At 43.2% G+C, this 57671-nt stretch carries 46 protein-coding genes, 2 tRNA genes, 3 rRNA genes and 1 pseudogene (1 of these 52 running past the window's edge); 27 read left to right on the top strand and 25 right to left on the bottom strand.

Annotated elements, in window-relative coordinates; genetic code table 11:
- From wrbA to BFG52_RS14260, 4 genes are all read left to right on the top strand, one after another.
- A protein-coding gene (wrbA, locus tag BFG52_RS14275) for an NAD(P)H:quinone oxidoreductase (RefSeq protein WP_067557675.1) crosses the window boundary here: on the top strand, positions 1-39 show its final stretch. The gene continues 552 nt to the left of window position 1, outside the view; the window shows 39 of its 591 coding nt (coding positions 553-591); its start codon lies off the left edge, out of view; its stop codon occupies positions 37-39.
- A 187-nt stretch (positions 40-226) separates the two neighbouring features.
- Complete coding sequence (locus tag BFG52_RS14270) at positions 227-883, top strand: CsgG/HfaB family protein (protein ID WP_407639259.1); 657 nt, start codon at positions 227-229, stop codon at positions 881-883.
- A 38-nt stretch (positions 884-921) separates the two neighbouring features.
- Positions 922-1305 (top strand): DUF4810 domain-containing protein, encoded by a 384-nt coding sequence (locus BFG52_RS14265; RefSeq protein WP_067557668.1) that lies wholly within the window; start codon positions 922-924, stop codon positions 1303-1305.
- On the top strand, positions 1302-1985 hold the full coding sequence (locus BFG52_RS14260; RefSeq protein WP_067557665.1) for a DUF799 domain-containing protein: 684 nt from the start codon (positions 1302-1304) through the stop codon (positions 1983-1985). The genes BFG52_RS14265 and BFG52_RS14260 overlap by 4 nt, the downstream gene beginning before the upstream one ends.
- Positions 1986-2097: 112 nt before the next feature.
- On the opposite strand, the gene BFG52_RS14255 is transcribed toward BFG52_RS14260, so the two are convergent.
- The 6 genes from BFG52_RS14255 to miaB form a co-directional block, all read right to left on the bottom strand.
- Complete coding sequence (locus BFG52_RS14255) at positions 2098-2676, bottom strand: xanthine phosphoribosyltransferase (RefSeq protein WP_067557662.1); 579 nt, start codon at positions 2674-2676, stop codon at positions 2098-2100.
- Between the two features lie 113 nt (positions 2677-2789).
- On the bottom strand, positions 2790-3503 hold the full coding sequence (locus BFG52_RS14250) for a DUF3108 domain-containing protein (protein ID WP_067559604.1): 714 nt from the start codon (positions 3501-3503) through the stop codon (positions 2790-2792).
- 155 nt (positions 3504-3658) lie between these two features.
- Positions 3659-4324 (bottom strand): hypothetical protein, encoded by a 666-nt coding sequence (locus BFG52_RS14245; RefSeq protein WP_067557659.1) that lies wholly within the window; start codon positions 4322-4324, stop codon positions 3659-3661.
- A 249-nt stretch (positions 4325-4573) separates the two neighbouring features.
- The gene (gene ybeY / locus BFG52_RS14240; protein ID WP_067559601.1) at positions 4574-5059 is read right to left on the bottom strand and encodes an rRNA maturation RNase YbeY; all 486 of its coding nucleotides are present in this window, start codon (positions 5057-5059) and stop codon (positions 4574-4576) included.
- A gap of 16 nt (positions 5060-5075) precedes the next feature.
- Complete coding sequence (locus BFG52_RS14235) at positions 5076-6161, bottom strand: PhoH family protein (protein ID WP_067557656.1); 1086 nt, start codon at positions 6159-6161, stop codon at positions 5076-5078.
- A gap of 38 nt (positions 6162-6199) precedes the next feature.
- Entirely contained in the window at positions 6200-7657 is a 1458-nt protein-coding gene (gene miaB, locus BFG52_RS14230; protein WP_067557654.1) for a tRNA (N6-isopentenyl adenosine(37)-C2)-methylthiotransferase MiaB, read from the bottom strand.
- Between the two features lie 503 nt (positions 7658-8160).
- Here miaB and BFG52_RS14225 point away from each other — a divergent pair.
- From BFG52_RS14225 to BFG52_RS14215, 3 genes are all read left to right on the top strand, one after another.
- The gene (locus tag BFG52_RS14225) at positions 8161-10134 is read left to right on the top strand and encodes a lytic transglycosylase domain-containing protein (RefSeq protein ID WP_067557651.1); all 1974 of its coding nucleotides are present in this window, start codon (positions 8161-8163) and stop codon (positions 10132-10134) included.
- A 28-nt stretch (positions 10135-10162) separates the two neighbouring features.
- Positions 10163-10831 (top strand): ribonuclease T2 family protein, encoded by a 669-nt coding sequence (locus BFG52_RS14220; RefSeq protein ID WP_081408714.1) that lies wholly within the window; start codon positions 10163-10165, stop codon positions 10829-10831.
- Between the two features lie 360 nt (positions 10832-11191).
- Complete coding sequence (locus BFG52_RS14215; RefSeq protein WP_067557647.1) at positions 11192-12178, top strand: malate dehydrogenase; 987 nt, start codon at positions 11192-11194, stop codon at positions 12176-12178.
- A 174-nt stretch (positions 12179-12352) separates the two neighbouring features.
- Here the strand turns inward: BFG52_RS14215 and BFG52_RS14210 are convergent, their stop codons facing one another.
- A complete protein-coding gene (locus tag BFG52_RS14210) occupies positions 12353-12889 on the bottom strand; it encodes a hypothetical protein (protein WP_067557643.1) in 537 nt (178 codons plus the stop codon).
- Positions 12890-13169: 280 nt separating this feature from the next.
- Entirely contained in the window at positions 13170-13772 is a 603-nt protein-coding gene (locus tag BFG52_RS14205; protein ID WP_067557640.1) for a 2OG-Fe(II) oxygenase, read from the bottom strand.
- Positions 13773-13888: 116 nt separating this feature from the next.
- On the opposite strand from BFG52_RS14205, the gene BFG52_RS14200 reads away from it, so the two are divergent.
- The 8 genes from BFG52_RS14200 (at position 13889) to rrf (ending at position 22686) form a co-directional block, all read left to right on the top strand.
- Complete coding sequence (locus BFG52_RS14200) at positions 13889-14746, top strand: 23S rRNA (adenine(2030)-N(6))-methyltransferase RlmJ (protein ID WP_067557637.1); 858 nt, start codon at positions 13889-13891, stop codon at positions 14744-14746.
- 113 nt (positions 14747-14859) lie between these two features.
- On the top strand, positions 14860-15678 hold the full coding sequence (pssA, locus tag BFG52_RS14195) for a CDP-diacylglycerol--serine O-phosphatidyltransferase (protein WP_171257369.1): 819 nt from the start codon (positions 14860-14862) through the stop codon (positions 15676-15678).
- A gap of 37 nt (positions 15679-15715) precedes the next feature.
- On the top strand, positions 15716-16828 hold the full coding sequence (locus tag BFG52_RS14190) for a hypothetical protein (protein WP_067557631.1): 1113 nt from the start codon (positions 15716-15718) through the stop codon (positions 16826-16828).
- A 423-nt stretch (positions 16829-17251) separates the two neighbouring features.
- Positions 17252-18788 (top strand): 16S ribosomal RNA (locus BFG52_RS14185).
- A gap of 161 nt (positions 18789-18949) precedes the next feature.
- Positions 18950-19026: transfer RNA gene (locus tag BFG52_RS14180), tRNA-Ile, on the top strand.
- Positions 19027-19101: 75 nt separating this feature from the next.
- A tRNA-Ala gene (locus BFG52_RS14175) sits at positions 19102-19177 on the top strand.
- A 316-nt stretch (positions 19178-19493) separates the two neighbouring features.
- Positions 19494-22385: ribosomal RNA gene (locus BFG52_RS14170) — 23S ribosomal RNA — on the top strand.
- A gap of 186 nt (positions 22386-22571) precedes the next feature.
- A 5S ribosomal RNA gene (rrf, locus tag BFG52_RS14165) occupies positions 22572-22686 on the top strand.
- The 16S, 23S and 5S rRNA genes sit together here with 2 tRNA genes alongside, the layout of an rRNA operon.
- Before the next feature lie 260 nt (positions 22687-22946).
- Here rrf and BFG52_RS14160 read toward each other — a convergent pair.
- Entirely contained in the window at positions 22947-23549 is a 603-nt protein-coding gene (locus tag BFG52_RS14160) for a lytic transglycosylase domain-containing protein (protein ID WP_081408713.1), read from the bottom strand.
- Positions 23550-23854: 305 nt separating this feature from the next.
- On the opposite strand from BFG52_RS14160, the pseudogene BFG52_RS14155 reads away from it, so the two are divergent.
- Positions 23855-25000: pseudogene (locus BFG52_RS14155) on the top strand (esterase-like activity of phytase family protein); the annotation flags it as partial.
- A 98-nt stretch (positions 25001-25098) separates the two neighbouring features.
- On the opposite strand, the gene BFG52_RS14150 reads toward BFG52_RS14155, so the two are convergent.
- From BFG52_RS14150 to BFG52_RS14135, 4 genes are all read right to left on the bottom strand, one after another.
- On the bottom strand, positions 25099-25842 hold the full coding sequence (locus tag BFG52_RS14150) for an amino acid ABC transporter ATP-binding protein (protein ID WP_067557628.1): 744 nt from the start codon (positions 25840-25842) through the stop codon (positions 25099-25101).
- A 14-nt stretch (positions 25843-25856) separates the two neighbouring features.
- Positions 25857-26534 (bottom strand): amino acid ABC transporter permease, encoded by a 678-nt coding sequence (locus BFG52_RS14145; RefSeq protein ID WP_067557625.1) that lies wholly within the window; start codon positions 26532-26534, stop codon positions 25857-25859.
- Positions 26534-27379 carry an amino acid ABC transporter permease gene (locus tag BFG52_RS14140; protein ID WP_067557622.1) on the bottom strand — a complete coding sequence of 282 codons (846 nt, stop codon included), beginning with the start codon at positions 27377-27379 and terminating at the stop codon, positions 26534-26536. The genes BFG52_RS14145 and BFG52_RS14140 overlap by 1 nt, the downstream gene beginning before the upstream one ends.
- A gap of 108 nt (positions 27380-27487) precedes the next feature.
- Positions 27488-28360 (bottom strand): amino acid ABC transporter substrate-binding protein, encoded by an 873-nt coding sequence (locus tag BFG52_RS14135; protein WP_407639258.1) that lies wholly within the window; start codon positions 28358-28360, stop codon positions 27488-27490.
- A 471-nt stretch (positions 28361-28831) separates the two neighbouring features.
- Here BFG52_RS14135 and BFG52_RS14130 point away from each other — a divergent pair, with 471 nt between their 5' ends.
- From BFG52_RS14130 to BFG52_RS14085, 10 genes are all read left to right on the top strand, one after another.
- A complete protein-coding gene (locus tag BFG52_RS14130) occupies positions 28832-30292 on the top strand; it encodes an RNA polymerase factor sigma-54 (RefSeq protein ID WP_067557616.1) in 1461 nt (486 codons plus the stop codon).
- A gap of 274 nt (positions 30293-30566) precedes the next feature.
- Positions 30567-30902: a ribosome hibernation-promoting factor, HPF/YfiA family gene (gene hpf / locus BFG52_RS14125; RefSeq protein ID WP_067557613.1), complete on the top strand. Its 336-nt coding sequence runs from the start codon at positions 30567-30569 to the stop codon at positions 30900-30902.
- A gap of 157 nt (positions 30903-31059) precedes the next feature.
- Positions 31060-31311, top strand: coding sequence for a BolA family iron metabolism protein IbaG (gene ibaG / locus BFG52_RS14120; RefSeq protein WP_067557610.1), 252 nt, complete (start codon positions 31060-31062; stop codon positions 31309-31311).
- 6 nt (positions 31312-31317) lie between these two features.
- Positions 31318-32577 carry a UDP-N-acetylglucosamine 1-carboxyvinyltransferase gene (murA, locus tag BFG52_RS14115; RefSeq protein WP_067557608.1) on the top strand — a complete coding sequence of 420 codons (1260 nt, stop codon included), beginning with the start codon at positions 31318-31320 and terminating at the stop codon, positions 32575-32577.
- Positions 32574-33266, top strand: a complete 693-nt coding sequence (gene hisG / locus BFG52_RS14110; protein WP_067557605.1) for an ATP phosphoribosyltransferase — start codon at positions 32574-32576, stop codon at positions 33264-33266. Before murA ends, hisG begins: the two co-directional genes overlap by 4 nt.
- A 251-nt stretch (positions 33267-33517) precedes the next feature.
- Entirely contained in the window at positions 33518-34822 is a 1305-nt protein-coding gene (gene hisD / locus BFG52_RS14105) for a histidinol dehydrogenase (RefSeq protein WP_169817585.1), read from the top strand.
- Positions 34823-35087: 265 nt separating this feature from the next.
- Positions 35088-36182, top strand: coding sequence for a histidinol-phosphate transaminase (gene hisC, locus BFG52_RS14100; protein WP_067557602.1), 1095 nt, complete (start codon positions 35088-35090; stop codon positions 36180-36182).
- Between the two features lie 350 nt (positions 36183-36532).
- Positions 36533-38077: an oleate hydratase gene (locus BFG52_RS14095; RefSeq protein ID WP_407639257.1), complete on the top strand. Its 1545-nt coding sequence runs from the start codon at positions 36533-36535 to the stop codon at positions 38075-38077.
- A gap of 242 nt (positions 38078-38319) precedes the next feature.
- Positions 38320-40545 carry a TonB-dependent siderophore receptor gene (locus BFG52_RS14090; protein ID WP_218921012.1) on the top strand — a complete coding sequence of 742 codons (2226 nt, stop codon included), beginning with the start codon at positions 38320-38322 and terminating at the stop codon, positions 40543-40545.
- A 94-nt stretch (positions 40546-40639) separates the two neighbouring features.
- Positions 40640-41254, top strand: coding sequence for a TetR/AcrR family transcriptional regulator (locus BFG52_RS14085; protein WP_067559584.1), 615 nt, complete (start codon positions 40640-40642; stop codon positions 41252-41254).
- A 2-nt stretch (positions 41255-41256) separates the two neighbouring features.
- On the opposite strand, the gene BFG52_RS14080 is transcribed toward BFG52_RS14085, so the two are convergent.
- The 3 genes from BFG52_RS14080 to BFG52_RS14070 are packed head-to-tail and all read right to left on the bottom strand — an operon-like array spanning position 41257 to position 44188.
- Entirely contained in the window at positions 41257-42027 is a 771-nt protein-coding gene (locus BFG52_RS14080) for an ABC transporter ATP-binding protein (RefSeq protein ID WP_067557595.1), read from the bottom strand.
- A complete protein-coding gene (locus BFG52_RS14075; RefSeq protein WP_067557591.1) occupies positions 42024-43049 on the bottom strand; it encodes a FecCD family ABC transporter permease in 1026 nt (341 codons plus the stop codon). Before BFG52_RS14075 ends, BFG52_RS14080 begins: the two co-directional genes overlap by 4 nt.
- Entirely contained in the window at positions 43046-44188 is a 1143-nt protein-coding gene (locus BFG52_RS14070; protein WP_081408711.1) for an ABC transporter substrate-binding protein, read from the bottom strand. Before BFG52_RS14070 ends, BFG52_RS14075 begins: the two co-directional genes overlap by 4 nt.
- Before the next feature lie 147 nt (positions 44189-44335).
- Between BFG52_RS14070 and BFG52_RS14065 the strand changes: the two genes are divergently transcribed.
- Positions 44336-45706 carry an MFS transporter gene (locus BFG52_RS14065; protein ID WP_067557588.1) on the top strand — a complete coding sequence of 457 codons (1371 nt, stop codon included), beginning with the start codon at positions 44336-44338 and terminating at the stop codon, positions 45704-45706.
- Between the two features lie 176 nt (positions 45707-45882).
- Here BFG52_RS14065 and BFG52_RS14060 read toward each other — a convergent pair whose 3' ends face one another.
- The 9 genes from BFG52_RS14060 to leuA form a co-directional block, all read right to left on the bottom strand.
- Positions 45883-46266 carry a Na+/H+ antiporter subunit G gene (locus BFG52_RS14060; protein WP_067557585.1) on the bottom strand — a complete coding sequence of 128 codons (384 nt, stop codon included), beginning with the start codon at positions 46264-46266 and terminating at the stop codon, positions 45883-45885.
- Positions 46267-46275: 9 nt separating this feature from the next.
- Positions 46276-46548 (bottom strand): monovalent cation/H+ antiporter subunit F, encoded by a 273-nt coding sequence (locus tag BFG52_RS14055; RefSeq protein ID WP_067557582.1) that lies wholly within the window; start codon positions 46546-46548, stop codon positions 46276-46278.
- Complete coding sequence (locus BFG52_RS14050; RefSeq protein WP_067557579.1) at positions 46545-47072, bottom strand: Na+/H+ antiporter subunit E; 528 nt, start codon at positions 47070-47072, stop codon at positions 46545-46547. Before BFG52_RS14050 ends, BFG52_RS14055 begins: the two co-directional genes overlap by 4 nt.
- Complete coding sequence (locus BFG52_RS14045) at positions 47062-48876, bottom strand: monovalent cation/H+ antiporter subunit D (RefSeq protein ID WP_067557576.1); 1815 nt, start codon at positions 48874-48876, stop codon at positions 47062-47064. Before BFG52_RS14045 ends, BFG52_RS14050 begins: the two co-directional genes overlap by 11 nt.
- Complete coding sequence (locus tag BFG52_RS14040; RefSeq protein ID WP_067557573.1) at positions 48876-49241, bottom strand: Na+/H+ antiporter subunit C; 366 nt, start codon at positions 49239-49241, stop codon at positions 48876-48878. Before BFG52_RS14040 ends, BFG52_RS14045 begins: the two co-directional genes overlap by 1 nt.
- Before the next feature lie 3 nt (positions 49242-49244).
- Positions 49245-52082 (bottom strand): monovalent cation/H+ antiporter subunit A, encoded by a 2838-nt coding sequence (locus BFG52_RS14035; RefSeq protein ID WP_067557572.1) that lies wholly within the window; start codon positions 52080-52082, stop codon positions 49245-49247.
- A gap of 313 nt (positions 52083-52395) precedes the next feature.
- Positions 52396-53811 (bottom strand): AAA family ATPase, encoded by a 1416-nt coding sequence (locus tag BFG52_RS14030; protein WP_067557569.1) that lies wholly within the window; start codon positions 53809-53811, stop codon positions 52396-52398.
- Between the two features lie 377 nt (positions 53812-54188).
- Entirely contained in the window at positions 54189-55682 is a 1494-nt protein-coding gene (locus tag BFG52_RS14020; RefSeq protein ID WP_099092642.1) for a UvrD-helicase domain-containing protein, read from the bottom strand.
- A 214-nt stretch (positions 55683-55896) separates the two neighbouring features.
- The gene (gene leuA, locus BFG52_RS14015) at positions 55897-57621 is read right to left on the bottom strand and encodes a 2-isopropylmalate synthase (protein WP_228703763.1); all 1725 of its coding nucleotides are present in this window, start codon (positions 57619-57621) and stop codon (positions 55897-55899) included.
- Between the last annotated feature and the right edge of the window lie 50 nt (positions 57622-57671).

Raw genomic sequence — 57671 nt, 5'->3', positions numbered from 1 at the left:
GGTAAATATTTAGCTGAAATAGCTAAAAAGCTTATTTAATGCTTTGAAGAGAGGCTAAAGCTGATAATGTAGTGATATGTATCACATTATTTATTTTTAACATTAGTAACGCTTAAGAATTGAAAAATAAGTTATTATTTGTGATGGCAACAGCATTTGTGCGTTGCCTCAAGATATGTCAGGTCTGTTTGATCAATCGATAAGAGTTATTATGAATAAATATTTAATGAGTGGCGTACTGTTCAGCGCCTTAGTCGCAGCAGGTTGTAGTACAACAGAGACCTCACGTACAATTCAAAGCCCACAAGTGACAGCTGCAACCGCACCAGCATATCAAGGTCCGAAAACACCGGTTTCTATTGGTAAATTTGACAATCGTTCCAGTTATATGCGCGGCATTTTTAGCGACAATGTAGATCGTCTAGGAGGGCAAGCGAAAACAATTCTAGAAACGCATTTACAGCAGAGTGGATATTTTGCGGTATTAAACCGCGATAATTTATCTGAACTACAGCAAGAAGCGGGTTTCAATAAAAGTGCACAAAATATCCGTGGTGCACGTTATGTGATTACTGGGGATGTAGTTGAATTTGGTCGTAAAGAAGTTGGTGACCAGCAATTATTTGGTATTTTAGGGCGTGGAAAACAACAAGTCGCATATGCCAAAGTCAATCTCAATATTTTGGATGTACAGACTTCACAAGTTGTGCACTCGGTACAAGGTGCAGGGGAATATGCTTTAAGTGCACGTGAAGTACTTGGTTTTGGTACCACGGCATCTTATGACTCGACATTAAATGGTAAGGTATTGGATTTGGCGGTACGTGAAGCGGTAAATCATGTGGTTGCAGATATTCAGAATCAACGCTGGGTTATTCGATAATTATTTAATTTCGATAATTACTCAATAAAGAGAAATTCATGAGAATTTTAATATTGCTATTATTGACTAGCTTTGTTGTTGGTTGTAGCACGATGGAAAGTACTAAACCTCAATACTATTGGGGCAGTTATCCAGCTCAGACGTATTTAATGTATAACAAGTCAGAAAAAGCAACGCCTGCCGCACAAATTGCAGTTTTAGAAGCCGATATAGAGAAAGCAAGAGCGGGTAATATCGGGGTGGCACCCGGTATTTATGCGCATTTGGGTTTGATGTATCTAGAGCTAAACAATGCCGATAAAGCCGCGACATATTTTGAGCTCGAAGCGCAAAGCTATCCCGAGTCTAGAATCTTGATGAAACAGTTTCTAGATAAAATGGCTGGTAAAGGTGTTGCTGGTAAAGGTGGCGTAAAATCATGAACAAAACTTTTGCGCTGTTATCGGTCGTGGTGACCTGTTTGGGACTGAGTGCCTGTCAATTACCGAGTAGCACGATACCCAGTAAGGATGTTAGTGCTTATCAAGCTTATATGCCGCGCTCCATCTTGGTATTGCCACCGGTAAATGATTCACCAGATGTCAAAGCAAGTTATACGGTCTGGTCTACAGTCAGTGTACCTGTCGCAAATGCAGGTTATTACGTTTTTCCAATGGCTGTGGTTGATCGCATGTTTCAGGAAAATGGCGTACATCTACCCGCTGAAGCACAGTCGATTGATCCTGCTAAACTGCAGCAGATTTTTGGTGCGGATGCAGCATTGTATATCCGTATTAAAGACTATGGTGCGAGCTATCAGGTCATACAGAGTGTGGTGAAAGTTGCGGTTGAAGCCAAACTGGTAGATTTAAAAACCGGTACTGTCTTATGGCAAGGTAAAAAGTCTGTGACTGATACGGGGAATAACAACGACTCTGGACTGCTGGGGGCGTTGATTGGTGCATTGGTCGATCAGATTGCCAATAATCTACAAGATCGCGCTTATCCTTTGGCGACCAGTATGAGCCATGCTTTATTTACACCAACGCCAACGAGACCAGGACAGGGCTTACTGTTTGGTCCGCGTTCACCAGAGTATGCCAAACAGGCTGAAATGAGATAGTGCATGTCTTGAGCAGTATCTTTGCTGTGCTATATGCATGCTGTTTTTGAGCTCAGCAAAAAAAAACGCCTTAATTTTCATTAGGGCGTTTTTTAAAGTGGGTTGAAGATACTTAGTCTTCGTGCACAAATTCAACTGTACCGTTGTTGAGTGATTTAACGCGGGCTAAGGATTCAACACGATAGCCTTGCTCTAATAATAATTCACGACCCGGTTGGAAGGATTTTTCAATCACAATCCCGATACCGACCACTTCAGCATTTGCTTGGTGAATGAGATCGGCCAAACCTAAGGCTGCTTGACCATTGGCTAAGAAGTCGTCAATTACCAAGGCTTTGTCATTGGCATTGATATGTTTATTGGAAATTGCAATCGTGCTTTCAGTTTGCTTCGTAAAAGAAAATACTTTAGAACGATATAAATCATCTTTTAAGGTAAGAGACTGGTATTTACGTGCAAAAATAACTGGAACACCTAACTCTAAACCTGCCATCACTGCTGGTGCTATACCAGAAGCTTCGATGGTGATGATCTTGGTAATGCCTGCATCTTTAAAGCGACGTGCAAACTCCTGACCGATTAGTTGCATAAGCACGGGGTCAATTTGATGATTGAGAAAAGAATCGACTTTTAGAACCTGATCAGATAAAACGATGCCTTCCGCTAAAATTTTCTGTTCGAGCGCATGCACGGGGAGAGTCCTCTATGGCCAGTTGCTGTTTAAAGCAAAAGCGTATTTTAAAAAGCAACTGGAAAAATGCAAGTCGAAATTACAGAGAATTGTGAGAATTTATGCAATTCGGCTTATTTCTTATAAGAAGTCAGTAATAAACTATAAGAAGTCTTGCCATCTTGGTGACTCATTTTGACAGGAAGGTAGTCCAATTGTGGGGCTAGCCAGAACACTGAATTTTTATCTGCCTTATTGTGTTTGAGTAATACTTTAATGGTTTCAAAGGTACCATAAGGCGTTTTGATATTTTCTTTACCCTGATTTACAAATTGGCGTGCATCGACACTTTTGGCATCGGCAATATAATAGGTGCCCTTTAAGCCAGAACCTTTCAGATCTTCACGTACTTGTAATTCGGCATTGAGTTCATCTAGTACGCCATCTCGCCACGCAAAACTACGCGATTTGCTGTCTTTTTTGGTGTTAATGGTTTTGGCTGTCGGGTTAAATTGAATATTCAGAGTATTGTTATGTACTAGAATTTTACTTGAACGACTAAAACTACTTGAGGTGATTTTGCCATTATTGAGGCTAAAACGGCTGGTTTCATTGGCAGAGGCAATCGCGGCAGCTTTGGCACTAAAGCTATATACCCATTGATTGCCATTTTGACTCAAACTACGTGTGGCTGTTCCCATGTTTTTGCCATTATAAGAAAATTGATAGGTGGCATTAAATGGGCTTAAGGCATAACTGTTACTAGAAAGGCTGCCGAATACTAAGAAAGCGCCCACAGCAAAAAACGATTTAAATTTTTTAGAATGTTTCTTCAATAGGGTTGTCATCTCGATATCACCTGTTTGCTTGAGCAATATGTATCATTACATTGAATTAAGGATAAAAAATTAAAGCAATGTATTAAATACTGCAAATAATCATACACCGATCAAGGTGTTAAGCACACAGCATTTATAGATGGAGAACAATTATCGAACAGTTGTTATTCACTCACGATTTCATCGTTTTCTATAGGAGATGTAACTGTTTTTTCAGTATTTTGCTCAAGTTTATTGAATAGCGCAGCAATATTGACATTGCCATAGACGTAGAGCTGTTCTTCTGCAACCGTAGCGTGATTGATATTGACTTTATTGAGGGTGTCAATAATCGCAGCAGATTTACCTAACCAACGGTTTAGGCTGAGATGCAGGAGTTCATCTTTGACTTCCACAATGTCATATTTTTGTAGAATTGGACCGAGAGGGTCGCGTTTTAAAATTTTATGATAAACAAAGATGGCACTATAAAATGCCCATTTTAACCAGAGTTTTTCGAATTTGGCTTCGAGCACTTGAGTTTGGCTTATTTGTTCAAAGACAATAAGTTGCTGGTCCTTATTCATTAGCATTTGCAGTAACTTGAGGTCGACAGACAACACCGTATATAAACCTGCAATATCGATCGTGGCATAGAGACGTAGCCAATCATCGTGCAAGTCGGCATGTAAATCTTTAATAAACGAGACATTGTCTGTGACATAACGCTTTAGTGTGGCATTTAGGAATTCTTGCGAGATGGGGAAGCGTCTTTCTTCTTCAATAAAGTTTTCAGCTTTTTCATAAACACTTTGAACTTGCTGAACAATTTTACTTATAAAATTTGACATCGTCTGTAAATCCCAAAATCGTGGTATGACGCAAGCAAGCGAGCATACATACTGGTGCTGTCAAGGCCATGTCAGTTGGCACAGGTTTATTTTATGAAGTCTTGCCAGGAAGAACATTTCACCAGCAAAAGGCTGCCCAGTATAAACTAGTTTTGGGCTGTTGAATATAAAATGTGATGTTGTTGGCGAGATGCCTAAGCAATCCCTGTGGAAATGTTAGGCATGGTTTGGGCTGTGATGTTGTTTAGGTTAAGGCTCTATTACGGTATAGGGATCGTCATAGCCAAGTTTATGTAAAATAGCGATTTCTAACGCTTCCATTTCTTCGGCATCTTGTTCACTGGTTTCATGATCATAGCCCAATAAATGTAGTGTGCCATGTACCAGCATATGGCTAAAATGCTCCAATGCTGTTTTCTGCTGCTGTTCCGCTTCAGCGAGAACAACGGGAATACAAATCACCAAATCACCCAGAGGTCTGGCTGCAAGCATTGGCAGTACCGATTCAGGAACTTCGCTTGGAAAAGACAGCACATTGGTCGGTTTGTTTTTTTGACGATAGGTTGCGTTTAATGTTTGGCTTTGCTGTTCATCAACACAAGCAATGCCAATTTCACAGTCTTGTTCAATATCTAGATGTTGCAATGCAGTTAAAATTACTTTTTTGAGATAGCCCCGTTTCAGCACCAAATTTGGTGCTTGAAAGGGCTGTTGTACAGAGAGGCTGAGTTTCAAAATCAATCCTTTAAAACTAAACTGGGCTTTGGTGCTGTGCATCTGCAGCGGCATCATTTTCGGCTTCTAATGCCTCTTGACGCGCTTTACGTTCGGCACGGGCTTCAGCTGAAAGTCGATGTTGCTCACTGTCCCAACCTTCATAGGCTTCGACAATTTTTTGTACCAGCTGGTGACGGACTACGTCACGTGAATGAAAGCGGGTAATATGAATTTCCGAGACCTTCTCCAGTACACGCAAAGCATGCGCGAGACCAGATTGTTGACCGCGGGGTAAGTCGACTTGTGTGATGTCTCCAGTAATAACAGCGCGAGAACCAAAACCGAGTCGGGTTAAGAACATTTTCATTTGTTCTGGGGTGGTATTCTGGGCTTCGTCTAAAATGACAAAAGAATGGTTCAGTGTACGACCTCGCATATAGGCCAGCGGTGCCACTTCGATGATTTGGCGCTCAATCAGTTTGGCGACTTTTTCAAAGCCAAGCATTTCATATAAAGCGTCATACAGTGGGCGTAGATAAGGGTCAATTTTCTGACTCAAATCACCTGGTAGAAAACCAAGTTTTTCACCGGCTTCCACGGCGGGGCGTACCAGTAAAATACGTTGGATTTCATTACGTTCCAACATATCGACTGCGGCGGCCACAGCAAGGTAGGTTTTACCTGTCCCTGCTGGACCGATCCCAAAAGAAATATCACTTTGCAAAATACGTTGTACGTAGCGTTTTTGGTTGGCGCCACGTGGATTGATACGTCCTTTACGGGTTTGTAACCAGACTTCATCTAATCCAGTGTGCTCCTGATCGAGGTCTTCTTGTAACTCTCGATCTGTTTGGCTGCCTTGAATCATCAGATGTAAAGTATCTGCGCTAATTTGTGATGCCGTTTCGGCTTCTAGGTAGAGGCGTTGTAATAAACTTTCTGCCCGCTCCACGGCATCAAGTTCCCCATCTACAGCAAAAATATCACCGCGATGGGAAATACTGACATTTAAACGTTGCTCGATTTGTTTCAAATGACCGTTATATGCACCCAGCATACTTTGTAAACGTTCCAATGAAACACCAGGAAAAGTTACTGTACGTCGAATCGTTGCAGTCAAGAGATATCCTTTGGGGGTTGTTATGTTATGTGCCTACATTACGCCACGTCGGGTTCAAGATTCAAGAGTTCACCATAAACTAAATTTAAAGTTTTGATTTCAGTAATCTCAATTTCCGCGAAACGCCCAACCCATGCGGGATCGCCAATAAATGTTACTAGGCGTGTATTGTCAGCAGTGCCCACCAATAAGTCTGGATTTTTGTCAGACACTTTTTCGATGAGGACGCGTTGAATGCTTCCTAACATGGCATCGGTTTTACGAATACTGGATTGTTTGATCCACTGTTGTACCATGGCAAGACGTTGCTTTTTCACATCTTCAGGCGTGTCATCCGCCAGCTCTGCTGCGGGTGTACCGGGACGTTTGGAGTAGATAAAGCTATAGGAATGGTCGAAATCGAGATCTTGAATAAACTGATAGGTCTCCGCGAAATTTTCATCGCTTTCGCCAGGAAAGCCAATGATAAAGTCACTGGACAAATGCATATCTGGGCGAACTTTACGTAATTTGGCAATCTTCTCGATATAGACATCAATATGATGGTTGCGCTTCATTGCTTGCAGCACCGCATTGGAGCCGCTTTGTACCGGCAGATGCAAATGAGACACCATTTGTGGTAGATCACGATAGCATTCAATGAGTTCTTCAGAGAATTCTAAGGGGTGCGAGGTGGTATAGCGAATACGACCAATGCCTGGGATTTCAGCAACCAAACGCAGTAATTGTGCAAAGTTACAGATTTCACCATCGAAGGTTTCACCGCGATAGCCATTGACGTTTTGTCCCAACAGAGACACTTCCCGCACGCCTTTTTCAGCAAGGCTGACAATTTCTGCTAAAACGTCATCGAGTGGACGTGAAACTTCTTCACCACGGGTATACGGTACCACACAGAAAGAGCAGTATTTTGAGCAACCTTCCATGATGGACACAAAAGCTTTGTGACCTTCAACACGCGGTTCTGGTAAGAAATCAAATTTTTCAATGTCAGGAAATGAAATATCAACCAAACGAATTTTTGCTTGTTTAGGTTTTTCAATCTGTTCTTGATGTTGGTCAAGCATTTGCGGCAAACGGTGCAAGGTTTGTGGTCCAAACACCATGTCGACATAGGGGGCACGTTTTTGAATGTTGTCGCCTTCTTGAGATGCAACACACCCCCCCACACCAATGACGAGGTCAGGATTTTTTTGTTTCAGTTTGCGCCAACGACCTAATTCAGAAAAAACTTTCTCTTGGGCTTTTTCACGAATTGAGCAAGTATTCATCAATAAGATGTCTGCTTCATTGGGATCATTGGTGAGGACATATCCATGTGAGTCGCCTAAAAGGTCTGCCATACGGTGACTGTCGTACTCATTCATCTGACAACCTTGTGTTTCTATGTACAGCTTTTTAACTGTTGTAGATTGAACAAGGCTGTGCTGTGGCTGGTGGACAGTGTTTTCTGAGGCAGCTTTGGCAACAGAGGGGATGAAGGTTTGAACCGTCATACAGGCTCCTTTACGAATAACAGCGAAATCGGGCTAAGTCGTCTTTCGACTCGTCGCTAGAAAAGCGGCATATTTTACAGCATTTAGCCGTAGAGGATGCAATTTAAATCATCTATTTGTATTTGTAGTTTTGCAATCAATATTTTTTTGCTGATAAGCTAATGATACTGCTATTTTTTCGTGGCATCACGCGCGAATTTAGTTTTCAAAGCCAGTTTTTAAAAGTTAGCTTGATCAAAACCAAGTTCTTCAAATATGTTTTTCAAACATGCTGTTATCGATTAAGCTATATGTTACTTGAAGGATGAGATGGTATTTTGTGTGGGGTGCATCTGTAAACGATCAAACCTATACACAAAAAAATGGATTAAATCGTAATTTGTCACTGCATGCTTGTATTATTTTATGCGTATTAATCATAAGGTTACACAACAGAACAGTAGGCAAGGATCAGACAAATTAAACTAAGCATCTAAAATTGCTAAGGTAATTAAAGGCAAGTTATGCAGGTTGAACAAATAAGATGGGTTTCTCGTTATTTTTATCAACGTTCAATAAAAATATATTTACTTAGTTTTTGGGCGCTAGGGAGTAGTGCCGTTATTGCCGCTGAACAGCAATTTAATGATGCTTTACGTGCTGCCAATGCAGGTAATATCAGTCAATTGCAACAATACAGTGCCAGCATGCAAGATGATGTGTTGGGCTATTATCCAGAATATTGGACGCTCAATAGCAATCTGGCCACCCAACCTGCCAATGCAATTATTCACTTTGCACAGCGTTACCCCAATGCTGCGATGTCAGAAAAACTTGCTGCTGATTTTGTTGAAGAAAAAGTTAAAATGGCTGCATTTAGCGATGCTCAGCCTGTATTGCCTTATGTGACCAATCCAGACCAAGCAGAACGCTGTGCTGTCGCACAAGTCCGTGCCAAAACTGGTGATGAGCTGGTATTCGCAGAATACAAAGATGTTTGGTTAACCACCAATAGTCAGCCAGAATCTTGTCATGGTCTCGGTCGGATGATGTTATCGAGTTCTTTATTGACCAGTAGTGATCGGCAACAACGTCTTTATGCCCAACTCCGTGCTGGGCAATCAGGTCCAGCCATCGCCACTGCGCAAAGTATTGGCTTGAATCTATCTTTGGCACAACTCAATCAAATTCAAGCCAATCCGCTCAATTACCTGTGGACTGCACCGAAAGAAAGCTTAACCGATTATGCTTACTTGGTCTTTGCCTTAGGACGAACAGCAGATAGCGATTTAAACTCAGCTTTACAAACTTTGCCTCGGGTACAGCAAGGTTTACCCACCGATGTACAAAAATATTTATCTCGAACTGTTGCGTATATCGGTGGCACAACAGTCATGAAAAATAATTTTAATATCGAAGTGCTGAACCAATTTGACGCCAGTTATGGCGTACCGTTTACTGAAGAAGAAGCAGAAATTTATGCCCGTCAAGCCATTCGTTTTGGTCGTTGGAATAGTGTATTACTTGCGATTGAACAAATGAGTGTGACACAAAAGCAAGAAGACCGTTGGCAATATTGGTTGGCGCGTGCCTATGATGCCCGCAATGATGCACAGTCCAAGCAAACTGCACAGGGTATCTATCAAAAACTCGCCAATGCTGGCGATGACTATCATAACCTACTCGCCAAAGATCATTTGGGACAACGTTATTATCAATCACCGCCTGCCGAGCAACCGAGTCATAGTGATCTACAACGTTTGGATCAAGATATTCATTTTAGACGTGCTTTTACGCTGCGTAATATCAATGCACCTGCCAGCTATGTCAATCGAGAGTGGAACTGGGCAGTGCGCCAAGCCTACCTCAAACATGACGATGGTTTGTTATTGGCAGCGGCGAAACGTGCAACCGAAATGGGCTGGTATGACCGTGCGATCTATGCAGCGGAGCGCACCAGCAATAAACATAACTATGCGTATCGTTATGCCACGCCGCATCAAACTACAGTGGTCAATCATAGCCGTAATGTGGGCATTGACCCAGCATGGGCTTATGGTCTTATGCGCCAAGAAAGCCGTTTTGTCACCGCGGCACGGTCACATGTGGGCGCAGGTGGTCTAATGCAAATCATGCCCAATACCGCCAAGCAGGTGGCTCGTCAAATGGGTGAGTCATATAACCCGGCAGCATTAACAGACAGTAATACCAACATCCGTTATGGCACTTATTATTTATCCATGATTCAAAATCAGTTGAGTGCAAACCCAGTCTTGGCAACAGCAGGCTATAACGCGGGTCCCAATCGTGCCAAACGTTGGCAACCCGATACACAAAGTTTAGCCGCTGACCAGTATGTTGAAGCAATTCCTTTGGCTGAAACACGCGACTATGTTAAAAATGTCATGAGTAATGCAGTGCATTACGGCATTTTATTGCAACAAGGTCCACAGGTTATTGAGAGTCGTATGCCAAATATTCCTGTACGTTTTCAATAATACTCAACATGAGGTTGTGGCAATCTAGATGAGAGATTTTAGTCTGCATTATATTTCACAGCACAGATTGATCATGCTTTGCGCAGTAACAGGGCTTTATTTTATTTTCAATACTCCTTGTGCTGCTGCTTCCAACGAGTTGCGTGGTTATGTATTGCAGATTCAAATGACACCTGCGGTGTGTGCATTGGATGGCGCGAGGCAAAAACAACGGAAGTGTTTTCAGGGTTACACTTTAAATATCAATGGTTTATTCCCAGATACGACACGACCCAACTGTGCGACAACATCATCTGCGGCTTTGAGCCCTTTACAAGCAACCGTGGTTGCACGGGTGATGCCAGATGAACAAGCTCGCACCAGTTTATGGCATAACTATGGTGGCTGCGTACCATACAATGCCAGCCAGTATTTTAGAACCATGACCAATTTGGCGGATAAACTGAATATCCCTTCGACCCTAACGAACTATGAAGATAAAACTGTAGAACTAGACAGTTTGCGCGGTCAATTCACCCGGTTAAATCCTGGGCTACCCAGTAATGGCATACAGTTTAGTTGCCAAAATGATGCCAAACGCCGTACTTTTTTAACTGAAATCAATGTTTGTTATCAGGTAAATGGGCGCTATAAATCTTGTGCGACACGTGTGCAAGGGAATTGTCCGAGTAGTTTTATGGTAAAAGGCACCTATTAAGGCGGTGCTTAAACACGCTGAATGATAGATGAAACAGCATCAATACCACATAAATGAGGTCATATCAGGTGATGCATTTGTTGGACGCAGCTCTATATGCTATGCAAGTCATAGCATCGACATGAATGCAACTTAAAATAAAAATGCTGAAAATAAAAGTGCTGCGTGAAAGTGATCATGCCTTTATTCTGTGCGCTGACTAGATTTATTTGTTTTTCCTATCAGACTTTCGTTGAAATGCCTCAGGTTTTTTATGCAAGTTACAGCGTATTGGAGTACAATCTTTGCCGTTTATGCTATTTAGATCGACTGTCATGAAGTCGTCGATCACATTAACGATCCTCAATTGGAGATAAAAATATGAAGCAACCCGTTCGTGTTGCCGTCACTGGCGCTGCAGGTCAAATTGGTTATAGCTTGTTATTCCGTATCGCAAGCGGCGAAATGTTAGGGAAAGATCAACCAGTTATTTTGCAAATGCTTGAAATCCCAGTTGAGAAAGCTCAACAAGCGCTTAAAGGCGTGATGATGGAACTTGAAGATTGTGCATTCCCACTTTTAGCGGGTATGGTTGGTACAGACGATCCAAATGTTGCATTTAAAGATGCAGACTACTGCTTATTGGTTGGTGCACGTCCACGTGGTCCTGGTATGGAACGTGCTGATTTGCTACAAGAAAATGCTAAAATTTTCACCGTTCAAGGTAAAGCAATCAATGATCACGCCAGTCGTGATGTCAAAGTATTAGTCGTTGGTAACCCTGCAAATACCAATGCTTATATTGCGATGAAATCTGCACCAGATCTAAACCCTGGCCAATTCACTGCAATGCTTCGTTTAGACCACAACCGTGCGTTAAGTCAAATTGCAGCAAAAACTGGTAAAGCAGTTAAAGATATTAAAAACCTTATTGTTTGGGGTAACCACTCTCCAACCATGTATGCAGACTACCGTTTTGCAACCATTAATGGTGAAAACGTAAAAGACATGATCAACGATCAAGAATGGAATGAAAATGTATTCCTGCCTACCGTTGGTAAACGTGGTGCGGCAATTATTGAAGCACGTGGTCTATCTTCAGCAGCTTCTGCTGCCAATGCTGCGATTGATCATATGCGTGATTGGGCACTTGGTACCAATGGCGAATGGGTGACTATGGGTATTCCATCTGATGGTTCTTATGGTATTCCTGAAGGCGTTATTTACGGTGTACCTGTGACTTGTGAAAACGGTCAATATACCCGTGTTGAAGGCTTAGAAATCGATGAATTCAGCCGTAAATGCATGGACAAAACTTTGAATGAACTTGAAGAAGAACGTGCTGCGATTGCACATCTTTTTAACTAATTCTTGGTGATCGTTTTTTTGCAATAATATCGGTAAATCAGCGCATGATGATTTGAGAGTCATGCGGTTGTTCAGCCGAATATAGCACCAACAAAAGGCATCCTTCAATGGGATGTCTTTTGTTTTAGTGAATTGGGTTTAGCTGAGTTGGGTTGTTGAGTATCTTGTTGACGTTTAACACATACGTGATTTGAGCAAATCTTTAAACCACTGCGCTGTGTGTAAGGGCATGAAAGCAGGATGCTGTTGTAGTTGTTGCAGCGAAGATTTGGGGCATTGAACATATTTTTTGAGCCAATGTTTGCATAGTGCTGGTTCTTGTTTAACATGCGCTGCATAAGCTAGATAAAAATAAATTTCAGCTTGTTGATCTTGTTGATAATGTGCCAAGGGTTTTAAAATCTGCTGGGTAATCAAAGCAAAACGGCTTTGTTGAGTAATTTCATAATAGACCATATACGTTTTGGCAAGTTGTACAGATAATGCCAAATATAAAGACAAGGGCATTTCTTCAAATTCGACCCGCGCGGTCTCTAATAGAACAATAGCCTCTTGTAAGAAGTATGTTTTTTCCTGATTTGAATGGCTGATATCGACCAACTGTAAACGTAGTTCGCCACGTTGCAAAGCTAAAGTCGGTGTGTTGTGTTGAAGATATTGTTGATCTGTTGCACCAATTTGCGCAATGAGCTTGGCGGTTGCAGCGGTCATGAAGAAATTCCTATAAAGACATTTATGCTTTTATGCTTTGATCGGGTCAAATGGTAAAAATTAAAGTTGAATCTATAATCTACGGCTAAAAAATATGGCTGGACATAAGAAAAAATGCCTTTGAGGGGCTGCGACATTAAAGCGAGCTGGGGATGCCGTGTATCAATACGATAAACAATATAACGAAGAATACTTCATAAAAATAGCGTGATATGTTTGATTAGGCTAGAGCACACAACATCCATAAACTTGGTGTTATTTTAATGGGATGTGGTGTGGCTTATTCAATAAGACGGCTACAGCGCAACCATGCCGTGATGGATAGGCGCTGATGTTGCGCTATGAATACTTCATGTAATAAATCACTTTGAAATAACACTAAACGATTGGCTTTGGGTTGTAGAATGTGCCAATGTTGTTGTTTATCTTGTAGGTGTAGTTGCCCACCCCAGTCTGCATGCCATGTGTCGTGTAAATAATAGACCGCAGAAATGATACGATCATTTTTAGCTTGAGGATTATCACGATGGCGCGCATAAAATTGCCCTGCATCATAACATGCGAAATGTGCTTCGACTTCATTGATACCTAAGAAGAAGTTTTGATTAAAATGTTGCGAGAGTTGTTTTAAGTTTTGCAAATGTTGCTGTGCGCAGGGAAAGGATTCATCAATCCATAGAATTTGATCACTGCGAATGCGACTGACCACGCCATGCTGAATGGCTGCTTCTCTGAATTGGTTTAAATGCGAGGTGCATTCTTCCTGTAAATTTTGACAATAATGAGGCGTATATACATCGTCCACAATGGCAAAGCCTTGCTGTTCTAGGGCATCTAAAATGTGGTCGATGTGATAGGACTCTGGGAGCACGTGCTCTGACATAGAACCTCTAAATCACAATAAGAAAAGATGTTCGGATATATTAGAACAAAGGCCGGTCAGTGAAGAACTGTTTTTTCGTGCTAAAATGGCAACCAAATAGAGGAATTTAATTTAACATGAATTATCGACATCATTTTCACGCCGGCAACTTTGCAGATGTAATGAAGCACGTTTTGCTATTACAACTCTTGATCCGTCTCAATAGCAAAGACAAAGTTTACCGTTATATCGATACGCATGGTGGTGCAGGGTTTTATGACTTATCGACTGCCGAAGCGCAAAAGTCCGGTGAGTTTCTAAATGGTATTCATCGTTTGGTTAAATTGGATCAGGTCACTGTACGTAGCGCACCGCAAGCCGTACAACAGTATTTAAAAATTGTCGAAAATGTTCGGGCAGAAAGAGGTAAGGGCGCTTATCCGGGCTCGCCTTGGTTTGCTTTGACGCAAATGCGAGATATCGATAAAGCCACCGTATTTGAAATGCAACGAGATGTATTTCAACAGCTGAAAAGTAATATTCGCGATAAGCGTGCTGGATTACATGAGCGCGATGCTTATGAAGGCTTATTGGCAGTGATCCCACCACAAGAAAAACGTGGCTTGGTTATGATTGATCCCCCCTATGAAATTGAACGTAAGGATTTTCCGCAATTGGTTGAGCTTTTGCAAAATGTACATCGCAAATGGCCGACAGGGGTGATTGCCTTGTGGTATCCGATTAAGGATCGCGCGATGATCGAACGTTTTGAAAAGAAAATGATCAAAACAGGGATTCGCCGTCAGCTGATTTGTGAAATTTGTGTATGGCCAGATGATACGCCAGTGGGATTAAATGGCTGTGGCTTGTTGGTGATTAATCCACCATGGCAGTTTGCACAGCAAGCGAGTGAAGCATTGCAATGGTTGTTGCCGCATTTGAGAATGCAAGAACAAGGTCCACGTGCCGCAGTTCGTTGGTTGGTTGGTGAATAAGATCCCGCAAAACATGCGTGATGCTTTGTAGGTCTTTGGACATAAGGCGAATGATTTGAGAAATGCATGGTTTGATTCAAAAATAAAGTATTAGGAATATAGACACAATGACAATGAGCAATAAGCCACAACATGATGATTCATTACAGGATCATCATTCTTTTGACGGCATAACATTTGAGGTGGAAGAAGAAGAACATACGCACGAGGGCGAAAAGATTAAACGTCGTGGTATTTATTTGTGGCCAAACCTCATTACCACAGCAGCACTGCTCTGTGGTTTTTACTCCATTATTGCCAGTATGGGCGGGGATTATACCCGCGCCATCTATGCCATTATCTTGGCAGCATTATTTGATGGTCTAGATGGTCGCGTTGCACGCGCCATTGGCGCACAAAGTGCCTTTGGTGAACAGTTTGATTCTTTGTCAGATCTTTTGGCTTTTGGTGTAGCGCCAGCAATATTGATGTATAGCTGGGTGTTGCATGATTTAGGACGTATAGGATTAGCCTGTTGTTTTATTTATACTGCCTGTGCTGCATTTCGTTTGGCGCGTTTTAATGTGCAAATAGGGGTTGTCGATAAACGTTATTTTATTGGTATTGCTAGCCCATTGGCAGCGATTATGATTTTATCTGCGATTTGGGTAGGACGTGATTACCCACTTATTTTTAGTTTAAAAGATCCTGCAATCCAAGCCATGTATGCGGCTTTTATGGTGATTGTGGGATTACTGATGATTTCTAATGTAAAGTACTATTCATTTAAACAAGTCGATCGTAAGCGTGTGCCCTTTGTGGTGATGTTGCCAGTCATTATTATCTTGGCTATGATTTTATATGATATTCCATTGGGAATTTTAGTGGTTTGTATACTCTATGCCTTATCAGGTTTTATTAGTAGTTTTGTGTTTAGACAGAAAAGTAAGTGATGGGATAATCACTTTATAAAAATAAAAGGAGCTTGTGATGTCAAACTCTATACCAAAACCAACGCAAGGTTTTTCTGCATCACCAGCTTCTGCACAGCAAAAGTATCAGTTATATCCTCCCAACTTTTGGTATCGTACGGTACTACAAGGCTTGATTGTTCCCGAGTTACCGCCACCGCTACATTATTTTAATTTTCGTGCGGTAATGGGCTTGGATTATTTACCCATTGTGCAATATCCAGCACCGCATTCAGCATCAGCCAAAGAATGTGCTGTGGTGATGTCGAGTATTAGTGCACATATGAATGGGCATTTTCGACAATATAATCTTGCTGAACATTGTTATTTTAATACAGCCCATTATAACTATGCCGATCATAGTGCTCTGCTGGGGCAGTTTCCCTCATTTGTATTGCACCGTTGGGATGATGAGTTGAGTGTGACATTAAATATTCATACCCAAACATCACAGTACACATGTTATAGCCGATTTTGGTTTGATCTATTTGAATTTTGGTCAATGCCATGTTGGGTGGAAGGCAGTTTATATTATAAGCAACAGCATTATTCAATTGCGCATTGGGGCAGTTTTGAATATGCACGTAGTCTGCATATGCCTTATGTGCAACCTGCTTTTTATTGTTATCAATTGATTCAACTAGATCAACAACGTCAATTAATCTGTATACAGTTGCGTAATCGTTTAAATCAAGTACTCCTATCAAAAATTTTTTTACGGCATATTGTTGCGGCATTTGGGCAAGCCCAAGAGCAACTTGTTTTTCAAAAAGCAGTACAGTTATATATTCATCGTGTTTATCCCAAAGTTGCTACCCCGAATGGACAATGGATGTATTTAGCACGCGAATTTGAATGGCAGGCTACAGATTCGAATTATCATATTCGTGTGGTAGGGCAGAGTCGTGGTGATTATAAATTTGGTGCCGCGGCTGGCTATGCTGGAAGTTTTCAATATCAAGTACAGCTCAATGATGAATATTTTAGTGGCGAAGCAGCGTATTGTGAGTATATCGATTGTCGTGCTTTAAACTGGCAAGAACAAGATCAAGAGCAGCGATCACCCGCTAAAATAACCGCGACAGAAGCGCTTATTTATAAAAATAATGCAAAAAATAAGTTTTTTACTTAAAAACGTTTGTTATTTGCTCTAACGCATCAATATTTCTTAAAAAGGGGTTGCGCCAGAAAATAAATAGCCTATAATGCACATCCATCGGCGGTGATGTTGATTAAAAGCTTTTTAAAATCAGATGCTTAGCAAATCCAGAGTGATGAGTTAAGTTGAGTGAATTAGAAAGTAATTCAATAAACATTAAATTTTGCTTGACTTATCTAAGATAAGGCGTAGAATAGCCGACCTAGCTTACTCCTGACGAAGTAGTAAGAAGATCATTAAGAGATTATGAAGAACAACTTGTGTGGATTTTTACTGGTTGATTGATCGAAAATATTATCATTGATTGATTGGTAGAAATTACTCGAAGTTTATTTGAGCAAATTTTTTGTCAGTAATTGATGAGCCAGAATTGTGACCTTAAGTCACTAATGATTTTAACTGAAGAGTTTGATCATGGCTCAGATTGAACGCTGGCGGCAGGCTTAACACATGCAAGTCGAGCGGGGGAAGGTGCTTCGGTACTGGACCTAGCGGCGGACGGGTGAGTAAAGCTTAGGAATCTGCCCATTAATGGGGGATAACGTTTCGAAAGGAGCGCTAATACCGCATACGCCCTACGGGGGAAAGCAGGGGATCGTAAGACCTTGCGTTAATGGATGAGCCTAAGTCGGATTAGCTAGTTGGTGGGGTAAAGGCCTACCAAGGCGACGATCTGTAGCGGGTCTGAGAGGATGATCCGCCACACTGGGACTGAGACACGGCCCAGACTCCTACGGGAGGCAGCAGTGGGGAATATTGGACAATGGGGGGAACCCTGATCCAGCCATGCCGCGTGTGTGAAGAAGGCCTTATGGTTGTAAAGCACTTTAAGCGAGGAGGAGAGTACCTTAGATAATACCTAAGTGTATTGGACGTTACTCGCAGAATAAGCACCGGCTAACTCTGTGCCAGCAGCCGCGGTAATACAGAGGGTGCGAGCGTTAATCGGATTTACTGGGCGTAAAGCGTGCGTAGGCGGCCATTTAAGTCAAATGTGAAATCCCCGAGCTTAACTTGGGAATTGCATTCGATACTGGGTGGCTAGAGTATGGGAGAGGAAGGTAGAATTCCAGGTGTAGCGGTGAAATGCGTAGAGATCTGGAGGAATACCGATGGCGAAGGCAGCCTTCTGGCCTAATACTGACGCTGAGGTACGAAAGCATGGGGAGCAAACAGGATTAGATACCCTGGTAGTCCATGCTGTAAACGATGTCTACTAGCCGTTGGGGCCTTTGAGGCTTTAGTGGCGCAGCTAACGCGATAAGTAGACCGCCTGGGGAGTACGGTCGCAAGACTAAAACTCAAATGAATTGACGGGGGCCCGCACAAGCGGTGGAGCATGTGGTTTAATTCGATGCAACGCGAAGAACCTTACCTGGCCTTGACATAGTGAGAACGATCTAGAGATAGATTGGTGCCTTCGGGAATTCACATACAGGTGCTGCATGGCTGTCGTCAGCTCGTGTCGTGAGATGTTGGGTTAAGTCCCGCAACGAGCGCAACCCTTTTCCTTACTTGCCAGCATTTCGGATGGGAACTTTAAGGATACTGCCAGTGACAAACTGGAGGAAGGCGGGGACGACGTCAAGTCATCATGGCCCTTACGGCCAGGGCTACACACGTGCTACAATGGTCGGTACAAAGGGTTGCTACCTAGCGATAGGATGCTAATCTCAAAAAGCCGATCGTAGTCCGGATTGGAGTCTGCAACTCGACTCCATGAAGTCGGAATCGCTAGTAATCGCGGATCAGAATGCCGCGGTGAATACGTTCCCGGGCCTTGTACACACCGCCCGTCACACCATGGGAGTTTGTTGCACCAGAAGTAGGTAGGATAACCGTAAGGAGTCCGCTTACCACGGTGTGGCCAATGACTGGGGTGAAGTCGTAACAAGGTAGCCGTAGGGGAACCTGCGGCTGGATCACCTCCTTAACGAAAGATTAGTGATTGGTAAGAATCCACAACAAGTTGTTCTTCAGAGTATCGAATGTCAAAGACTTTAAAGTATGACGCTTTAAATGAGGGCAGGATGGAAGCGAATATCGCTACGCTGTCTTGCGCAAGTTTTAAAGCAGCGCTTTAAAACTTTCTCAGGGTCTGTAGCTCAGTTGGTTAGAGCACACGCTTGATAAGCGTGGGGTCACAAGTTCAAGTCTTGTCAGACCCACCACTAACTATGCTTGCAAGGTATCTTGTGAGAGGGTGACGGAAGAGTAGATACGAAATAATCTCGTAGATTTAAGCTGGGGACTTAGCTTAGTTGGTAGAGCGCCTGCTTTGCACGCAGGAGGTCAGGAGTTCGACTCTCCTAGTCTCCACCACTCATTATGATGAGTAAGGCTAAGAAAGATTATAGAGCTTAGTAAGCAGAAGTTTATTAACCTCTGTGATTTATCACAGTATCTTGACCTGACGAAGGCAAGATAAATCATTAACAGATTAGAAATTGAGTCTGAAATAAATTGTTCAACTTGATTTGTTTGAAAAGACAAATTGAGAACTAGTAAATGAACACTGAATCAAGCGTTTTGGTATGTGAATTTAGATTGAAGCTGTACAGTGTTTAAGTACACGAACCTTCGAACTGTGATGTTGTTAGTGCTCCTTGTAGGTGCTAGCGACTGTTTGGGGTTGTATAGTCAAGTAATTAAGTGCATGTGGTGGATGCCTTGGCAGTCAGAGGCGAAGAAAGACGTGATAGCCTGCGAAAAGCGTCGGGGAGGCGGCAAATATCCTGTGATCCGGCGATGTCTGAATGGGGAAACCCACCTACTTTAAGGTAGGTATCAATAACTGAATACATAGGTTATTGAGGCGAACGAGGGGAAGTGAAACATCTCAGTACCCTTAGGAAAAGAAATCAATTGAGATTCCCTGAGTAGCGGCGAGCGAACGGGGAACAGCCCATTAAGTCATATTTGTTTTAGTGGAATGCACTGGGAAGTGCAAACGTAGAGGGTGATATTCCCGTACACGAAAGAGCAAATATGATGATGTCGAGTAGGGCGAGGCACGTGAAACCTTGTCTGAATATGGGGGGACCATCCTCCAAGGCTAAATACTCCTGACTGACCGATAGTGAACCAGTACCGTGAGGGAAAGGCGAAAAGAACCCCTGTGAGGGGAGTGAAATAGATCCTGAAACCGCATGCATACAAGCAGTGGGAGCTCCATTTTGGAGTGACTGCGTACCTTTTGTATAATGGGTCAGCGACTTATATTCAGTAGCGAGGTTAACCGTATAGGGGAGCCGTAGAGAAATCGAGTCTTAATAGGGCGTCTAGTTGCTGGGTATAGACCCGAAACCGGGTGATCTATCCATGAGCAGGTTGAAGGTTGGGTAACACTAACTGGAGGACCGAACCCACCGTCGTTGAAAAGCCGGGGGATGACTTGTGGATAGGGGTGAAAGGCTAATCAAACTCGGTGATAGCTGGTTCTCCCCGAAAGCTATTTAGGTAGCGCCTCGGACGAATACCATTGGGGGTAGAGCACTGTTTCGGCTAGGGGGTCATCCCGACTTACCAAACCGATGCAAACTCCGAATACCAATGAGTACTATCCGGGAGACAGACTGCGGGTGCTAACGTCCGTAGTCAAGAGGAAAACAATCCAGACCGCCAGCTAAGGCCCCAAAATCATAGTTAAGTGGGAAACGATGTGGGAAGGCATAGACAGCTAGGAGGTTGGCTTAGAAGCAGCCACCCTTTAAAGAAAGCGTAATAGCTCACTAGTCGAGTCGGCCTGCGCGGAAGATGTAACGGGGCTAAAACTATGTGCCGAAGCTGCGGATGTATACTTATGTATACGTGGTAGGGGAGCGTTCTGTAAGCCGAAGAAGGTGGATTGAGAAGTCTGCTGGAGGTATCAGAAGTGCGAATGCTGACGTGAGTAACGATAAAACGGGTGAAAAACCCGTTCGCTGAAAGACCAAGGGTTCCAGTCCAACGTTAATCGGGGCTGGGTGAGTCGACCCCTAAGGCGAGGCCGAGAGGCGTAGTCGATGGGAAATTGGTTAATATTCCAATACTTCTGTGTAATGCGATGAGAGGACGGAGAAGGTTAAGTCAGCCTGGCGTTGGTTGTCCAGGTGGAAGACAGTAGGCATGCATCTTAGGCAAATCCGGGGTGCTCTATGCTGAGAGTCGATAGCAAGCTAGTTTACTAGCGAAGTGGCTGATACCCTGCTTCCAGGAAAAGTCTCTAAGCTACAGTTACACAGGAATCGTACCCGAAACCGACACAGGTGGTCAGGTCGAGTAGACCAAAGCGCTTGAGAGAACTCTGCTGAAGGAACTAGGCAAAATGGTACCGTAACTTCGGGAGAAGGTACGCTGCTGACGGTGATTCCCCTCGCGGGATGAGCGGTTGGCAGCCTCAGAAACCAGGCCGCTGCAACTGTTTATTAAAAACATAGCACTCTGCAAACACGAAAGTGGACGTATAGGGTGTGATGCCTGCCCGGTGCTGGAAGGTTAATTGATGGGGTTAGCGTAAGCGAAGCTCTTGATCGAAGCCCCAGTAAACGGCGGCCGTAACTATAACGGTCCTAAGGTAGCGAAATTCCTTGTCGGGTAAGTTCCGACCTGCACGAATGGCATAATGATGGCGGCGCTGTCTCCAGCAGAGGCTCAGTGAAATCGAAATCGCTGTGAAGATGCAGTGTACCCGCGGCTAGACGGAAAGACCCCGTGAACCTTTACTGCAGCTTGACATTGAACTTTGACCTTACTTGTGTAGGATAGGTGGGAGGCTTAGAAGTGGTGACGCTAGTTACCATGGAGCCATCCTTGAAATACCACCCTGGTAATGTTGAGGTTCTAACTCTGGTCCCTAATCGGGATCGAGGACCATGTCTGGTGGGTAGTTTGACTGGGGCGGTCTCCTCCTAAAGAGTAACGGAGGAGTACGAAGGTGCGCTCAGCGTGGTCGGAAATCACGCGTAGAGTATAAAGGCAAAAGCGCGCTTAACTGCGAGACCAACAAGTCGAGCAGGTACGAAAGTAGGTCTTAGTGATCCGGTGGTTCTGTATGGAAGGGCCATCGCTCAACGGATAAAAGGTACTCTGGGGATAACAGGCTGATACCGCCCAAGAGTTCATATCGACGGCGGTGTTTGGCACCTCGATGTCGGCTCATCTCATCCTGGGGCTGAAGCAGGTCCCAAGGGTATGGCTGTTCGCCATTTAAAGAGGTACGCGAGCTGGGTTTAGAACGTCGTGAGACAGTTCGGTCCCTATCTACCGTGGGCGTTGGAAATTTGAGAGGATCTGCTCCTAGTACGAGAGGACCAGAGTGGACGAACCTCTGGTGTACCGGTTGTGACGCCAGTCGCATCGCCGGGTAGCTATGTTCGGAAGGGATAACCGCTGAAAGCATCTAAGCGGGAAGCCTACCTCAAGATTAGATTTCCCTTGGAGTTTATCTCCACTAAAGAGCCGTTGAAGACTACGACGTTGATAGGTTGGATGTGGAAGCATGGCGACATGTGAAGCTGACCAATACTAATTGCTCGTGAGGCTTGACTATACAACACCCAAACAGTTGTTGTATAAAGCTCATTCGATTCATTTAAAATCAAATCTACTTGATTCATGTGAAATTCTAGTTACAATACAGACCCAGTTCTAATCCGTTAATAACTCATTTGGTTAAGAAAGTATGGCACTGAATAAAAATGTTCAGATCAGACCAGAAATCACCATAAACAGTTGTGCTGGCGACAATAGCAAGAGTGAACCACCTGATCCCTTCCCGAACTCAGAAGTGAAACCTCTTCGCGCTGATGGTAGTGTGGGGTTACCCATGTGAGAGTAAGTCATCGCCAGCTCATGATTACATATCCCTCGATGTCAAACATCGAGGGATTTTTTTTGGCTATATTTTAATAAAATGGTGAAATAGCAAAAGCGAAAGATAAAAATAAAAACATAAAAATAAGCAGTGTGATGGCAGACAACTCAAGAAATATTCCCGCAATGCAATATAGAAAAACTAGCTGATCCTAACCATAAAAATTCCCTCTCAGTCCAGACAGAGAGGGAAGCAGAAAAGAGGGAAGCAGAGTTGCTTTTTTAATCTTTAAAATTACTAGTTACTTATGAAATATTGACTCAATTTGGCTTGATGCAGTGCAACAGAGCGGGCATATTTTTGTCCTTGTTGTTGCATATACGGGCTTTTTTTATAGCCGGTTGGACCAACATTATAATAGGCGAGCGCTTTAGGCCAGCTGTTGGTCAGTTTGTTATAATGCGCCAAAATGAAACTACCACATTGAATATTGTGATTTTCATCATACAGATCGCCACGACATTGTTCTTTCCAATAGCGCGGAATCACTTGGGTCAAACCAACCGCACCAGCACCAGAAACAACATGACTTCGATAACTCGATTCTTGGTGAATTAATGCTGCCATCAGGTCTGGAGATATGCCATTTGCATCTGCATGGTGAATAATCATGGGAGATAATCTGTTCGCGGTACTTTCAGAAACAGCATAAGCACGTTGAATGCCTAAAGAAAGTTGTTGTGCTCGCGGAGAAAGACTCGCTGTTTTGGGCGTACTGGCACAACCGACTAAATAACAACAACACGTTGTTGCGAGGATGGCTTTCCATCGTGAGGCGAAGATCGATAAGGGAGATGATGTTAAATGATAAGATGAGGCTGTAAAGCTGGAGAAAAGCATAAAGCGCAACAAATCCCAAAACTTAAAGTGTTGACTATACTAGGGTTCAGAGCATTGCGCGTCAATGCTTGTTGCTGGAGTATTTGAGAAATACGACCGATGGTAAAATGATCTATTTCCTAAAACTGTCATTTAAATTCGTTTAAATAGTCTGTTCTACTGATTGAGTGCGTATTTAAATGATCTATAAATCTAATATAAAAATAATATCTGCAGCATTTGCTTTGAGTTTATGTACTTTTTCAATTTCAGCAACAGCAACAGCAACAGCAACAGCAACAGCAATTGCAGCTAAAAATACAGCAACACTAATTGGTTTTGCACAGCTTGATGTTGAAACGTATGCTGAAGGACCGCAGTCTGGGACGGCGGTCAAAGGCGCTTATGGTATTGCAGCACCCTTTAAAGCCCAGCCGGTACAAGGTTTTTCTTCTGCTTTTAAAAATGCTGATGGGACATACATGGTTCTTGCCGATAATGGTTTTGGTCGACAAGATAATTCTGCCGATTTCTTATTGCGTATTTATCAGTTAAAGGTGGACTTCAAAACACCGAAACAGCAACAGGCAAAGGTTGATGTACAAGGTTTTATTGCCTTAAAGGATCCACATAAACGCATACCCTTTAAGATTATCCATGAAAACACACCTGAGCGTTTATTGACTGGTGCAGATTTCGATCCTGAATCGATGCAACGTACAGCAGATGGGCATTATTGGATCGGTGAGGAGTTTGGTCCTTATATTTTACATTTCGATGCCAATGGTGTTTTACTTGATGCGCCTTTTGCCTTAATCGATCCAGAAAATAAAGCGCAAGAATTACGCTCGCCACAAAATCAGTTTAATCAACAACAAATTAATTATTTTCCGCCTCGCGTACAGCAAAGTGGTGGTTTTGAAGGGATGGCATTATCACCCGACCAGCGTTATTTATATCCAATTTTAGAAAAACCGCTACAAGGTGAAGCAAACAGACGTTTATTAATTTCACAATTTGATCTGCAGCGTAAAGCTTATACTGGCAAGTATTATTATTTTCAGTTGGATGATCAAGCAAGCAATATTGGTGAGTTTCAACTTTATAATGATCGAGAGGGGCTGATGATTGAACGAGATGCAAGCCAAAATACATTAAATGCTTATAAAAAGATTATTGCGGTTAGGCTCAATGAACCTGGGCAACTACTGACACGGGAAACGTGGGTAGATTTAATGCACATCGCCAATCCAGATTTACTCTATGGCACAGCTAGAAGTCATGATATTGGTACAACAGAGCTATTTGCATTCCCCTTTGAAACAATTGAGAGCGTAATCATAGAAGATCCAAATATCTTGACGATCTTTAATGATAATAATTTTCCAGGCTCTGCAGGCCGTAATGTCAATCAAGCGGATAATAATGAAATCATTCAAATCCGTTTGGATCGTCCCTTAAATTTAAAATAAATTGCAGACGTTATATTTGGTTTTGGTAAATTTGGTTTTGCTCTAGAGAACAAGTTGCGTGCAGACGCTGAATAGGGTCCTATGCACGCAGCTTTGATTTAATGCATCATAGAGATTTTTTCTAAGAAGTATTTGGTGCGTTGGTGACGGTTTTCTGGATGCTCAAAGAATTCTTGCGTGCTACAGTCTTCGATAATTTTCCCCTGATCCATAAAAATCACACGGTTAGATACCTTACGCGCAAAGCCCATTTCATGGGTAACACACATCATGGTCATACCCTCTTGTGCTAATTGTGTCATGACCTCCAACACTTCTCCGACCATTTCAGGGTCTAAAGCCGAGGTCGGTTCATCAAAGAGCATACAAATGGGATCCATACACAGCCCACGCGCAATAGCAACCCGTTGTTGTTGGCCACCAGACAGTTGCCCGGGAAATTTATTTTTATGTTCACTTAAACCGACACGATCCAGATATTGAATTGCCTTTTGCATTGCTTGATCTTTGCTGCGATTGAGTACTTTACGCTGTGCAATACAAAGATTATCCAATACAGTCATATGCGGAAATAATTCAAAATGCTGGAAGACCATCCCTACTTTGGCGCGAAATTTGGCTAAATCGGTTTTGGGGTCATTGAGCGATGTACCGTCAACAATGATATTGCCTTGTTGAGTGGGTTCAAGGGCATTAACCGTTTTAATTAAAGTAGATTTACCTGAACCCGATGGACCACACACCACAACAACTTCACCAGCATTGATTTGGGTTGTGCAGTCAGTCAAGACTTGAAAATCACCATACCATTTGGAAATGTTTTGTATATCGATCATTGGCATATTGATTTCCCTCATTAACGAATAATCGCTATTTTTTGATTTAGTTTTTTTACGAGCTGCGATAATAAAAACGAAATACAGAAATAAATAATCGCAACACTTAAATAAAATGTAGCTTTGGACTCTGAGCCATAAGTATTGGCTAGGGTATTGGCATTGCCTAAGAAGTCTGGTGCGCTAATCACATAGACCAAGGAGACATCTTGAAAGAGGACAATAGATTGGGTCAGTAATACGGGCAGCATATTACGAAAGGCTTGCGGTAAAACGACATGAGCCATCGTTTGTTGATAATTTAAACCCAATGCATAACCCGCATGAACTTGCCCTCGACTTACCGATTGAATGCCTGAACGGACAATTTCCGAAAAGAAGGCTGCTTCAAAAATAGCAAAGGTTACAATGCTGGAAAACATCGGACCATAATAGGTGTCATATTGGAAATCAAAGAATTTGGGTAATAAAAAATAAAAGATAAAAATAATTTGGATTAAGGGAACTCCCCGAAAGAAATCGACATAGAACTTGGCAAAACTACTAGCGGCACGATTATTGGAGAGGCGCATCATGGCTAAGGGGGTACCCAATAAAATACCGCCAATGATCGATAAAATCGTCACTGTAAGGGTAAATTTAAAGCCACTGAGCAATGCAGAGATCACATCGGGATGCTGTAAAACGCTAAAGTCCATTATGATTTACCTCCCGAGCCTAAACCGGGAACCGCCATACGTTTTTCAAACCAAGACATCATCAATTTAATGCTATAGGTAATGACTAGATAGACTGGGGTCGATAAAATCAAAATAATAATATCTTGTGATGTCTCTTCACGCATGGTTTTGGTATAGGCAAAAAAGTTTAAGACACTGAGCGCATAGAGCACAGCTGAGTTTTTAAAAACGTTCATGGCCTCAGAGGTGAGTGTTGGCCAAACGATCCGATAGGCGACAGGTAAAATCACATAGCGATAACTTTGCGCTAAGCTAAAACCAACCGCATAGGCGGCATATTTTTGTCCTTGTGAAACCGTTAAAATACCAGCGCGGACTTGTTCTGCAATGCGTGCCGCAGTATATAAACCTAAGGCAAAGACTCCGATGACGGCTGGGTTATCATTTAAAATATTTTGCCACCAGCCCCCAGCCACCATTTCACCACTTCCGGTACTTAAACTGAGTGGTAATAGTGCAGGAAAAACAAAGGCCCAGAAGAATAATTGCACCAAAAGGGGGATATTCCGAAAGAGTTCTACATAGCAAGTCGCCAGTGTGGCGATCAGTTTATTGGGCAAGGTGCGTAAAATGCCGATGCAGGACCCCACGATAAAAGCCACGATAAAAGCGGCAATGGAGGTCCAGAGCATGGTCCACACGCCATTGCCCAGCAGTTGTAACCAGGTTGGCGCTTCTGCCACTGCACTATAGCTTGCACCACCCATATGCTGGCAAATTGATTCAGCCCATTGGGCTTTATCGAGCCCATATTCATTTGATGCAAGACAATAGGCAGTCCAATTTAATGAACCTACAGACATAGGAACACTCCTTACAAATCATGAAAGATCACGCCTTAGCGGATCAAATAAGATCCCCTAAGGTCGAGCGATTTCTCTTATGGAAAAGGTTGGCTGTATGGCCTAGTTCTAGTTAATGCCTTTGTCGTTCGGGCTCGCTTTTAGTTTCTGGTAAGAACTGCTCATAGAGAGTTTTAAGTTGATATTTTTGGGGGCAATGGGGGAGAGGAACCATTTTTTGTAGAGGCTATCCATTTGACCATTTTTCCACATGCCGGTGACGACACGGTCGGCAATGGCTTTGTAGGCAGGATCATCTTTAGGTAGCATAATGCCATAAGGCTCAGAGGAAAGGACGGGACCAACAATTTTGTATTGCGCTGGCGCAGATGATTTGGCAATCAAACCCGCTAAGATATTATCATCCATCACAAACGCAGCAGCACGCCCGGATGCAACCATGGCAAAGGAGTCAGCATGATCTTTACCATAGACATTCTTGACGTTAACTTTTAGTTTTTGTGCATTGAGTTTGATGTATTTATCTGAGGTTGTGCCTTGTGTGGTCACAACGGCTTTACCATTGAGGTCGGCAATCGATTGAATATTACTATTGGCTTTGACTGCCATCCGAACTTCTGTCGCATAGTAACTGGTGGAAAAACTGACTTGTTGTTGTCGTTGGATAGAGTTAGTGGTAGTGCCGCACTCCATATCGATATTGCCAGCGAGCATTTCAGGAATACGCGTTGAAGAGGTCACCGCTTTATATTCCACTTTAAGGTTGGGCATTTTTAAATCTGTTTTCAGTGCATTGGCAAAGTGATTACAGATATCAACGGCATAACCGACCGGTTTACCCGCCACCACATAGGAAATAGGATCGGATGATTCACGATAGCCGATGACAACTTTTCCTGTTTTACGGATTTTAGCCAGTGTATCGGCTGCCAATACTTGGGTATAACCACCACAAGCAATACAACTGCCTAAAATGGTCATCAGGATTTTATTTGAAACATTTTTCATGGTTTAACACTCCATTTGCGATATCACATCACTGTGTTTTGCTGTTGTTGTCTTGCGCCGATCCAAGCGCCTTATGCTGTGTTGTTATTGAGGTTTAATGTAGCTAGTTGTATTGAGGTTGTCACTATAATTTAAATTCAACCGCGTTATTTATCGCCATGTTCATGCCGTCTTTGTCTGTCATTCACGGGTAAAATAAAAAAAATTCTGAGTAACAACAAGCATTTCATTTCGTCAACATAGGTGAAATATTATTCTGATGTCAAGTGTTTAAATAAAGATCAAGAAAATATCTTGTAGCGTGCTTTGTTCTACAATTGTTCGACAAGAATGCTTTTATGTTTGGATACTGGCATTCAGATATAGGATGTTGATGAGAGCTATGCTATAAAAATAATTCAGGCATGCTTTTTGCTTAAGCTAGTCATGCGAAGGGGGAAGACAATGAAGTTATCGTTAGGTTTGAAAGTTGCAAATTCACTATCTTTGACACCACAATTACAACAAGCTATACGTTTGCTGCAACTTTCCAGCCTAGAACTAGAGCAAGAAGTACAAGAACAATTGGAACTAAATCCATTATTAGAAAAAATAGAAGAACAACAGCAGGTTCCATTGGATGCAGTACCGCAGACAACGCTGGAAGCGGAAACCCAGATTGTATCGGAACAACTCAATGCCGATCATCTACCCAACGATTTACCTGTCGATACCCAATGGGATGATATTTATACCCATCAAAGCACTGCGCTAGAACGTCCTGAATATGAAGAACGTGAGGATAATCATTCGGTTACTGGTTCTTTAAAACAACATATGCTACAACAATTGCAACTGTTAAATCTGTCGAGTATCGAGAAAATAATTGCCTATTGCTTGGTGGATGCCTTAGATGAACGCGGCTATTTAGAAGCCAGTCTTGATGAGGTTCTTGTTTCAGCACAACAGCTCTTGTTGCAATATGACCCAGAGGCTGAGCAGATAGAACTTGATGAGATAAAAGTTGTATTGAAGCATTTACAGCGTTTGGAGCCTGTCGGGGTGGGGGCGACTCATTTAACAGAATGTTTAAAAATACAATTAGATATGCTACCGATACCAACACCTTATCGGGACGAGGCGCTACGTCTTTTGGGTTTTGAGCATTTGTTTATTGCCAATGATTTAAACAAACTTTTAAAACAAAGTGGTTTAAATGCTGAACAATTAAAGTCCGCTATACGTTTGCTCAAGACCTTGGCGCCTTATCCGGGGCGCCAGTTTAACGCACAACAAGATGAATATCAGATTCCTGATGTGGTGGTGACACAGAAGCAGGGACGTTGGCAGGTACAATTAAATCCTGACATCGTGCCTAAATTACGGGTCAATCCTTATTATGCCAATATGATTCGTCGAGCGGATCAAAGCAGTGATAATCAATACTTACGTCAGCATATGCTAGAAGCTAAAAACTTTATTAAGGGCATTGATGAACGGCATAAAACATTATTGAAGGTTGCCAGTTGTATTGTTGCACATCAACGGCGTTTTTTAGAGCTGGGTCCAGAAGGCATGATTCCATTGGTCTTGCGTGATATTGCTGAAGAAGTCTCTTTGCATGAGTCTACAGTGTCACGTGTCACGACCAATAAGTATTTACTGACACCACGAGGATTATTTGAGCTGAAATACTTTTTTTCCAGTCATGTTGCGACCAGCAGTGGTGGTGAAATTTCTTCAACAGCAATTCGGGCGAAAATTAAAAAGCTGATTGCTGAAGAAAACCCACGTAAGCCATTGTCTGATAATGCGATTGCAAATTTATTACAGCAAGATGGTATTGATGTCGCCAGAAGAACCATCGCGAAATATCGCGAATCGTTACATATTCCTGCATCTTCTGACCGAAAAGTATTGATCTAGATTTGCCAGTCGGACTATGCTAATTGAGCATTATGACCTCATAATGACAAATTAAATTTTCAGATATTTGTTGGGAAAGATCGCTTGTACCCGATCATTTGAATAGGATTGTTTGAGCGAGATTTTAAATACAGATACTGAGATGCGTTGCTAGATATTAGGGAGTGGTTCGAATGTCAACTTGAGTTATTGCAATCATTCAATGTGGTTTATCTGCTCTGTTGCCGTTCGCCGCTACTGTTGAAGACATCCTAAAACAGGAGAGGGATAAATTATGCAAATAATAATTCGTGGTCATCACTTATCCATTACCCCCGCAATAGAACACTCCATTCGTAGTAAGTTGCAGCAAATGACGCAGCATCTGGATCAAATCAATAGCATGCAAATTAAGCTGAGCAAAGATCATCAAATTGATAAACGATCTAAAAAAGGCAGTGCCAATCATATTGCTGAAGCGATTATTCGCCTGCCGGGCATTGAATTATTTGCACAAGCATCTGCTGACGATATGTATAGTTCGATCAAGCAGATGTTAGAAAAGATCAAACGTCAGTTGCAGCGTCATCGTGCAATGCAAAATCATTATCCTAGTTTAGCGATTGAATAGCTTTTATCTCTAATAAAAAAAAGAGGTTAGCTTTGACCTCTTTTTTTGTACCATCCCCTTTTTTTGTAGATATATGTGTTATGGCAGATGAATTGTTGTCATGACTTTAGTAAGATAAGCAGTTTTTATACCGTCGGTGTTTTAAGAGGTCTTTGCAATGAATAGTGAACAGCTCACTGAAATTTTAAAAGCAGCTTTTCCTGAGGCTGAAATCGCGGTAAGTGGGCAAGCAGGCAAATTTGATCTTCGCATCGTCGATGATCGTTTTGAAACGCAAAGATCTGTAGCGCGCCAACAGGCTGTCTATGCGCCTATTAATGCTTATATTGCCAGTGGTGAAGTACATGCCGTCACCATTCGTGCAATGACCAAAGAAGAATGGCGTAAAGCAAGTATGTTTGGAGCTTAAACACTTATGGATAAATTTTTAATCACTGGCGGTGTCACACTGCAAGGTGAAGTGCGGATTTCTGGTGCTAAAAATGCCGCTTTACCGCTATTGGCCGCAATGATTCTGGCTGAAACACCGATGACACTGCGTAATGTTCCAAATTTGATGGACGTTAACACCTTGGTCAAATTGATTGCTGGGCTTGGGGTGAAGATCAATTATCAAGGGGATACAGTGACCGCAGATGCCTCTAGCATCGACAATCAATTTGCCCCTTATGAATTGGTTAAGACCATGCGGGCATCGATTTTAGTACTGGGTCCATTATTGGCACGTTATGGTCATGCGCAAGTTTCTTTACCTGGAGGCTGTGCCATTGGTTCACGCCCAGTCGATCAGCACTTAAAAGCGTTGGAGGCTTTGGGTGCACAGATCGAAGTCGAAGCGGGCTATGTTCATGCCAAAGTTGATGGTCGTTTAAAAGGCGGCGAAGTGATTTTTGACATGGTCACTGTCGGGGGCACCGAAAATATATTGATGGCTGCCGTCCTCGCCGACGGGGTAACCACCATTCGGAATGCTGCAAGAGAACCTGAAATTACCGACCTTGTACATATGCTGATCAAGATGGGCGCCAAGATTGATGGCATCGATACCGATACCTTGGTGGTGACTGGGGTAGAGCATTTAAATGGCTGTGAATATGCCGTGGTTGCTGATCGTATTGAAACAGGCTCTTATCTGGCTGCTGCTGCCATGACTGGCGGTTGTGTCAAAACTACCCATACCGATCCAAACTTATTAGAAGCTGTGCTCGAAAAATTCGAAGAAATGGGGGCAGAAGTGACCCGTGGGGATGATTGGATCGAATTGGATATGCAAGGCAAGCGCCCCAAGGCAGTCAGTTTTAGAACACTGCCACATCCTGATTTTCCGACAGACATGCAAGCACAGTTGATGGCGGTGAATGCCATTGGTCGTGGTTTTGCGACGGTATCGGAAACGATTTTTGAAAATCGTTTTATGCATGTACCTGAGTTGTCACGTATGGGTGCCAATATTCAGGTTGAAGGCAATGATGCCGTGGTAACTGGTGTTGAAAAACTATCGGCTGCACCCGTGATGGCAACAGACTTACGTGCATCTTTTTCATTGGTATTGGCTGCTTTAGCGGCTGAAGGTGAAACGCTCATTGACCGCATCTACCATATAGACCGTGGTTATGAGCAAATTGAAGAAAAGTTACAAGGTTTAGGCGCAAAAATTAAGCGAGTAAGTTCATGAATGACATAACAAACGATGATCCAAATTTTGATGTAATGGGTAATTTTGATCATGGTTTAACATTGGCATTAAGCAAGGGGCGTATTTTAAAAGAAACGTTACCTTTGCTTGAAACCGCAGGGATTAACCTATTGGAAGATCCTGAAAAATCACGTAAATTGATTTTTCCCACCACACATAAGCAGGTGCGAATTTTGATTTTACGTGCTTCGGATGTGCCGACTTATGTCGAAAATGGCGCTGCTGATCTTGGCGTTGCGGGTAAAGATGTGCTGATGGAGCATGGCGCACACCATGTCTATGAACCGTTAGACTTAAAAATTGCCAACTGTAAGCTGATGACTGCTGCCAAAGTGGGTATGCAACGTCCCAAAGGTCGTCTCAAAATCGCCACCAAATATGTCAATTTAACCCGCCAATACTATGCCAGTTTAGGTGAGCAAGTCGATGTGATCAAACTCTATGGTTCGATGGAGTTGGCACCTTTGGTTGGCCTTGGTGATTATATTGTCGATGTCGTTGATACCGGTAATACCTTGCGTGCCAATGGTTTGGAGCCTTTGGAAGAAATTTGCAAAGTGTCTTCACGTTTAATTGTCAATAAAGCCAGTTTTAAACGTAAACAAGCTTTGTTGAACCCAATCTTGGCACAGCTTGAAGCCGCCGTGAATGCACGTCAGGCAGATTAATCAAACCTTATAGAATTGAGCAGTTTGTCTATTGAATATCGAAGCTGCACGTTATAAGGCATTTGCTGTAAGGTACATGGTCTATAAAGCTAAACCGTCGATTTTTCGGCGGTTTCTTTTTGTCTGCGTGGGAAGTGATGAATGATATTGTTGATTTTAGCGCGATATCTTCATCACAAGATCGCAGAAACAAGGTACACTAAAGCTTTCCGATGAATCATGTCTTGATTCATTTCATTTATTTTGACGGAGTGAGTAAATTGATGCGCCGTTTATCGACTGAAGATCAGAACTTCCAACAAACATTTGCAGATTTGTTGGCTTTTGAAACCGTAAATGACCCTGAGTTATTGGTGACCGTAGATCAGATTATTGCTGATGTACGTCGTCATGGCGATGCTCATGTCCTTAAGCTTACGCAACAGTTCGATCGACATCCAGCGCATCAATTCAGCGATTTAGAACTCTCGCAAGCCAGCTTAAAACAAGCCTTTGAACAGTTAGATCCTGAGGTTAAAAATGCTTTGCAGCTTGCCGCCGAGCGTATTCGTGCCTTTCATACAGCGCAAAAGCAAGAGGGCTGGCAATACGTCGATGCGCTCGGAAATACCTTGGGGCAAAAAGTAACACCGCTTGATCGCGTGGGGATTTATGTTCCTGGTGGTTTGGCGTCTTATCCTTCATCGGTATTAATGAACGCAATTCCAGCGCAAGTTGCTGGGGTAACAGAAATTATTATGGTGGTACCCGCCCCGAATGGCGTGCTCAACCCCTTGGTATTGGCTGCAGCGCACTTGGCCGGTGTACACCGCGTCTTTACCATTGGTGGGGCGCAAGCTGTTGCTGCCTTGGCATATGGTACTGAGACCATTCCATCGGTCGATAAAATTACCGGTCCGGGGAATCGCTTTGTTGCTGCTGCGAAACGTGCGGTATTTGGTCAGGTTGGTATCGATATGATTGCCGGTCCTTCGGAGATTTTAGTTTATGCTGAAGGTGCCAATAATGCCGAATGGTTAGCGATGGATGTTTTGTCTCAAGCTGAACATGACACCGTGGCACAGGCAATTTTTATTAGCCCCGATGCAGCATTACTCGATGCCGTTGCCGAAGCCATAGAAGCACATTTACAAGCTCTGCCCAAAGCAGATATTGCACGCGAGTCTATTGCCAACCGTGGGGCTTTGGTGTTGGTGAAAAACCGTCAAGAAGCAGTGGATCTGATTAACCAAGTGGCGCCAGAGCATTTGGAATTATGTTTAGATGAAGCAGTAGCGATGTCTGAACAGATTCGTCATGCCGGTGCGATTTTTATGGGACGTTATACGCCTGAAGCAATTGGTGATTATTGTGCTGGTCCGAACCATGTGTTGCCGACGTCCGGCACGGCACGTTTTTCTTCACCGCTAGGGGTTTATGACTTTCAAAAGCGTTCCAGCTTGATTATGTGTTCTGAACAAGGGGTAAAAACCCTCGCAAAAACAGCGGATATATTGGCACAGCAAGAAAATCTTGATGCCCATGCACGTTCAGCACGTTATCGCCATCAGGCCTAAATACGCTGTTTAGGTCGTGGTCTGAAATGCAGACAACGACCTATGATTTCATGATGTGTCTTTCTAAGACTATTCAGTAAAAGTATTTTCTAAGACATTCTGCCGATTAAGGCAATGAGGTCTAAAGATGGTCTGAACCCCCTTAGGCGCATATCCCTTAAAATCATCTAATGTGAAGCATTTTGCATGAGCAAACAGACGTGGCGCATGATCCAGATGTTGGCTTGCAGGATGCAGCAATCAAGAGACAATCAAGAGAACTGTTATGTCACAATGCACCGCACAACAACAACGTTTTTGGAGTCCAGAAGTTCGTCAGCTTGAGCCCTATGTGCCTGGCGAACAACCTAAAATCGATAATTTACTCAAACTCAATACCAACGAAAACCCTTATCCACCTTCGCCGAAAGTGGTCGCAGCAGTGCAACAGTTATTGCAACATGATGCTGCATGTTTACGTTTATATCCAGACCCTGATGCCAGTGCATTAAAACAAGCAATCGCTACACAGCAAGGGGTAGACAGTACACATGTTTTTGTGGGCAATGGTTCAGATGAAGTGTTGGCACATATCTTTAAAGCCTTCTTTCGTCAGCCACGCCCCTTATTGTATCCAGATATCAGTTATAGTTTTTATCCAGTCTATAGCCAGTTTTTTGCCATCGAAAGCAAAATGATTGCGCTGAATGAACACTTTGAAATTGATGTCGAAGATTATCAGCAGGCGAATGGTGGCATTATTATTGCCAATCCCAATGCACCGACCAGTATTGCTTTGCCATTGCAGCAGATTGAGCGTCTATTGCAAGCGCATCCAGACAGTGTGGTGGTCATTGACGAGGCTTATGTCGATTTTGGTGCTGAGTCAGCAGTGAGTTTGGTCACACGTTATGAAAACTTGCTGGTCTGTCAAACCACGTCTAAGTCACGCTCATTGGCAGGATTACGGGTCGGTTATGCCATTGCACAACCGCATTTGATTCAGGCACTAGAAGCGGTTAAAAATAGTTTTAACTCTTATCCAATCGACCGTTTTGCCATTGCCGCTGCGGTGGCTTCATTTCAAGATCAGGATTATTTTGCTGCGCGTTGTCAGCAGGTAATTGAGGATCGTGAGCAATTAATAGCACAGTTGAGCGCTTTAGGATTTGAAGTCTTACCATCCAAAGCAAACTTTATTTTTGCCCGTCACCCTGCACATGATGCCGCAGACTTAGCACAACAACTGCGCGAACACGGCATCATCGTGCGCTATTTTAATAAAGCGCGTATTGACCAATTTCTGCGAATTACAGTGGGGACGCCAGCCCAGCACCAACGGCTCTTAGACACTTTGCAGCAGCATATTTTAAAGTCTTAAGCCAAGACTTGAACACGTAGGCTCGCTCAAAAAAACGCTGTGATTTTTGAGCGAGCTCTGCTGAAAGGTTCGTGCACAACACATTTTGTGACTTAGTGTTATAGAGATCTTCTGACCGTTTGAACGGTGTTATTTTAAATTCGTGATTTCTGATTGATTTAATCAAAATCATTGAATTTTATAATATTGCGAAAAAATTAATTCATTTACACCACTTTGTCTTATGATCATGTTCAACTATAAAAGTGCATTATTATGATCAATGAGGTAGCGAAGTGAAAAATAATCAACACAATATACTTGACCCAAAACAAGCACATATCTGGATTATTGGTGGTGGGGTGGCGGGTATGGCCGCAGCTGCATTCGCGATACGTGATGCTCAAGTGCCGCCACAACATATTCATATTTTAGAGGAATTAGATATTTCGGGGGGTGCAATGGATGGTGGGCATACACCAAATGCCGCCAAAGCATGGGTGACGCGTGGCGGACGTATGTTGACCGATGAAACTTATTTATGTTTATGGGATTTATTTTCGAGTATTCCATCATTAGAAAACCCAGATATTTCTGTCCGAGAAGAATGCCTTGAATTCAATGCGCGTATTCAGACACATGCACAAGCGCGTTTGATTGATGCACAACATGTTATTGTCGATGCAGAAAAATTAGGTTTAAACACGTTACATCGCGCACAAATGTTACGCCTTTTAGCATCAAAAGAGGAACGTATTGGTAGTCGGCGTATCGATGAGTTTTTTGACGATAGTTTCTTTGCATGCAATTTTTGGCGGATGTGGCGTACAACTTTTGCTTTTCAGAAGTGGCATAGTGCTGCTGAGTTACGCCGTTATTTTCTGCGTTTTATTCAGGAGTTACCTCGTATCCATACCCTAGCTGGTGTGAAGCGTACAAAATACAATCAATATGATTCCATGATTTTACCGCTACAGCGTTGGTTACAAGCACAAGGTGTTGATGTGCGCTTTGGACATTATGTAGAAGATGCCGATTTTGTTGAGGATGAACAGACTGGGCAGCGCCGTGCAACACGCTTATATGTCAAACTGCCAGAAGGTTCTGAACAAATAGATTTACCAGCACATGATCTCGCTATTTTTACCCTAGGCTCAATCACAGCTGATTCTCGATATGCTACTCAAGATGATGTACCTGAATTGATTCGTGATCGTTTGGATCATGGTTGGAGTTTATGGCAAAAAATTTCTCAAAAAGCCCCAGATTTTGGTCGTCCCATGACATTTTGTGGCAATGTGGACGAGCATAAATGGGAGTCTTTTACGTTGACCTTAAAAGATGATGTTTTGCTCAATCGTATTATTGAATATACGGGAAATCAACCGGGTACGGGTGCATTAATGACATGGTTTGAGTCGGGATGGCATTTGTCAATTGTTGTTCCTGCACAGCCCCATTTTGCAGACCTACCTGATGGAAGCTATACCTTGTGGGGCTATGGTTTCCAGATTGATCATATTGGCGATTATATTAAAAAACCGATGAGTGAAGCGACAGGGACAGAGATATTAACAGAGCTTATTTTACAGTTAGGTTTTGATGATATTTTAACGCATGTATTAGCAAATACCGAGATAACGACCGTGATGATGCCTTATGCCTCGGCATTATTTGCATGCCGTAAACCGGGGGATCGACCATTGGTTATTCCAAAGGGCGCTGAGAATTTTGCCTTTGTCGGTCAATTTGTGGAAATTGAAGATGACGTAGTCTTTACCGTGGAATATTCGGTACGTGGTGCGATGCAAGCAATTTATCATTTCTTTGCGGTTCCTAGAGAAATACCAGAAATTTATAATGGCTTACTGGATCCGAAAGTGGGCTTAAAAGCATTGGAAGCAGTCTTTCACTAATAAGCTGTTCAACAGTTTGTCTGATTTAAGATTTAGGCTTTAAGATTTAGCCGCAGACTTTGTTGTTGTGTTGAGTCGGCATGCAGTGCATGTGAGTGCACTGCATTTTATTTGTAAAATATCGATCATGATTTATCCGGTGTCCAGTTCTTGAATCAGAATGAAATGAAAATTATTCTCAATATTATTGACCGACGGTCGGTCGGTAAATATAATCTTTTTATTTTTAAAAGATCTCAGACATGGAACCCATCTTTTTTCCGGTTAAGCGCTTGGTGATGGCATTGCAACAATGCGCATTCGCATGCTGTACATCAACGTGTTTTGCTACCAGCTTAATGTTGATGCCCTTGAATAGTTTTGCTGCGCCAAATAGCGATGATGATGACATTACCGTATTACCTACCATTGTTTATGCGGCTTCTGAGAATACGCAACAAGATCCCTATGGTTTATCTAAAAAAGTACAGGTTGCCAATAAAATTGCAGTCGATCTTGCTGAAACACCACAGTCGATTAATGTGGTGAGCCAGCAACAAATGGCATTGCAACAAGCACACAGTAGCAGTGAAGCCTTACGTTATAGTGCGGGGTTAAATAGTGAAAAGTTTGGTGGCTTTGGTAGTTATTTAGATTTAACTCGGATTCGTGGGGTTGATGCAGATTATTATCTCGATGGAATCCGTGTGGTGAGTAACCCGGGTAGCTGGTTACCGCAAATCGATGCATTTGGATTAGAAAAAATTGAAGTATTACGAGGACCAGCATCGGCTACATATGGTCAGGGCTTGGGGGGTGGTGTGGTTAACCAGATCAGTAAAAGACCGCAAGAAGAGAGTCGTCACGCTATACAAATTGGTTATGGGCGCTATGATGAAAAACGTTTAGGTCTTGATAGTACTGGTCCATTAAATCAGTCGGGGAGTTTATTATATCGTACGGTTGTGAGTGCATTAGACAGTGATAATCAAATTCAAAATAGCCATCATCGTCGTTTGTATTTTGCGCCATCCATCACATGGCGTCCCAATGCACAATTAGACTGGACTGTAATGGGCAGTTATACCAGAGAACCAGAACTGCCCAATTATAATGCTCTACCTGCAGTATTTTATGGTTTGAACCAAAGTACTTATCCGGCATTGGACCGTCATCAGAGTTATACAGATTATCGTGCGAATAGCTCATCTCGTACGCAAAAGTCGCTGAGTTCATTGCTGCAATATCGTTTGAATGAACAATGGCGTTTGGTGAGTAATGCACGTTATATGCATATTGACTCAGATATTTATCGTAGCATTGTTTATGGTTATCAAGAGCAGAATGGTCGCCCAATGTTGAAAGGCTATTATGAGGATACCCCAGCGACAGTTTCAACTTTTTCTATTGACCAGTATATTACAGGGCAATTCAATACTGGAGCGCTTGGGCATGATTTAGCCGTTGGTGTGGATTATACGACGGGCACATTAAAAAATGCCTTATATAGTGTAGGTCCTATTTTATTTGATCCTTATCAACCGCCTTATCATACCGAAGTGACACCTGACTTTAGCAGCAGTTATGCGGCACCATGGAAAGAACAACAAGATTTTGATCGGATTGGTTTTTATGTGCAGGATCAATTGTCCTATCAGGGATGGCGCTTGAATGTTGCAGCACGTTATGACCATGCTAAAAATGATCAGAAAACCAATATTTATTCTCCAAACGTGACAGAGCTAAATCAGAATGAAAAAAAATGGAGCTATCGTGGTGCCTTGAGTTATGTATTTGAACAGGGCTGGGTGCCTTATATCAGTTATTCCACCGCATTTGATCCAATACTCGGCACTAAACATGACGGCAGTTTATTTGTGCCTGTGGAAACCAAACAAACTGAGCTTGGCTTAAAATATAAAATGCCCAATCAGCAGTTATTGTTGACAGCAGCTATTTTTCAGCTCAATCAAACCAATTTAAAAACTGGCGATGCTGAACATTTGGGCTTTAATTTACAAGCGGGTGAAGTGCGTAGTCGGGGCTTAGACTTACAAGCCATTGGAAAATTAACCCCACAGATTAATATCAATGCTGGCTATACTTATTTAGATAATGAGTTGATTAAAGACACGACCTATCAAGGTAAAGGATTGACACAAACCCCTGAGCATAGTGCAACGCTGTGGTTAGATTATCATTTCGATCGTACGATGTTGGCGGGTTTAACCTTAGGTACTGGGGTACGTTATTTGGGATCGAGTTATGGCGATCCTAAAAATCATTTTAAAGTTCCGGCAGCAACATTATGGGATATCAGCCTGCATTATGCTTTGGATGCAATGCTACCCAGCTTAAAACAATCGAGTATCGCATTGAAAGTCGATAATGTCAGCAATAAACACTATGTGGCGAGCTGTACTTCGCAAATGTATTGCTTTGTCGGTCAAGACCGTAATGTTCGTCTTAGCTTCGACTATCAATGGTAAAGCCAATACAGCCCCACCGTGCATGCATGTAAATTGTGAATCGGGTGGGGCTGACCTATAATGAGCCACATTGTATGAAAATAAATGGGGCTATATGTCATCTCAATCTCAAATCGCCTCCGCCAAGACGCGCCAAAGACGCACTAAGCCAGCAGAAGTTCGTATTGATGAGCTCATGAATGCCGCGCAAACGTTATTTTTAGAAAAAGGGGTTGAGGCAACCACCATCAGCGAAATTATTGCCAGTGTGGGTGTTGCCAAAGGTACGTTCTATCACTATTTTGAGTCTAAGCAGCATATTATTGAAGCCTTAAAAAAGCGTTATATCGATTATTTTATTGAAGCTTTAGATCAAGCCGTTGCGCAATGTGACCCAGAGGATTGGGTGAGCCAATTCAAAGTTTGGGTCTCTGCCAATATTCAGACTTATTTAGACAGCTATCCTGTGCATGATATTGTTTTTGGGGTGCATCATCATGAACGCAAAAATAATGAAAAAAATATGGTGGTTGAGCAATTGCTTGGAATTTTAACTGGGGGGGAGCAGGCTGGAATCTGGCGGCTTGAGCAACCTCATTTAACCGCGCTCTTGATTTACTGCGGGGTACATGGTGTTGCCGATGAAGCGATTGCCAATCAACTGAAAGATATTTCTGACTTTTCAGAGCACATCGCGCAGCAGTATTTAAATATGCTGCGCGCTGAATAGTGTTAAAGTGCAGCCTCGACCACCACCACGGCTTGTTGGTGGTGGCTATGTAGCAAATGGGCGCGTACTCGATACACATCGGCAAGCATTTGAGGCGTGATCACCTGTTGTGGGGTACCGCTGGCATAGATTTCGCCTTGGTGGAGTACACTAAGGCTATCTGCAAAGTTCAAAGCCAAATTGATATCATGCAAAATGGTCAAGATACAGATCTGTTGTGCTTTGGCGATCTGTTTGAGTAAGCGTAATAACTCAAATTGATGGTGTAAGTCTAAGGCGCTGGTCGGTTCATCCAATAATAAAATTTTTGGCTGGCAGATGAGGGCTTGTGCAATGGCAACCAATTGTCGTTGCCCACCGCTGAGATGTTGAATTTTCCGTGCGGCTAAATGTGCAATGGCGAGTTGTTGCATGAGTTGATCGATGCTGCGCATATCTGCATCAGAAACTTGCCAAGCACCAGATTGTTTGAGTGGAATGAGGATTGCTTCAAACACTGTCATGCTGGAGTTCATTTGGGTATCTTGTGGCACATAGCGCGGAAAAAGAGGGTGTTCTTTTTTTAACTTAGATATGGACTGTGCGCCCCAAAAAATCTCCCCATGACCTGTTAACTCACCATAAATACGTTTTAATAAGGTTGATTTACCCGCAGCATTGGCACCCAGTAAGACATGTAATTGTCCCGCTGCCAGTGGACCGAGGTCGATCTGTTGCAAAATTTTTTTATTGGCATAGTGTGCATCGACGGCTTGAAGAATTAAATGACTCATAATTTAACTGCTCGCACGATCAAAATAAGAAATAAAGGAACACCGACAAAGGCGGTGACAATACCAATCGGAATACTTTGCCCTGTGACTAAGGTTTTGCTGGCAACAGATGCACAAGAGAGTAAAAGTGCGCCAGATAAAGCTGAAGCAGGCAATAAAAAACGTTGATCATCGCCAACCAATAGACGGGCAATATGAGGGCCAATCAGCCCGACAAAACCAATCACGCCAACAAAGGCTACACAGCAAGCAGCCAAAACACTGCTCAATAAAATCCCTTGTAAACGTAGACTTGCTACAGAGATGCCAAAGCTTTTGGCGCGGTTATTGCCCAGCTTCAGTGCAGTTAGTGCCCATGATTGACGAGCAAATACGCAAAAACAACTGATAAAGCAGAGCGCAACAATGGCTAGTTTGACCCAATTGGTTCGTGCAAGGCTGCCCATATTCCAAAATACTACGGCAGAGATTGCCTGTTCTGGTGAAATATACTGTAGCGCATCGGTGAGGGCACTAAAGGTAAATACCAAACTGGTGCCGAGTAACACAATCATTTCGGTACTGGCTTGATGACGTTGACTAAAATAGTAAATGAAAGCTGCTGCCAACATGCTACATAAAAAAGCATTTACCGATACCGCATACACCAACCATTGCTCAGGCAAGAAACTAATGCCCAGTACAATGGTGAGTGCCGCACCAAAACTTGCGGCAGAAGAAAGCCCGAGGGTAAATGGGCTGGCAAGGGGGTTATTGAGGACCGTCTGCATTTGTAAGCCCGCAATAGACAGACTGGCTCCGACCAAGACTGCGGTTAGGGCTATGGGTAAACGAATATCCCAAAGCACCATATTTAAGGCTTGGTCTGAAGATTGTCCCAATAGGGCGCGGCTGATTGCCCCTAGACTGTAGTTGGCAGGACCGAGTGCCAATTCAGCCATAAATGCCAATAAGGTGATCAGTGCCAATAGCAGCAAGATGATTAAGCGGCGGTGCACTAATTTTTGATAATGATGACTCATGAATTTTTGTCCATATTGAACCAATAACCTGCTTGATACGGAATGGGCAGGAACTGATGATGCAGTTTTTGGAAGTTCTGTTCAGGATTGAGATCTTTAAAAATATCGGGGTAGAGCCATTTGGCAATTTGTTGCATTGCAATAAATTGATAGGGGCTGTCATAGAATGGATGCCAGAGAGCATAAACACGTTGTTGTTTAACTGCCGTGAGATATTTATAAGCTGGGCGTTGTAACAAGCCCAACATACTGCGACGACTTTTAGAAATATCGATACCCGGTCCAAGATTGATCCATTGCCCATAGGGCGAATAGTATTTCCAATCCGCACCAGTCATGATGATGAGATCTGGATGGCTGGTCATGAGCTGTTCTGGATGCACCATGCCATAGCCTTTGATCCAACGTTCAGCAATATTGTCTGCGCCGAGTTGATGGATCAACCGTCCGAGATTATGTCGCCCATAAGATAGACAACATTCATCATACAATCCGGCGGCACGTTCAATAAAAACTTGTGGGCGTTTATGCTGTGCTGGTATTTTTTTGATTGTTTGCATTACCAAATCTATCTGCTGTTGACGAAATTGATTGAAGCGTTTGGCTTTGTCATTTTGTTGAAAAATTTGCCCTAAGATGGCAATACTTGGTGCAGTGTTATTGGCACTGTCTAAACTAAAATCGACATAGACGATTGCAATACCTAACTTGCTGAGTGTCGATGGAAATTTCGAGGCATCGACCGTGGACTTACTACTGAGGTTGAACACCACGACATCTGGACGCAGTGAAATAATTTTTTCTAGATTGACGCTGCTGACATCATTGTCTTTAAAGGTATAAATGGATGACAATGCCGGAAAACGCCGTTGATAAGCTTGGTATCCAGTATAGTCCGATACTTTAAAGCCATCGCCCCAGGCTAGAATACGTTGAAAGGGATTTGTAGTCGGGTTGATGAGGGCAACGGCATAGGCCAAGTTACCATTGGCTAAAATTACTTTTTCGATAGGTCGTTTGATCTGGATTTGTTGTTTTGCGAGATCTTGTAGCATGAATGCTTGAAACTGCTGTTGTGTCCAAGCTGTTGTACTGCACAACAGGACATAGAGATAAAGCAGAAAGGCGAGTTTTTTCATAATGCGTATAAAGGCTGTCAGTGATGAAGATAAAGGGTTGCTCTTGATGGAAGCATGCGCTGTATTTCAGTATTGCATCATACTTATTGACCGACCGTCGGTCAATAAGTAATATAATGATTCTCATTTGAATATATAAGGTGGAGCATGAAAGCGAGCCATAAGCCGATTTATCTTATCGCGGCGCTGTATATCAGTACCTTTCTCTGTCTGGTCGATTTAAGTAGTGTCAACCTTGCACTAGGGAGTATTCAGGATGAATTTCATAGTGATATGGCAGATTTACAGTGGGTCATTGACAGTTATGCATTGAGTTTATCGAGTTTGATGCTGGCAGTTGGTGCGGTCAGTCAGCGTATTGGACGCAAAAACTTATGGTTACTTGGGGTCGTGATTTTTATCATGGGTTCAGTGATCTGTGCGCTCGCAAGCAATTTCAGTCTGTTGATTATTGGACGTCTGGTACAAGGTGTTGCGGGTGCTGTGCTGATTCCTTTGGCGCTGGCGATTATTGCCCATCATTTTCAGCAACCACAAGATAAGGCAAGAGAAATCGGACGTTGGAGCTCCTTTAGTGCTTTTTCGTTGATTGTCGGTCCCTTAATGGGCGGGCTGATGGTGCATCATTTTGGCTGGCAAAGTATTTTTTGGCTCAATCTTCCAGTTGGTCTATTGACGCTCTATCTTGGTTATTGTGGGATTGAGGTGGATCGAGAAACAAGCAGCGTACCTTTTGACTATTTAGGCTTACTCTATAGTGCAGCAGCTGTAGCAACATTGACCTATAGCATCATCGCTTTGCAACAAGCACATTGGGGGCATTGGCTATTGCTCTGTATCTTATTGTTTGTGGCTGCAACGATGGCCTTTGCATGGCGTCAAAAACATGCGCAGCATCCTTTGATTCCAAATCATTTATTTAAAAATAAGCGTTTTTTAGCCTATAACGCCATTTCTTTTATCTTGGGATTTGCCGGTTATAGTTCACTATTTGTTTTTGCACTGTTTTATCAAAATCAAGTGCAATTAAGCGCTGCCCAAACTGGCTGGCTGATTGCACCGCAATTTTTAACCCAAGCTGTGGTATCGATCGCTTTTGCCAAATTGCATCAACGTTTTGCCGTAGCGCATTTGTTAAAAATTGGTTTGGCGATTTCCGGTTTAGCATTATTGGCAATGTATAGTTTTCAGGCCGATTCAAGCTTGGCATTATTTATTGTTTGTGGTGCTTTGATGGGGATTGGTGTGGGACTCATTGTACCAGGCTCAAGTACCTTAATTATGAGCAGTGTTGATGCGGAAGATGGTAATTTCGCTGCAGCGATACTCAATACCTTACGCCAATTGGGGATGACCATGGGCATCGCTGTGTTGGGTACCGGCATGACCATGATTGCCGCTTTGGCGCAACAACATGGCGATAGCGCACAACATGCTGAGCTACTGGCTTTTCATGCCGCTGTGTTATTGATGGGGGCGTTATTTTTACTTGCTATCTGCTTTGTGCGTCATCGTTAGGTACATCGATCCAACCCAGTGAGTATCTACAAGCGAGTAAAAATGTCGTGCTTTAGGGCACGACATTTTTTTGGGATGAACTTGCTAGATTTATTATGCCATTACACTCATACGGCTTCTGAGACGCTTTCTGATCGTGTTCGCAGCATCTTGTAGATTTTTTAATCCATTCTGCTTTAGAGATCATCATCTTTAAAAATTTTAATTTTTCGATGGCGTTGCCAAGGGAGTCGACGCTCAATAGATTCCGGTACATCACCACTTAAAGAACGTAAACGCAAGTGGATGGCTGCTTGTGCAATCAAGTTGGCAGAGACTGGCGCAGTAATAAATGCTAAAAAGGTAATGATCAATTCAGCAAAGCCAAAACGTCCTTGAAATGCAGCATAAATGAGTGCTGCAATTAAAAAACTTCCCAACCCTAAAGTACTTGACTTGGTGGGTGCATGGAGCCGCATAAAGAGATCGGGGAGTTTTAGCATGCCAATTGACCCGACGACTGTAAAGAAAGCACCAATCAGTAAGAAAATGCTGACCAAGATTTGCATGAGAATATCCATCAGAGCCTCCTAATCGATGACATGACCGCTAGTAAAATAGCGGGCGAGTGCAGCTGTGGATACAAAACCAAGCATGGCAACCAATAAAGCACCCTCAAAAATAGAGGTCGTTGCCCAATAAATACCAAGAATGATCATTAAACAGGTGGCGTTTAAAAATAAGGTATCCAAAGCCAAGAGACGGTCGACAATAGAAGGGCCCTTGATTAAACGAATCAAGCACATAAACATTGATAAAGTCACCATCAGCAGACTAATCCCAAGAGCATACTTTAAAATCATGCGCCATTCTCCTGCGGTTTGACGTTAAAGATTGCCATTAACGGCTGTTCATAACGTTGTTTAATGTCTCGAATATCTTGTTCGGTATCATCGCTGTTCAGTGCATGCACTAAAATATCACCCCGCTCCTGATCAATCCCGGCACTCACTGTACCTGGCGTTGTGGTGATGATCATTGCCAATAAGGTGTTGACGTATTCATGATCGCTATCCAGTGGAACACGATACCATTTTGGCTGCAGCGCATGTGTGGGACCGAGAATTTGTTTGGCGACTTGGATATTGCATAAAATAATATCCCATAACACCACAAAGAATAGCCGTAGCGCCAAAGACCAGCTATTGACTTGGGTTTTGATCAGAAAAGGTTGAATCAGCTTGGGAATACAAAGACCGAGCAGTCCCGCAACGCTGATATCATAAAAAGTTGCGCTATGTGATAGCATCAACCAAACCAAAGCAATCCAAGCCGATACAAAGGGATGTGGTAGGCAACGCGCGAAAAAGCCGTTTTTATTGCTCATGATTGCGGGCTCCAATACTGCGACTTGCATCTAGTTCATCTATGGCGGGCGTCGCTTGTTGTGTAAGTCGCCATTTATGTTCAGTAATGTGTTCACCCTTGAGCGTTTGTGGGCTAATAATGGCTGGAATGGTGTAGGCTAAAGGATCTTCAGCTTCTCCAGTATATTTGGTTTCAGGCACATAGAGTGGATCAAAAGGCTGTACACTAATATTTTGCCCTTGCGCATCTTGGGTGAGAATCGCTTGCTGATAAGCTTTTTGATCAAAAAGCTGTTCGGCAGTTTGTTCGACATAACTTGTGATGGGGGCAGCAAAAACAACATAGGCAACCAATAAACTGAGCAATAAATAAATACTATGGTCATTGCGTGGTGGAGCACGATTGGGCAGTACTTGGTAGCTGCTATATGCCTCTTGTTTCGGGTCGGTTTCCGGTTTTTCTGCTTTCCAGAATAAGATCAAACCCACACGGCTAAAGCCGATTATACTGATGAGACTGACCAATAAGATGACAGCAATGACCCATGCTTGGGCTGAGTTGTGCATGGTTGCTTGTAAGATCATGATCTTGCCAAAGAAACCGCTGAGTGGCGGTAGACCGGCCATCATTAAGGCAATGATGAAAAAGCTCATGGAAACCGCAAATTGTTGTTTCATTTGTGGTGCAATTTTTAAATGGTCTTTCAATTCACCGCGTTGCGATGTTACCCAACCACAGAGTAAATACAGTGCTGCTGCGATGAGGGTACTGTGGACCAAATAATACAGCGCACCTGCCCAGGCATTACTGTTCATTAGGGCGATTGCAACCAAAATGGTGCCGATGGAGGACAATACCATAAAGCCAGTAAAGCGGCGTAAACGGTCACTGGCTAATGCTGCCACTGCACCATATAAAGTGGTCATTAAGCCGATGGGCAATAGCCATTGCGCCAAAATTTGTTGACTCTGACTGTCGACAAATACAGTACCATTGACCCTTAAGATGGCATAGATTCCGACTTTGGTCATGATGGTAAATAATGCCGCAACCGGTGTAGTGGCAACGGCATAGGTTTTGGGCAACCAAAAACCGACAGGAAGCATGGCTGCTTTGATGCCGAAGACCACAAATAATAATAAACCACCGGCACTTGCCAAACGTTGTTGATCGGGAGGAAGTGTGCTGATAATACGTGCAACATCGCTCATATTGAGACTGCCGACACTGCTGTAGACTAGACCCAAGCCAATGAGAAATAAGGCCGATGCCAATAAGTTAATGGTGACATAGTGAATGCCCAACTGAAAACGGGCCTTGCCTTGACCATGCAGCAGCAACACATAGGATGCCATGAGCAAAATTTCAAAAAATACAAATAGGTTAAATAAATCGCCAGTGAGGAAAGCACCGCTTAAACCCATCAGTAAAAAATGTACCATGGCATGAAAATAGCGACCACGTTCATCCCATTGTTTGCAGGCAAACCAAATTAAAATTGTCGCTAAGCTATAGGTGAGCAGCAGCATCATGGCAGAGAGTCGATCGAGCACCAGCACAATGCCAAAAGGCGCGCGCCATTCACTGAGTTGATAAACGATAATCTGACCGTTATTGGCCTGTAGCAAATAGGCAATGGCGGTGCACAACCCCAGTAGTACCGATAACATGCTAATGCTACGCCGCCAAGGTTGACGCCAGTCATGCGATAAGGAACCTGAACCCGGGTTACCCAATAACACCAAAAGAAAGGCGGTAACTGCAGGAATTAAAATGCCAATGATCGGCGTATGGGTTTGCCAAAAATTAAAAAAACTCATCATCAAGGCTCATCCTCACGCGGGTCAGTCACAGGAATTTCTTCTTTGGAGTCGACATGGTCTGAACCTGTTTCATAACGACTACGTAAGGCCAATTGCACAATAAAGGCTGTTGTTGCAAAGCCAATAACAATGGCAGTGAGCACCAAGGCTTGAGGCAGTGGATCGGTTACCCCCAGCGTATCGCTTAAGATCGCGGGTGCATTGACTTGAATGCGTCCGGTACTAAATAAGAATAAGTTCACGGCATAACCAATCACCGCAAGCCCAAGCACTACGGGGAAGGTTCTGGCACGTAAAATAAGATAGACACCTGTTGCAACCAATAATCCAATAGCAGATGCGAGTAAAAATTCGAGACTGATCATGAATTATCCCTTGGGTACTGGACCGGACATCGTAGAATGTCGCGAGTCGCCTAATACAGAAATGAGTAACATGGTGGCACCCACGACGGTGACGTAAACACCCAGATCAAATGCTGCCGCAGATGCAAGATGCATTTTCCCCCATAAGGGTGCATCGACATAAATATGCGCGCTGGTGAGAAAGGGTCTGCCCCAAAACCATGATGCCATACCAGATAGTCCAGCGATGCATAATCCAGTACCGATCCAGCTTTCATAACGTCGCCCAGATTTGGCTTTGAGAATGGATTCGGCATGGTCCTGTCCAATGGCCATAAACTGGATGACCAGTGCCATCGCCGTGATCAGACCTGCAATAAATCCACCCCCAGGATAGTTGTGACCACGTAGGAAGATATAAAAACTTACCACCAATGCCAGAGGTAAAATCCAAGAAGCTGTCATGCGTAGCATCAGGGGAGAGGGACTAAAACGATAGGTTAGACCTTGTGTTACCGTGGTGCCATGTGCTCGCATGCCATCCATCATGCACAGTGCACCAATTGCAGCAATGCCTAAGACGGTAATTTCACCGAAGGTATCGAAGCCACGGAAATCGACTAAGATTACATTCACCACATTGGAACCACCACCTAGAGGCAAGGACTGTTGGACGAAAAACCATGAAATTGAGCTGTGGTCGCGTGTGAGCATGAGCCAACTGATCCAGCCAATACCGACACCGGCAAGTACTGCAATGATCCCATCACGCCAGCGTCTTGCACTGCGTGATTCATATGGTGTGAGCTGAGGAAGTAGACCAAGCCCCATCAGCAATAAGACCGTGGTGACAGCATCTACACTGATTTGCGTTAAAGCAAGATCTGGTGCAGATAAGGCAACAAAGACCATGGTGACAACTAGACCAATGGCACCGCTGATTAAAACGGCTTTGATCCGCTCATGGTGAAACCAGAGCATCATCCAACATGCAGAGAATAAAAGTAACCATAATACGATGGCGGTCCACGGTGCGGCGGTGAGCGTGCGTTGACCTGTGCTTAAGCCTTGGTTGAGCAGAGGGACGCTGACGATCACCACGCTAAAGAGCACAATCAGAAAGAGATAGTTTTGTAATGAACCTGTTTCGGTGTATTTTTTTAGCTGCGCAGCAAATTTCTTCAGATATTTTAGGATTTTTTCAAAGATCAGTTTGCCTTGCACAGGACCGAGATAGCGCTCTAGCGCGATATGTCGGATACGATCACCACGTGCCAAGACGCTATAAAATAGCACGCCACCGAACAGGGCGATGGCACTCATCAAGAGTGGTGCATTAAAGCCATGCCAAATTGCAAGGTGCACAGACTGCATACTATAGTCTTGGCTACTTGCCATGGCGCCGGCATTGACAAAAATCTGTACGCTAATAGCCGGTACGATCCCAACTACAAGACACAGTGCCGCCAGTAGGATAACCGGCGCACGCATGCCTAGGCTGGGTTCATGCGCATGTTGGTTGGGGATATCACGTCCCAAAGGACCATCAAAAAATACCCCATGTACAAAGCGTGTTGAATACGCCACCGCAAATAACCCTGCTAGGGTTGCAACAATGGCGGCAATCACGACTGCTGAGCTGCTGAGGTTGGCTAATAATTCGGTAAAGAACATTTCCTTAGAGATAAAACCATTGGTCAGCGGTACGCCAGCCATCGCTGCCGCCGTGATCATGGTTAAGGTCCCTGTAAACGGTAGAACTTGCCAGACACCGCGTAACTTTCTGAGATTACGTGTTTCAGTTTCATGGTCAATAATACCGGCAATCATAAACAATGCAGCCTTAAAGGTGGCATGGTTAATGATATGGAAAATAGCTGCGGCAACAGCCAAAGGCGAGCCAATGCCTAATAGGCAGACGATCAACCCCAGATGACTAATAGTGGAATATGCCAATAAACCTTTGAGGTCATCTTTGAAAATCGCAAAGCATGCTGCCATGCAGAAGGTCAATAAGCCAATCGTGGTCACGATACCATGATAAAGCGCTGCCCCAGCAAAGATCGGCAACAAACGGGCAAGTAAGAAAATACCGGCTTTGACCATGGTGGCGGAGTGCAAATAAGCCGAAACCGGAGTGGGGGCTGCCATGGCATTGGGGAGCCAAAAGTGAAAAGGAAATTGCGCGCTTTTGGTAAATGCACCACATAAAATCAGCAGCAAAATAGGCACAAATAATGGACTACTCTGAATCTGTGGTCCCATATTGAGGAGCTCATCTATTTGATAAGTGCCAGTAACTTGCCCTAATAAGATAAAACCACCCAGCATTGCGAGACCACCCAGTCCAGTGACCGTCAGTGCCATCCGTGAGCCAGTTTGTGCTGCTTCGTACTGGCTCCAATAGCCCACCAGTAAAAAGGATGAAATACTGGTTAACTCCCAAAAAACCAATAAAATAATGAGGTTGTTTGAAAGTGAAATGCCGAGCATTGCCGTCATAAACAGCATGAACAAGGCATATAGCTTGCTCAATGAATTGGGCGGGCTAAGATAATAATAAGCATAAATATAAATCAGGGTACCGATGCCACTAATCAGTAGCGAAAAAATTAAACCCAGCGCATCTAAGCGGAAACTGAGATCGATGCCCAATTGCGGTAACCAAGACCATGTTTCTGTGATGACTATACCGTGTAATACCGATTTTGCTTGGCTAAGTAATAAGATAAAACTGGTGAGACTGGCACTGATTGCCCCTAAGGCGGTAAGCCCCCTTGAGTAGCGTTTTAGCCAGAGCACCAGTATTGTGCCAATGACTAAAGGAAATAAGATGATAATCGGTAGCACACGCGTATCCAATGTCGTGAATAGGTCGAAACCTATGTGGATATTATCTTTCAAGGATTACAGGAACTCAAAAGGAGTTCCAAAATGCTCGATCTTGAAAGCCAAACGAAAATTAAAATAAATTAGGAGTCAGTTGTATTGCGCAACTCACTGTCGATCAGATTTGAAGTATAAAATGCAGTAAAATACTGATGCTGCAAGATATATGATCGTAATGATCTTATTACATGACTCGGTGAACATCAATAATAATTACATAGATATTCACATTATTTATACGTGAAATTTCGCATCATTTTGCTGCAAAGTGAGACAACGCTTAGGTCTAGCACTCTGGATAAAAAATATTACTTTTGCGGTCGTTGTCTTCAGCCAATAAACGCGATAAAGCCGCCTGTTGCGTGAGATTTAATGCTTGAATCTGGGCAAAGAGTTGCTGTACATCTTGGTCCGCTGCATGATGATCAAGGGCTGTTGTTTCAGGCAGCTGCTCTGCGGTTTCAGCTGGCGCGTGGGGTTCTGCAACAGGCGCAAGCTCAAGATAGTGTGTTTGATGTTGTTGCCAGTGTGCATCCAGTTCAATTGGGAAAATACCGTTAGATTTGAGGCGTAGGCATTGATAATCTTCGGCATTTTCTAAGATTGCTGGATCACTGGCACTGACAATAAATTGTAGCTGCGGGAAGGCGTGTTGTAGACGGCTTAAAATACTACGGCATGCATCACTATCGAGTTCGGCATCAATTTGGTCAATCAGCACAATACCATAGCCTTCTTGCTGGGGATAAAGACTAAGCGGGTTGAGCAAACACAAACGTCGTACGATATCGCCGACCAAAGCGATCCAGACTTTAAGATGGTGAGGAAGTTGTTGAAAACTATATTTTTGATTTTGGTATTCCAGCATCAATTGTAATTTTGGTTCATAGACCAGATACAGCTCACTGAGCTCAGGGAATACAGTACACAGACTTTGTTTGAGGGCATGTAAACACGGTGAATGCTGTTCAGTACGTGCTTGAAGCAGGGCATCATGAAAAAAAGTAGAAGATGCTTGCTGATTGAGCATCTGTTGTGCACTGGGTCCAAGTAATTGTTGAAAATAATAAGCACTCTTTGCATTTTCAATATCGGTAATTTCACGTAACCATTCAAAAAAACGGTTAAATGTAGTAAACGGCACTGCCGTAAGCTCATAGGCATTGTGTAGATTGAATTGGGCGGGGTTATTTTTATTTAATAAATTGATCTCATGCACAAAACGTGTTTCAGGATAATACGCCAATAATGGCAGCGTTTGTAGGCTATCCTGTTTTAGCGTGCGTTGATAGCGTGTGATCAGTTGTTCTAATTGTTCTGTTTCAACACGGCTCATGCCAACATCTTGAGCATTAAGATTCTTAAAAAGCTGCCAATGGCATAAAGAGAGGTCAGTTGCCGCGACATGATCGACTTCGGAAAGTTGCCCAATTTCTTCTGCAATTTGCACACAAACTTCGGTGCTGGCTGAACGTTGCCCAGCCTTGATTTCCCAATCTGCCAAGACGATTCCTGCATAGCGCATATCTTTGAGGCGCGCAGGAAACCAGCTCAATGCATGGAAGATGTTTTTTATAACTGCAGTTTTGCCACAGCCTTGGTCGGCTAAAATCACACTGATTAAACTTTTTTTATAATCAAACTCGATATGCAGCTGTGAAAAACAATATGTGTTTTTGAGTGTTACCGATTTTAATAACATAATCACCTCGGATCACAGCAGAACTGTGTTGTGTACAACGCGAGCGCACGGGCTACCTCAGATTGCTGTGTTTGCTGGATGGTGGGCAGCGCGTTTATAAATAAAATAACTCATATTTTCATAGTATTTATGTCGGCATACCTTAGCAGAATGTGTGGATTCTCCCTAGCGCTTATTTGCAATTATTACCTGATCATAGTGATTTTGTGTTGCTTGATCTGTTCAATAAAAAACCGAGAAGCGCAGCAGATGCGGCGTTTGGCTGCATGCTATGGTGCTATTGTGCTGATCTGGCATGTATCTGCTATAGCGATTTCGCAATGAAATTGTATGCTGTATTTAATACGTTTTAGACAGTTTTGTCGCTATGCGGTCGGCTAGGCTGTTGCGATGTTAGCCTGACCGCGTTTGAGTTTAAGTTGCTGAACAAGATCATAAATATGGTGGATATTGAGGCTACTTTTGGCACGGGTACATGCGACATAGAGTAAGCGCAGTTCTTCATCCTGAATTTTATGATCAAGCCCATTGATTTTAAACTGATAATCATCTTCTAAATGCACCCGATCCCATTCTAAGCCCTTGGCTTTATGGGCGGTAGAAATGACATAATCTGCTTGATCTAACGGGCTGATTTTAGCCAAAGCTTTTTTTAAGGGGGCGGTGCCATGCTCATCGACCAATTTTACCAAAGGCTTGATATCACTACCGTCATTGGTTTCACAGTATTCGTGTACATCATGCCAAGAATTGAACCATGCCAGCTCTGGCACATCGGTTACCCGTTTGCCTTGTTTCAGCAAGCTGGCTGCATCGACAAAACGGTTTAACTTTAGGTGATCGGCTTGTAAGCTGACTTTATCACCTTGTACTAAACCAGATAACAGTAATTCCATGGCACGTGCATTGGTACGACATAAGATTGCATCACGCATTTTGGTATGTGGTTTGTTGACTACACGCGATTTGCGTTCAGCATTGCCGATTAAGGGTACTGCTTCATCTAGCCCACCGAGTAAGGCATTGGCAACCTCTGCAATTTCGTCACCAAAACGAAAAGAGGTGGTGAGCCGAGACTCGGGGAGCGGCAATTTTTGCATGGCATTGATGGCACCACGCCAAGCATAGATTTGTTGATGGGCATCACCGACATAAATCACTTGGGTTTGCCTTTGTTTGAGTAAAATACCCAACATAAGTGGATCGGCATCTTGTGCTTCATCAAATAGCACATAGTCAGCAGGAATATTGGGTTCAGATAAAGCCCAGAGTTTTAAATAGATATCATGACCAATACCCGCTTGATGCTGCGGGTCTATTGACTCCAACCAACGACGTTCCACCGCAGGATAGAGATGTTTTTGCAAGCTGTCGATATCGTCCGGATGCAACCATGAGGGTGCTTGCAAATGTCTTGGTGCTGGGTATTGTGAACTGGTTGAACAAAAGTAACTGACGGCATTGGCCACCAGACTGGCGAGACGACTTGAGGTGAGCAGGTATTTTTCATATCGTCCCCCCATTAAACGTCTGAGCGTAATCGGTGTCAGACGGTATTCATTGGCCATAAAGCTTGGACTTAAACGCGGCAGGCGTAATTTGTCGGTGACTCCTCGTGGCACACTGCGAAAAGCCAAGGAGTGAAAAGTACGGCAGTTGACGTTTTGATGAAATTTAGCTTGGGCTTCATTGGCAATGGCCTTGTTAAATGCCAGATACATCCCACGTCGTTGCGACAAGGCATTACTGATCATTTCTAAGGTCGTGGTCTTACCCGTACCCGCATAGGCAATGACTTTAAAAGATTCACCTTTTGCGGCTTGCGTAATGGCAAGACTTTGTTCTGCGGTTGGTTTTAATATTTGAGGCACAAGCAAAGCGTCTATAGGTCAAAGGGTTGGCAAAGATTGTGACCAGAGGTCGCAATGCGCAGGCTTGAGTATAGCAAAATATTCACATGGCGGGGAGATTTGCGCTGTATTGCTGAGCTTTGCCAACAAGACAGCTGTGCTTGCTGGCAAAGTTCTCAGGTCTCAGATGCAGCGCTAAAACCAAACGCTAAAACCAAGTGCTACGGTCAAGCGTTTAAGCGCTTAAGGACAGACCTTGTTGTGCCAAATAATTGGCATGGGCATTGAGTAAGGCTTGTACGGAACTGCTGGCGATGTCGTGATCAATGGCAACGCCCCAATAGCTTTGACCTTGTGCATCTAAACAACGGATATAACTAATACAACGGCTATGGCTGCGGCTGCCTAAGGTATGTTCGCTATATTCCGCAATGGTCATTGCAACAGGCCATTTATGTTGTAAAGCAAGTAATGATGCCGAAAGTAAACCATTACCATGCCCTTGGAGTTTGGACTTGCGCCCCGCAGCATCAATGTTGAGCTGCACTTGATAGCTCGCATCTGTCATTTTTTGACTTTGATAGTCTAGCAACTGTAAATGTGGTGTAGCGTGTATTCCATAACTTTGACAGAAAATTTGCCAAATTTCCGCTGCACTGAGTTCGCGATTGGCTTGTTCGGTGTGTTGTTGAATCACTTGGCTAAAATCACGTTGTAAGCTTGCGGGCAATTCCAAACCATGATTTTGTTGTAAAATCCACGACGCACCACTTTTGCCCGATTGACTGTTGACCCGAATAACCGCCTCGTAGCTACAGCCTAAATCGGCAGGATCAATCGGCAAATATGGTACTTCCCAATAACAATGCGTTTGTTGTTGCCGGGCTTGAAAGCCTTTTTTGATGGCATCTTGGTGGCTTCCCGAAAAGGCAGTAAAGACCAATTCACCAACATAGGGGTGACGTGGATGAATCGGCAATTCATTGCATTGCTGTACAATCTCTGCGACTTTACGAATGTCTGAAAAATCAAGTTGAGGCGCAATACCTTGGCTATATAAATTTAGTGCAATATTGACTAAATCGACGTTACCGGTACGTTCACCATTGCCAAACAAACAGCCTTCTACCCGATCGGCACCTGCCATTAAAGCGAGCTCTGCCGTTGCCACTCCTGTACCACGGTCATTGTGCGGATGAATACTGATGCTGACAGCATCACGTTGTGAAAAATGCTGGCAGAAATATTCGATTTGATCGGCAAAAACATTGGGCGTACTGACCTCTACCGTGGTCGGAAGGTTGATAATCATTGGACGATCGGCACTGGGTTGCCATACCGCAGCGACGGCTTCACAAATTTCCAAGGCAAAATCCATTTCAGTAAAACAAAAGGTTTCTGGTGAATACTGATAGGTCCATTGGGTGTCTGCTTGTTCCGCGCAACGAGCTTTGATTTGCGCCGTGGCTGCAATGGCAAGTTGGATGATTTCCGCTCGACTTTTTTGAAAAACAATACGCCTAAATACTTCCGCCGTCGCATTATAGACATGCACAATGGCACTTTTGGCACCTTTTAATGCCGCAAAAGTTCGGTCGATCAGATCTGCTCGCGCCTGAGTCATCACCTGTATCGTGATATCATCAGGAATTTTTTGTTCTTCAATAAGATAGCGGACAAAATTAAAATCAGTTTGTGAGGCAGCAGGGAAGGCGACCTCAATTTGCTTAAAGCCACAGCCCAGCAATAATTCAAAAAAAGCTTTTTTCTTGTCGTGATCCATCGGATTGGCAAGGGCTTGGTTGCCATCACGCATATCGGTCGAGCACCACATTGGTGCTTGCTGAATACGACGGCTGGGCCATGTGCGTTCAGGGAAATCCATAAATATAAATGGACGATATTTTTGTTGTGGTTGTTCTAACATAACAAAGACCTCTTTGGCAGATAAGACCATCATGCCAAGCTCAGCCTATGTCTATCTAACGCGGCATAGACTAATGCTGTCGA

Source organism: Acinetobacter larvae (assembly GCF_001704115.1).
Lineage (GTDB): Bacteria > Pseudomonadota > Gammaproteobacteria > Pseudomonadales > Moraxellaceae > Acinetobacter > Acinetobacter larvae.
The sequence above is the reverse complement of the archived record's forward strand: the minus strand, read 5'-3'. Positions and strand labels throughout refer to the sequence as shown.

Excerpts from the sequence above, each read along its gene's own strand:
- BFG52_RS14270 (WP_407639259.1), top strand. The coding sequence starts at position 227 with ATGAGTGGCGTACTGTTCAGCGCCTTAGTCGCAGCAGGTTGTAGTACA.
- BFG52_RS14265 (WP_067557668.1), top strand. The coding sequence starts at position 922 with ATGAGAATTTTAATATTGCTATTATTGACTAGCTTTGTTGTTGGTTGT.
- BFG52_RS14260 (WP_067557665.1), top strand. The coding sequence starts at position 1,302 with ATGAACAAAACTTTTGCGCTGTTATCGGTCGTGGTGACCTGTTTGGGA.
- BFG52_RS14250 (WP_067559604.1), bottom strand. The coding sequence starts at position 3,503 with ATGACAACCCTATTGAAGAAACATTCTAAAAAATTTAAATCGTTTTTT.
- BFG52_RS14245 (WP_067557659.1), bottom strand. The coding sequence starts at position 4,324 with ATGTCAAATTTTATAAGTAAAATTGTTCAGCAAGTTCAAAGTGTTTAT.
- miaB (WP_067557654.1), bottom strand. The coding sequence starts at position 7,657 with ATGACGGTTCAAACCTTCATCCCCTCTGTTGCCAAAGCTGCCTCAGAA.
- BFG52_RS14225 (WP_067557651.1), top strand. The coding sequence starts at position 8,161 with ATGCAGGTTGAACAAATAAGATGGGTTTCTCGTTATTTTTATCAACGT.
- BFG52_RS14220 (WP_081408714.1), top strand. The coding sequence starts at position 10,163 with ATGAGAGATTTTAGTCTGCATTATATTTCACAGCACAGATTGATCATG.
- BFG52_RS14215 (WP_067557647.1), top strand. The coding sequence starts at position 11,192 with ATGAAGCAACCCGTTCGTGTTGCCGTCACTGGCGCTGCAGGTCAAATT.
- BFG52_RS14210 (WP_067557643.1), bottom strand. The coding sequence starts at position 12,889 with ATGACCGCTGCAACCGCCAAGCTCATTGCGCAAATTGGTGCAACAGAT.
- BFG52_RS14205 (WP_067557640.1), bottom strand. The coding sequence starts at position 13,772 with ATGTCAGAGCACGTGCTCCCAGAGTCCTATCACATCGACCACATTTTA.
- BFG52_RS14200 (WP_067557637.1), top strand. The coding sequence starts at position 13,889 with ATGAATTATCGACATCATTTTCACGCCGGCAACTTTGCAGATGTAATG.
- pssA (WP_171257369.1), top strand. The coding sequence starts at position 14,860 with ATGAGCAATAAGCCACAACATGATGATTCATTACAGGATCATCATTCT.
- BFG52_RS14190 (WP_067557631.1), top strand. The coding sequence starts at position 15,716 with ATGTCAAACTCTATACCAAAACCAACGCAAGGTTTTTCTGCATCACCA.
- BFG52_RS14160 (WP_081408713.1), bottom strand. The coding sequence starts at position 23,549 with ATGCTTTTCTCCAGCTTTACAGCCTCATCTTATCATTTAACATCATCT.
- BFG52_RS14150 (WP_067557628.1), bottom strand. The coding sequence starts at position 25,842 with ATGCCAATGATCGATATACAAAACATTTCCAAATGGTATGGTGATTTT.
- BFG52_RS14145 (WP_067557625.1), bottom strand. The coding sequence starts at position 26,534 with ATGGACTTTAGCGTTTTACAGCATCCCGATGTGATCTCTGCATTGCTC.
- BFG52_RS14140 (WP_067557622.1), bottom strand. The coding sequence starts at position 27,379 with ATGTCTGTAGGTTCATTAAATTGGACTGCCTATTGTCTTGCATCAAAT.
- BFG52_RS14135 (WP_407639258.1), bottom strand. The coding sequence starts at position 28,360 with ATGACCATTTTAGGCAGTTGTATTGCTTGTGGTGGTTATACCCAAGTA.
- BFG52_RS14130 (WP_067557616.1), top strand. The coding sequence starts at position 28,832 with ATGAAGTTATCGTTAGGTTTGAAAGTTGCAAATTCACTATCTTTGACA.
- hpf (WP_067557613.1), top strand. The coding sequence starts at position 30,567 with ATGCAAATAATAATTCGTGGTCATCACTTATCCATTACCCCCGCAATA.
- ibaG (WP_067557610.1), top strand. The coding sequence starts at position 31,060 with ATGAATAGTGAACAGCTCACTGAAATTTTAAAAGCAGCTTTTCCTGAG.
- murA (WP_067557608.1), top strand. The coding sequence starts at position 31,318 with ATGGATAAATTTTTAATCACTGGCGGTGTCACACTGCAAGGTGAAGTG.
- hisG (WP_067557605.1), top strand. The coding sequence starts at position 32,574 with ATGAATGACATAACAAACGATGATCCAAATTTTGATGTAATGGGTAAT.
- hisC (WP_067557602.1), top strand. The coding sequence starts at position 35,088 with ATGTCACAATGCACCGCACAACAACAACGTTTTTGGAGTCCAGAAGTT.
- BFG52_RS14095 (WP_407639257.1), top strand. The coding sequence starts at position 36,533 with ATGGCCGCAGCTGCATTCGCGATACGTGATGCTCAAGTGCCGCCACAA.
- BFG52_RS14090 (WP_218921012.1), top strand. The coding sequence starts at position 38,320 with ATGGAACCCATCTTTTTTCCGGTTAAGCGCTTGGTGATGGCATTGCAA.
- BFG52_RS14085 (WP_067559584.1), top strand. The coding sequence starts at position 40,640 with ATGTCATCTCAATCTCAAATCGCCTCCGCCAAGACGCGCCAAAGACGC.
- BFG52_RS14080 (WP_067557595.1), bottom strand. The coding sequence starts at position 42,027 with ATGAGTCATTTAATTCTTCAAGCCGTCGATGCACACTATGCCAATAAA.
- BFG52_RS14075 (WP_067557591.1), bottom strand. The coding sequence starts at position 43,049 with ATGAGTCATCATTATCAAAAATTAGTGCACCGCCGCTTAATCATCTTG.
- BFG52_RS14070 (WP_081408711.1), bottom strand. The coding sequence starts at position 44,188 with ATGAAAAAACTCGCCTTTCTGCTTTATCTCTATGTCCTGTTGTGCAGT.
- BFG52_RS14065 (WP_067557588.1), top strand. The coding sequence starts at position 44,336 with ATGAAAGCGAGCCATAAGCCGATTTATCTTATCGCGGCGCTGTATATC.
- BFG52_RS14060 (WP_067557585.1), bottom strand. The coding sequence starts at position 46,266 with ATGGATATTCTCATGCAAATCTTGGTCAGCATTTTCTTACTGATTGGT.
- BFG52_RS14055 (WP_067557582.1), bottom strand. The coding sequence starts at position 46,548 with ATGATTTTAAAGTATGCTCTTGGGATTAGTCTGCTGATGGTGACTTTA.
- BFG52_RS14050 (WP_067557579.1), bottom strand. The coding sequence starts at position 47,072 with ATGAGCAATAAAAACGGCTTTTTCGCGCGTTGCCTACCACATCCCTTT.
- BFG52_RS14045 (WP_067557576.1), bottom strand. The coding sequence starts at position 48,876 with ATGATGAGTTTTTTTAATTTTTGGCAAACCCATACGCCGATCATTGGC.
- BFG52_RS14040 (WP_067557573.1), bottom strand. The coding sequence starts at position 49,241 with ATGATCAGTCTCGAATTTTTACTCGCATCTGCTATTGGATTATTGGTT.
- BFG52_RS14030 (WP_067557569.1), bottom strand. The coding sequence starts at position 53,811 with ATGTTATTAAAATCGGTAACACTCAAAAACACATATTGTTTTTCACAG.
- leuA (WP_228703763.1), bottom strand. The coding sequence starts at position 57,621 with ATGATGGTCTTATCTGCCAAAGAGGTCTTTGTTATGTTAGAACAACCA.